The 57671-nt window shown below is 40.2% G+C and carries 54 protein-coding genes, 1 other RNA gene and 1 other annotated feature (2 of these 56 running past the window's edge); of the genes, 45 read left to right on the top strand and 10 right to left on the bottom strand.

What is annotated here, in order from left to right; genetic code table 11:
* Together leuC and leuD are read left to right on the top strand one after the other, a co-directional pair.
* On the top strand, positions 1–54 hold the 3' portion of the coding sequence (leuC, locus tag FYJ75_RS03125; RefSeq protein WP_154428767.1) for a 3-isopropylmalate dehydratase large subunit. 1209 nt of this gene lie to the left of the window's left edge; only the last 54 of its 1263 coding nucleotides appear in the window; the start codon falls outside the window, past its left edge; it ends in the stop codon at positions 52–54.
* Positions 55–69: 15 nt separating this feature from the next.
* Entirely contained in the window at positions 70–558 is a 489-nt protein-coding gene (gene leuD / locus FYJ75_RS03120) for a 3-isopropylmalate dehydratase small subunit (RefSeq protein WP_154428765.1), read from the top strand.
* Positions 559–590: 32 nt separating this feature from the next.
* On the opposite strand, the gene FYJ75_RS03115 is transcribed toward leuD, so the two are convergent.
* A complete protein-coding gene (locus FYJ75_RS03115; protein WP_154428763.1) occupies positions 591–1391 on the bottom strand; it encodes an AP2/ERF family transcription factor in 801 nt (266 codons plus the stop codon).
* A gap of 199 nt (positions 1392–1590) precedes the next feature.
* On the opposite strand from FYJ75_RS03115, the gene thrC reads away from it, so the two are divergent.
* Complete coding sequence (thrC, locus tag FYJ75_RS03110; RefSeq protein ID WP_154428761.1) at positions 1591–3081, top strand: threonine synthase; 1491 nt, start codon at positions 1591–1593, stop codon at positions 3079–3081.
* 60 nt (positions 3082–3141) lie between these two features.
* Here the strand turns inward: thrC and FYJ75_RS03105 are convergent, their stop codons facing one another.
* The gene (locus tag FYJ75_RS03105; protein ID WP_154428759.1) at positions 3142–4029 is read right to left on the bottom strand and encodes a chemotaxis protein CheX; all 888 of its coding nucleotides are present in this window, start codon (positions 4027–4029) and stop codon (positions 3142–3144) included.
* A gap of 6 nt (positions 4030–4035) precedes the next feature.
* A complete protein-coding gene (locus FYJ75_RS03100) occupies positions 4036–4413 on the bottom strand; it encodes a response regulator (protein WP_154428757.1) in 378 nt (125 codons plus the stop codon).
* 194 nt (positions 4414–4607) lie between these two features.
* Between FYJ75_RS03100 and FYJ75_RS03095 the strand changes: the two genes are divergently transcribed.
* Both FYJ75_RS03095 and FYJ75_RS03090 read left to right on the top strand, forming a co-directional pair.
* Entirely contained in the window at positions 4608–5297 is a 690-nt protein-coding gene (locus FYJ75_RS03095; protein WP_154428755.1) for a response regulator transcription factor, read from the top strand.
* 94 nt (positions 5298–5391) lie between these two features.
* Positions 5392–6819 (top strand): sensor histidine kinase, encoded by a 1428-nt coding sequence (locus FYJ75_RS03090; RefSeq protein ID WP_235906991.1) that lies wholly within the window; start codon positions 5392–5394, stop codon positions 6817–6819.
* A gap of 28 nt (positions 6820–6847) precedes the next feature.
* On the opposite strand, the gene FYJ75_RS03085 is transcribed toward FYJ75_RS03090, so the two are convergent.
* Positions 6848–8218, bottom strand: coding sequence for a citrate/2-methylcitrate synthase (locus tag FYJ75_RS03085; protein ID WP_154428750.1), 1371 nt, complete (start codon positions 8216–8218; stop codon positions 6848–6850).
* Between the two features lie 136 nt (positions 8219–8354).
* On the opposite strand from FYJ75_RS03085, the gene FYJ75_RS03080 reads away from it, so the two are divergent.
* The 9 genes from FYJ75_RS03080 to aroA all read left to right on the top strand — a co-directional run bounded on the left by FYJ75_RS03080 (position 8355) and on the right by aroA (position 18443).
* Positions 8355–8798, top strand: a complete 444-nt coding sequence (locus FYJ75_RS03080) for a cytidine deaminase (RefSeq protein ID WP_328596846.1) — start codon at positions 8355–8357, stop codon at positions 8796–8798.
* Positions 8799–8881: 83 nt separating this feature from the next.
* A non-coding RNA gene (gene ssrS / locus FYJ75_RS03075) (6S RNA) lies at positions 8882–9065 on the top strand.
* A gap of 198 nt (positions 9066–9263) precedes the next feature.
* Positions 9264–11000, top strand: a complete 1737-nt coding sequence (locus FYJ75_RS03070) for a SpoIID/LytB domain-containing protein (protein WP_154428746.1) — start codon at positions 9264–9266, stop codon at positions 10998–11000.
* A 22-nt stretch (positions 11001–11022) separates the two neighbouring features.
* On the top strand, positions 11023–11817 hold the full coding sequence (locus FYJ75_RS03065; protein WP_154428744.1) for a YihY/virulence factor BrkB family protein: 795 nt from the start codon (positions 11023–11025) through the stop codon (positions 11815–11817).
* Positions 11818–11852: 35 nt separating this feature from the next.
* Positions 11853–12075, top strand: a binding site (T-box leader).
* Between the two features lie 77 nt (positions 12076–12152).
* The gene (gene pheS, locus FYJ75_RS03060) at positions 12153–13172 is read left to right on the top strand and encodes a phenylalanine--tRNA ligase subunit alpha (protein WP_154428742.1); all 1020 of its coding nucleotides are present in this window, start codon (positions 12153–12155) and stop codon (positions 13170–13172) included.
* 46 nt (positions 13173–13218) lie between these two features.
* On the top strand, positions 13219–15639 hold the full coding sequence (gene pheT, locus FYJ75_RS03055; RefSeq protein ID WP_154428740.1) for a phenylalanine--tRNA ligase subunit beta: 2421 nt from the start codon (positions 13219–13221) through the stop codon (positions 15637–15639).
* 25 nt (positions 15640–15664) lie between these two features.
* Positions 15665–16696: a tRNA preQ1(34) S-adenosylmethionine ribosyltransferase-isomerase QueA gene (queA, locus tag FYJ75_RS03050; RefSeq protein WP_154428886.1), complete on the top strand. Its 1032-nt coding sequence runs from the start codon at positions 15665–15667 to the stop codon at positions 16694–16696.
* Positions 16697–16773: 77 nt separating this feature from the next.
* Positions 16774–17112 carry a PilZ domain-containing protein gene (locus FYJ75_RS03045; RefSeq protein WP_154428738.1) on the top strand — a complete coding sequence of 113 codons (339 nt, stop codon included), beginning with the start codon at positions 16774–16776 and terminating at the stop codon, positions 17110–17112.
* A gap of 23 nt (positions 17113–17135) precedes the next feature.
* Complete coding sequence (aroA, locus tag FYJ75_RS03040) at positions 17136–18443, top strand: 3-phosphoshikimate 1-carboxyvinyltransferase (protein ID WP_154428736.1); 1308 nt, start codon at positions 17136–17138, stop codon at positions 18441–18443.
* 41 nt (positions 18444–18484) lie between these two features.
* Here aroA and FYJ75_RS03035 read toward each other — a convergent pair whose 3' ends face one another.
* The gene (locus tag FYJ75_RS03035) at positions 18485–19579 is read right to left on the bottom strand and encodes a prephenate dehydrogenase (protein WP_154428734.1); all 1095 of its coding nucleotides are present in this window, start codon (positions 19577–19579) and stop codon (positions 18485–18487) included.
* 218 nt (positions 19580–19797) lie between these two features.
* Between FYJ75_RS03035 and FYJ75_RS03030 the strand changes: the two genes are divergently transcribed.
* Both FYJ75_RS03030 and FYJ75_RS03025 read left to right on the top strand, forming a co-directional pair.
* Entirely contained in the window at positions 19798–21891 is a 2094-nt protein-coding gene (locus FYJ75_RS03030; RefSeq protein WP_154428732.1) for an elongation factor G, read from the top strand.
* A 38-nt stretch (positions 21892–21929) separates the two neighbouring features.
* Positions 21930–23231, top strand: coding sequence for an InlB B-repeat-containing protein (locus tag FYJ75_RS03025; protein WP_195838927.1), 1302 nt, complete (start codon positions 21930–21932; stop codon positions 23229–23231).
* Here FYJ75_RS03025 and FYJ75_RS03020 read toward each other — a convergent pair.
* Both FYJ75_RS03020 and FYJ75_RS03015 read right to left on the bottom strand, forming a co-directional pair.
* Complete coding sequence (locus tag FYJ75_RS03020; protein ID WP_154428728.1) at positions 23228–23512, bottom strand: hypothetical protein; 285 nt, start codon at positions 23510–23512, stop codon at positions 23228–23230. The two genes, FYJ75_RS03025 and FYJ75_RS03020, sit on opposite strands and share 4 nt — an antisense overlap.
* 9 nt (positions 23513–23521) lie before the next feature.
* Positions 23522–23851 (bottom strand): hypothetical protein, encoded by a 330-nt coding sequence (locus FYJ75_RS03015; protein WP_154428726.1) that lies wholly within the window; start codon positions 23849–23851, stop codon positions 23522–23524.
* A 90-nt stretch (positions 23852–23941) separates the two neighbouring features.
* Here FYJ75_RS03015 and FYJ75_RS14285 point away from each other — a divergent pair, with 90 nt between their 5' ends.
* Positions 23942–24100 carry a hypothetical protein gene (locus FYJ75_RS14285; protein ID WP_195838926.1) on the top strand — a complete coding sequence of 53 codons (159 nt, stop codon included), beginning with the start codon at positions 23942–23944 and terminating at the stop codon, positions 24098–24100.
* 69 nt (positions 24101–24169) lie between these two features.
* Here the strand turns inward: FYJ75_RS14285 and FYJ75_RS03010 are convergent, their stop codons facing one another.
* A complete protein-coding gene (locus tag FYJ75_RS03010) occupies positions 24170–24385 on the bottom strand; it encodes a chorion class high-cysteine HCB protein 13 (RefSeq protein WP_154428724.1) in 216 nt (71 codons plus the stop codon).
* Positions 24386–24582: 197 nt separating this feature from the next.
* Here FYJ75_RS03010 and FYJ75_RS03005 point away from each other — a divergent pair, with 197 nt between their 5' ends.
* The 17 genes from FYJ75_RS03005 to FYJ75_RS02925 all read left to right on the top strand — a co-directional run bounded on the left by FYJ75_RS03005 (position 24583) and on the right by FYJ75_RS02925 (position 44001).
* Positions 24583–25965, top strand: a complete 1383-nt coding sequence (locus tag FYJ75_RS03005) for a 2-isopropylmalate synthase (protein WP_154428722.1) — start codon at positions 24583–24585, stop codon at positions 25963–25965.
* A gap of 12 nt (positions 25966–25977) precedes the next feature.
* On the top strand, positions 25978–26637 hold the full coding sequence (locus FYJ75_RS03000; RefSeq protein ID WP_154428720.1) for a GntR family transcriptional regulator: 660 nt from the start codon (positions 25978–25980) through the stop codon (positions 26635–26637).
* A 66-nt stretch (positions 26638–26703) separates the two neighbouring features.
* Complete coding sequence (locus FYJ75_RS02995) at positions 26704–27918, top strand: NADP-dependent isocitrate dehydrogenase (RefSeq protein WP_154428718.1); 1215 nt, start codon at positions 26704–26706, stop codon at positions 27916–27918.
* 69 nt (positions 27919–27987) lie between these two features.
* Positions 27988–28623 (top strand): redox-sensing transcriptional repressor Rex, encoded by a 636-nt coding sequence (locus FYJ75_RS02990; RefSeq protein ID WP_154428716.1) that lies wholly within the window; start codon positions 27988–27990, stop codon positions 28621–28623.
* A 27-nt stretch (positions 28624–28650) separates the two neighbouring features.
* Complete coding sequence (locus FYJ75_RS02985; protein ID WP_154428714.1) at positions 28651–29331, top strand: hypothetical protein; 681 nt, start codon at positions 28651–28653, stop codon at positions 29329–29331.
* On the top strand, positions 29331–30824 hold the full coding sequence (locus tag FYJ75_RS02980; RefSeq protein WP_154428712.1) for an NAD(P)H-hydrate dehydratase: 1494 nt from the start codon (positions 29331–29333) through the stop codon (positions 30822–30824). The genes FYJ75_RS02985 and FYJ75_RS02980 overlap by 1 nt, the downstream gene beginning before the upstream one ends.
* A 4-nt stretch (positions 30825–30828) precedes the next feature.
* On the top strand, positions 30829–31998 hold the full coding sequence (gene alr, locus FYJ75_RS02975; protein WP_154428710.1) for an alanine racemase: 1170 nt from the start codon (positions 30829–30831) through the stop codon (positions 31996–31998).
* 64 nt (positions 31999–32062) lie between these two features.
* Positions 32063–32410, top strand: coding sequence for a type II toxin-antitoxin system PemK/MazF family toxin (locus FYJ75_RS02970; protein WP_154428708.1), 348 nt, complete (start codon positions 32063–32065; stop codon positions 32408–32410).
* Positions 32411–32502: 92 nt separating this feature from the next.
* Positions 32503–33489 (top strand): hemolysin family protein, encoded by a 987-nt coding sequence (locus FYJ75_RS02965; RefSeq protein WP_154428706.1) that lies wholly within the window; start codon positions 32503–32505, stop codon positions 33487–33489.
* Between the two features lie 33 nt (positions 33490–33522).
* On the top strand, positions 33523–34251 hold the full coding sequence (locus FYJ75_RS02960; RefSeq protein ID WP_154428704.1) for a YebC/PmpR family DNA-binding transcriptional regulator: 729 nt from the start codon (positions 33523–33525) through the stop codon (positions 34249–34251).
* A gap of 126 nt (positions 34252–34377) precedes the next feature.
* Positions 34378–35829 carry a glycogen synthase GlgA gene (glgA, locus tag FYJ75_RS02955; RefSeq protein WP_154428702.1) on the top strand — a complete coding sequence of 484 codons (1452 nt, stop codon included), beginning with the start codon at positions 34378–34380 and terminating at the stop codon, positions 35827–35829.
* A 68-nt stretch (positions 35830–35897) separates the two neighbouring features.
* A complete protein-coding gene (locus tag FYJ75_RS02950) occupies positions 35898–36596 on the top strand; it encodes a ClpP family protease (RefSeq protein ID WP_154428700.1) in 699 nt (232 codons plus the stop codon).
* An 84-nt stretch (positions 36597–36680) separates the two neighbouring features.
* Positions 36681–37571, top strand: a complete 891-nt coding sequence (locus tag FYJ75_RS02945) for an undecaprenyl-diphosphate phosphatase (protein WP_154428698.1) — start codon at positions 36681–36683, stop codon at positions 37569–37571.
* Positions 37572–37615: 44 nt separating this feature from the next.
* The gene (locus tag FYJ75_RS02940; protein ID WP_154428696.1) at positions 37616–40210 is read left to right on the top strand and encodes a DNA translocase FtsK; all 2595 of its coding nucleotides are present in this window, start codon (positions 37616–37618) and stop codon (positions 40208–40210) included.
* 49 nt (positions 40211–40259) lie between these two features.
* On the top strand, positions 40260–41930 hold the full coding sequence (locus FYJ75_RS02935; protein ID WP_154428694.1) for a formate--tetrahydrofolate ligase: 1671 nt from the start codon (positions 40260–40262) through the stop codon (positions 41928–41930).
* Positions 41931–41941: 11 nt separating this feature from the next.
* On the top strand, positions 41942–42787 hold the full coding sequence (gene folD, locus FYJ75_RS02930; RefSeq protein WP_154428692.1) for a bifunctional methylenetetrahydrofolate dehydrogenase/methenyltetrahydrofolate cyclohydrolase FolD: 846 nt from the start codon (positions 41942–41944) through the stop codon (positions 42785–42787).
* Between the two features lie 17 nt (positions 42788–42804).
* Positions 42805–44001 carry a chitobiase/beta-hexosaminidase C-terminal domain-containing protein gene (locus tag FYJ75_RS02925; RefSeq protein ID WP_154428690.1) on the top strand — a complete coding sequence of 399 codons (1197 nt, stop codon included), beginning with the start codon at positions 42805–42807 and terminating at the stop codon, positions 43999–44001.
* A 67-nt stretch (positions 44002–44068) separates the two neighbouring features.
* Here FYJ75_RS02925 and FYJ75_RS02920 read toward each other — a convergent pair whose 3' ends face one another.
* Together FYJ75_RS02920 and FYJ75_RS02915 are read right to left on the bottom strand one after the other, a co-directional pair.
* Positions 44069–44647, bottom strand: coding sequence for a xanthine phosphoribosyltransferase (locus FYJ75_RS02920; protein ID WP_328596844.1), 579 nt, complete (start codon positions 44645–44647; stop codon positions 44069–44071).
* Positions 44648–44721: 74 nt separating this feature from the next.
* The gene (locus FYJ75_RS02915) at positions 44722–45207 is read right to left on the bottom strand and encodes a hypothetical protein (RefSeq protein WP_154428688.1); all 486 of its coding nucleotides are present in this window, start codon (positions 45205–45207) and stop codon (positions 44722–44724) included.
* A gap of 716 nt (positions 45208–45923) precedes the next feature.
* Here FYJ75_RS02915 and FYJ75_RS02910 point away from each other — a divergent pair.
* From FYJ75_RS02910 to FYJ75_RS02860, 11 genes are all read left to right on the top strand, one after another.
* Complete coding sequence (locus FYJ75_RS02910) at positions 45924–46367, top strand: DUF4869 domain-containing protein (RefSeq protein WP_154428686.1); 444 nt, start codon at positions 45924–45926, stop codon at positions 46365–46367.
* Positions 46367–46786, top strand: coding sequence for a P-loop NTPase family protein (locus FYJ75_RS02905; RefSeq protein ID WP_154428684.1), 420 nt, complete (start codon positions 46367–46369; stop codon positions 46784–46786). Before FYJ75_RS02910 ends, FYJ75_RS02905 begins: the two co-directional genes overlap by 1 nt.
* Positions 46783–47268, top strand: a complete 486-nt coding sequence (locus FYJ75_RS02900; RefSeq protein WP_154428682.1) for a hypothetical protein — start codon at positions 46783–46785, stop codon at positions 47266–47268. The genes FYJ75_RS02905 and FYJ75_RS02900 overlap by 4 nt, the downstream gene beginning before the upstream one ends.
* A gap of 141 nt (positions 47269–47409) precedes the next feature.
* On the top strand, positions 47410–48609 hold the full coding sequence (locus tag FYJ75_RS02895; RefSeq protein WP_154428680.1) for a hypothetical protein: 1200 nt from the start codon (positions 47410–47412) through the stop codon (positions 48607–48609).
* A gap of 109 nt (positions 48610–48718) precedes the next feature.
* Positions 48719–51247, top strand: coding sequence for a hypothetical protein (locus FYJ75_RS02890; protein ID WP_154428678.1), 2529 nt, complete (start codon positions 48719–48721; stop codon positions 51245–51247).
* 681 nt (positions 51248–51928) lie between these two features.
* Positions 51929–53035 (top strand): HigA family addiction module antitoxin, encoded by a 1107-nt coding sequence (locus FYJ75_RS02885; RefSeq protein ID WP_154428676.1) that lies wholly within the window; start codon positions 51929–51931, stop codon positions 53033–53035.
* Between the two features lie 645 nt (positions 53036–53680).
* Positions 53681–54160 carry a 23S rRNA (pseudouridine(1915)-N(3))-methyltransferase RlmH gene (gene rlmH / locus FYJ75_RS02880; protein ID WP_154428674.1) on the top strand — a complete coding sequence of 160 codons (480 nt, stop codon included), beginning with the start codon at positions 53681–53683 and terminating at the stop codon, positions 54158–54160.
* A gap of 33 nt (positions 54161–54193) precedes the next feature.
* Positions 54194–54472, top strand: coding sequence for a sporulation protein YqfC (gene yqfC / locus FYJ75_RS02875; RefSeq protein ID WP_154428672.1), 279 nt, complete (start codon positions 54194–54196; stop codon positions 54470–54472).
* Entirely contained in the window at positions 54469–55722 is a 1254-nt protein-coding gene (locus FYJ75_RS02870; RefSeq protein ID WP_154428670.1) for a sporulation protein YqfD, read from the top strand. The genes yqfC and FYJ75_RS02870 overlap by 4 nt, the downstream gene beginning before the upstream one ends.
* The gene (locus FYJ75_RS02865; RefSeq protein WP_154428668.1) at positions 55709–56707 is read left to right on the top strand and encodes a PhoH family protein; all 999 of its coding nucleotides are present in this window, start codon (positions 55709–55711) and stop codon (positions 56705–56707) included. The genes FYJ75_RS02870 and FYJ75_RS02865 overlap by 14 nt, the downstream gene beginning before the upstream one ends.
* Positions 56704–57671, top strand: the 5' portion of a protein-coding gene (locus tag FYJ75_RS02860; protein ID WP_154428666.1) for a hypothetical protein. Its footprint extends 214 nt past the window's final position; only the first 968 of its 1182 coding nucleotides appear in the window; the start codon lies at positions 56704–56706; the stop codon falls past the right edge of the window. Before FYJ75_RS02865 ends, FYJ75_RS02860 begins: the two co-directional genes overlap by 4 nt.

Genomic DNA, 57671 nt, shown 5'->3' with positions numbered 1-57671 from the left:
GCTGCCGCCAGCGCAATTACAGGTAAGATCTCAGGACCGGAAGAGGTAATGTAGATTGGAGGAAGTAGAATGAAAGCAGCATGTGGTCATGTTTTTAAATTTGGAGATAACATTGATACGGATGTTATTATTCCGGCAAGATATCTGAACTCATCAGATCCAAAGGAACTTGCCACTCATTGTATGGAAGATATTGATAAAGATTTCGTAAATAAGGTAAAACCTGGAGATATTATCGTTGCAAATAAGAACTTCGGATGTGGTTCTTCCCGTGAACATGCACCGATTTCGATTAAAGCTGCAGGGGTCAGCTGTGTAATTGCTGAGACTTTTGCCCGTATTTTTTATCGGAACGCAATCAATATCGGATTGCCAATTATCGAATGCCCGGAAGCAGCGGTTGCAATCCAGGCAGGAGATGAGGTGAAGGTAGATTTTGATTCCGGTGTGATTACCGATGTGACAACCGGAAAGTCTTATCAGGGACAGGCATTTCCACCTTTCATGCAGAAAATAATTGATTGCGAGGGTCTGGTTAATTATATTAATCAGAAGTAGTATACCCGGAACGAGGATAAAAAAGACTTCCGTTAATCCGGAAGTCTTTTTAAGTAATGATAATAATTCGATGAAAGTCTGATACGGGTGTAAATATCTGCATATTCACTTGCGGAAAGGGATTCAATGTAATTCTCTGGATAGTTGCGGTTAATCCCGTGTCTGCGGGCCAGATCCACAGCCTTGTTATAAGCGATGGCAGCTTTTTCTGCACTTGAGAAGTATCCAAGAGAAATATTTCCGTTGATATGGATTTTGGCTGCATAACGGGTCGTTCCACTATGCTGTGTGCGGCAAACACCGTAATAAGGATTGATCACCTCTATATTTGCATATCGGAAATCAAAGGGGTCTCCGTTTATAAAGGAATAGTCTCTTCCTGCAACGGCATGCGCCTTGATTCCGTAACGGCTGAGCAGAGTGATCTGCATACCATAGTCATTGACATAAAGATGCCCCTGACGGCGGAGAATTTTATGCTCTGTATAATAGAACAGATCATCAATATCAAATTTGAGTTCTTCGGTCTGGGAAAGATAATAAATAAAATATCCTTTCTTTAGATAGATTGGATTCCCGATGTATAATCGATTATCTCTGTAATTGGTTAAGGTTACTATTTTTTCAAAGGAGAGAAGCGATGGTTTATGAATCAGCTCCTCGAGAGAAACATCCGGATGGTCCAGTATCTCGCATGCAGTCTGGTATGCCTGACTGGCATCGGCTTCTGTTTCATAGCTTCCGAGGCTGATGTGTTTTCCACGGCAGGTGATACTGGAACGGTAATATAAAGAATGATCTTTTTTATATGCTTCATAAACTCCTGGTAACATAAGGACTCCTTTTTAACTGTAGTTCTTTATGACTATTTTATCCTATCTAAATGTTCCTTTCAATTATAAAATGTGATATATAAAAACAAGTGATGTGATTCGCGGACACTTGTCCGTAATGGGTTGACATTTTTATAACTGTTCCATTATAATGGACATTAATGTATGTTTATTAATTTAAGAAAAAGAGGTAAGAAAAATGGGTTTAATGTATTCAAGTACTAGAAATGGTGACAAAAAATTCACTGCTTCTCAGGCAATTTTAAAGGGACTTGCAGACGATGGCGGATTATTTGTCCCAGAAAGCATACCGGCACTGGATGTTACAATTGATGAGCTGGCAAAGATGTCCTATCAGGAGACTGCATATGCGGTAATGAAGCAGTTCCTTACAGATTTTACAGAAGAAGAATTGAAAAACTGTATCAACAAAGCATATGACAGCAAATTTGACACAGAAGAGATTGCTCCTTTAGTGCAGGCAGACGGTGCATATTATCTGGAATTATTCCATGGCCCGACAATTGCTTTTAAAGATATGGCATTATCCATCTTACCTCATCTGCTGATTACTTCAGCCAGAAAAAACAACGTAAAGAATGATATTGTTATTCTTACAGCCACTTCCGGAGATACTGGAAAAGCTGCACTTGCAGGATTTGCAGATGTAGAGGGAACAAAGATCATCGTATTTTATCCAAAGCATGGTGTCAGCCCGATCCAGGAAAAACAGATGGTTACACAGAAAGGTGCCAATACCTTTGTTGTAGGAATCAATGGCAATTTTGATCAGGCTCAGACCGGTGTAAAACAGATGTTTAATGACAAAGCCATGGCAGAGGAGATGGACAAAGAAGGATATCAGTTCTCATCTGCAAACTCAATCAATATCGGTCGTCTTGTTCCTCAGATCGTATATTATGTTTATGCATACAGCAGATTATATGCAAACGGTGCAATTGCAAAGGATGAGAAGATCAATGTAGTTGTTCCAACTGGTAACTTTGGAAATATCCTTGCTGCTTTTTATGCAAAGAATATGGGACTTCCAATCGGAAAACTGATCTGTGCTTCCAACGAGAACAAAGTGTTATATGATTTCTTCTCAACTGGAACCTATGATAAGAACCGTGAATTTATGTTAACAAGTTCTCCATCTATGGATATTCTGATTTCATCAAATCTGGAGAGACTGATTTATCGTATTGCAGGCAATGATGCGAAAAAGAATGCTGAATTTATGAAAGATCTTACAACTTCAGGAAAGTATGAGATTACCGATGAGATGAGAACACAGCTGGCTGATTTCTATGGCAATTATACAAGCGAGGAAGAAACAGCTTCTGTAATCAAAAAATTATTTGAAGATACCGGATACATCATTGATACCCATACCGCTGTTGCAGCTGGTGTATATGAGAAATATAAGAAAGATACCAACGATGTTGATACGAAGACGGTAATCGCATCAACTGCAAGTCCGTTTAAATTCACAAGAAGTGTTATGGATGCCATTGATCACAAATATGACAGTATGACAGATTTTGAACTTGTCGATGAATTAAGTAAGCTTGGAAATGTAAAAGTTCCACAGGCAATCGAAGAAATCCGAAGTGCAGAAGTGCTTTATGATACCGTGTGTGATGTAGATGAGATGCCAGATGTTGTAAGACGTTTCTTAAAAAAATAATTATGAACCAAAAAACTTCCATTCAGAATCAATGCTGAATGGAAGTTTTTAATTGGGATATTATAAAAACTGAACGATCATGTAAATAGTTCCGAATGGGAAAAGCACCGGGAATTCATATGCCGTATGCTCAAACGTAAGAATGGAGTCAACGGAATGTTCCAGAGCATTTAATTCCAGTTCCTGTGAATTATCATTTGACATATTTACTGCGAAAAGTCCGTTATGGAGATTCAGAAAATCATCCATGGAAGCTTCTACATATTCATCAAATTCGGTAAATTGTTCTCCTGCGTATCTGGAGGCAAAATGAATCGCAGTTTCCTCATCCATGTCAAGATATGCAATAAATGAACCGTCATCACCGGTTAATTTCTGATAGGTGCAGTGTTTGGTAGGAAATTCTTTACACTCTGAAATTGTAAGCGGAGTAAAATCCTCTCCAATAAAACGAATCAGATTGTTAAATAAAAGTTCCATGTACATTTTACCGGATTCATTGATCGGTTTTTCAGCGATAACCAGAAAATGATCAAATAAATTCTGGATATTCTGCTGCATGGAATCGGAAAAATCCAATTCATAGAGTTCATTCTGTGAACGATAATCTGCAATGATATTCTCAAGGTCAGTATTGCTTAAAACACCGTCATCACAGAGAGCCTGTCCAAGTAACAGGAAATCCGGAGTCTGGGATTCAAGCAGCTCGATGACCTGTTCCTGTGTCAGATATCCCTCTTCAATTGCGAGTTCCCCAAATTTTTTATCTTCGTGAGTCTGAAGAATAACAATACGGTCAACCTCAGAAGCTGTCATATATCCGGCATGTATTGCAAGCGTACCAAGCTTCATATGGGATTTAAGCTGTTTTTTCATTGCCGTAAATAACTGCTCTTTTGTGATATATCCATTAGAAAGCAGATAATTTCCGAAAAACTGTGTGTACATATTCTATTATCTCCCTTCTAAATATTTGTCCATCAGGGTAATGACCTGATTCTCGTTTAATGGTTTCTGGATAAAATCTTTGGCTCCTAATTCGATCGCTGCTTTTAACTGTGTCATTGTACCGATGGAGGAGACAATGATAATCTCAGCATCCGGATCAAAGTTCATAATATTCTGTACCGTCTCAATACCGTCCTGCTTTGGCATAACGATATCCATAAATACGATATCCGGTTTGAATTCTTTGTATTTTTTGACGGCGTCAACACCATCAGCAGCCTCATAAAAGGTTGGTGTTCCAAGGGTTGAAATCACATCTTTTAACTGCTTCCTTGCTAATATGGAATCATCACAAACTAAAATACTTACATCCTCGATCCTCATAGATATAACCTCTTTCCGCATTCGTTTTCATTAAATAGATACCATTATTTTACACTAAATATCTATAATTATCAATGCTTTAAAGCTGTTGGATCTGCGTTTATAATAAACTTAGTAAAATCTTCAGTTTAAATTCACCTGTTGATCACATAGCAGGTCTATTCTATGGATAATTACAATCAGGAGTGTGTCTTATGGAAAAAATATTAGTTGTAGATGATGAAGAAAAAATCAGACAGATTATCCGGAAATATGGAGAGTTTGAAGGGTATGAAGTGTTTGAGGCAAAAGATGGAATGGAAGCGATCACGCTATGCAGACAGAATGATTATGATGTGATCATTATGGATGTTATGATGCCGGAACTGGATGGATTTTCCGCATGCAGGGAAATCAAGAAACTCAAGGATATTCCGATCATCATGTTATCTGCCCGCGGAGAAGAATATGACCGTATTCACGGATTTGAAAACGGAATTGATGATTATGTTGTAAAACCATTCTCGCCCAAAGAACTTATGATGCGGGTTAAGGTTGTGATTTCAAGGAATTCCAATAAAATTTCAGAAACAGAACATGACATTTTCCGGGCAGAGGGACTTGAAGTTGATTTTACCGGAAGAACCGTGTCGGTTGATGGACAGCGTGTGAATATGTCACCAAAAGAATATGATCTTTTATTCTACCTTGTAAAAAATAAAAATATCGCCTTAGAAAGAGAAAGGCTTATCACAGAAGTGTGGGGATATGATTATTACGGAGATGACCGTACGCTGGATACCCATATCAAGCTTTTGCGAAACAGCCTTGGAATATATCGCAAATTTTTAATTACACTCAGAGGGGTAGGATATCGATTTGAAGCACGAGAAGATAAGCATTAAATGGAAAATATTTTTTTACCTGCTGCTTTTTACAGCATGTCTTTTGGTTCTTTTGTGGTTTTTTCAGATTGTGTATTTAGATTCGTTTTACAAAATGATCACGAAAAATAACGCGCGTTCTGTGGAACAGGAGGCAATATCCATTCTGGAATCTGATTCAGAGGAGAAAGAAGAACAGCTTGACCAGCTGGCTGCCAAAAATAATATTACAATTTATGTAACGGATACTTCCGGAAATGCACTGTATAATTGCGAATATATTGCCACGACTAAAATGTCAACGCTCCCAAATGAGGAATTCCTGCGGTATTACAAAGAGGCACAGGATAATGGCGGAAGTACGGTAATCGAGTTCAAAGGCAATCATAATAAAACGTTTGAAAAGCAAAACGGGGATACGGAATCATCGACTGAAGCGGTATCTGCTCCGCAGCCGCCACAGGCGGACAGTTCTATTCCACAGCCACCGGAAGCGGATGGATTTGTCCAGAATTACGGACAGGATATGGCGGAAAGTATCATTTATGTTGATGTTTTAACCAGTGATAATACCGCATGTGTTCTTATGGTTAATACTGTACTGACACCGGTAAGTGCGACCGTGGATACTTTAAGAATCCAGATGATCTGGATCACGGTTGTCATGATCATCCTGTCACTTCTGATTGCGCTTGTGATTTCCAAAAAAGTTTCCAGGTCTATGATACGTGTCAACAATGCTGCCAAAAAGCTGGCAAAAGGGGATTTCAATGTGTCCTTTGACGGAAAGGATTACCGGGAGATTGCAGAACTCTCAGAAACATTAAACCAGGCGGCCACCGATCTGGGAAAAAACGAAAAACTGCAAAAAGAACTGATTGCAAATGTATCACATGATCTGAGAACACCACTTACGATGATTATTGCATATTCTGAGGTCATGCGTGATCTTCCGGGAGAAAATACACCGGAGAATGTTCAGGTTGTTATCGATGAGGCAAAAAGACTTACGAATCTTGTGAATGATATGCTTGATATATCAAAGCTGCAGGCAGGTGCTTTAGAGATGAAACTTTCCGAATTCAATCTGACGGACCGCATTCAGAAAGTCCTGGAGCGCTATAACAAATTAAAAGAGCAGGATGGTTACCGGATCGATTTTGAATATCAGGAAGAGGTGTATGTCTGCGCGGATGAATTCAAAATTTTCCAGGTTATTTACAATCTGATCAACAATGCAATCAACTATACAGGAAGTGATAAACGTGTACTTGTGCGTCAGCTCGTAAGAGAGCAGATTGTACGGATCGAAGTGATTGATTCCGGAGAAGGAATTTCGGAAGAGAATCTTCCTTATGTATGGGACCGGTATTATAAAGTAGATAAAACACATAAACGTGCGGTTATGGGAACCGGACTTGGGTTATCTATTGTGAAAAACATATTGGAACTTCATCATGCAGAATATGGAGTGGAGAGTATTCTCTCTGCCGGATCGAAATTCTGGTTTGAACTTCCAGTCATAGAAAAAGAGGAAATCTGATGCTGATTCAGATTTCCTCTTTTTATGATTACTGGTTGCGTTTGTCGTAAGGAATATATTCTCTGTGATGTCCAACATATTTATAGGCCGGACGCATGATCTTATTGTTATAAGATAATTCTTCAATTCGATGAGCACTCCAGCCTGCAATACGTGCAACTGCAAAGATCGGAGTATATAATTCAACCGGAAGATCCAGCATATTATATGCGAATCCGCTGAAGAAGTCGACGTTTGGGCTGACACCTTTATAAATCTTGCGTTCCTCGGAAATGATCTGCGGAGCAAGACGCTCGACATTGGCATAGAGCTGGAATTCATCTTCCCGTCCTTTTTCAGCAGAAAGACGCTCTACAAATGTACGGAAGATAACAGCTCTTGGATCGGAAAGGGAATATACCGCATGTCCCATACCGTAGATCAGACCTGCATGATCAAAAGCTTCTTTATGAAGAAGTGCGGTCAGATAACGGCTGATCTCCTCGTCATCATTCCAGTCCTTTACGTGTGCTTTCAGATCATCGAACATTTTGATTACCTTGATGTTGGCTCCACCATGTCTTGGACCTTTCAGTGATCCGATTGCTGCGGCGATCGCAGAATAAGTATCGGTTCCGGAAGAAGATACCAGATGTGTGGTAAAGGTGGAGTTATTACCACCGCCGTGCTCCATATGAAGAATCAGTGCGGTATCCAAAAGTTTGGCCTCAAGAGGAGTAAATTTGGAATCCGGCCGAAGCATATGAAGAATATTTTCCGCAGTAGAATATTCCGGAATCGGATTGTGAATAAATAAACTCTGGCCTTCATGGTAGTGATTATATGCCTGATAGCCGTATACGGACAGCTGTGGGAAAAGGCTGATCAGCTGAAGACACTGGCGCAGAACATTTGGAAGAGAAATATCATCGGCTCTGTCGTCATATGAATATAAGGTAAGAACACTTCGGGCAAGCGTGTTCATCATATCATTGCTTGGAGCTTTCATAATGATATCCCGGACAAAACTTGTCGGCAGTGTACGATACTGGCTGAGCACAGCTGTGAATTCATCCAGTTCTTTCTTGTTTGGGAGTTCTCCGAACAGCAGGAGATAGGTGCATTCTTCAAATCCAAAATGATTCCAGTCACCTGTACCTGAAATGAGCTCTTTGACATTATATCCGCGATAGTAAAGTTCTCCATCTGCCGGAACCTGTTTGCCATCTACCAGTTTGGTCGCACAGACATCGGATATCTCAGTCAGTCCTACCAGAACACCTTTACCATTTAAATCACGGAGTCCGCGTTTAACATCATATGTAGTATAGTCTGCCGGGTCAATGGTTGCTGTTTTCTGACATAAACTGGCGTAATGATTAATTTGTGGTGTTATTTCACTGAATGGATTTGTACCCATGTTATACCTCCTTGAATGTTATACTAAAAATATTATCAAATGTTGTTTCTTAAAACAAGAGTAAGAAATTGATGTTTATGAAAAATTCATAACTTAATGACTAAAATGGTGGAAAGAAAGTGCAAATCATAGTAAAATGTTAGATAATATTATACGAGGGGAAATATTTATGACAGATCAGAAATTATGCCAGCTTGCAATAGAAGCAAAACAGAATTCCTATTCACCATATTCGCATTTTCGTGTTGGGGCGGCACTCTTGACAGAGGACGGTGCAGTGTATCAGGGCGTAAATATAGAAAATGTTGCTTTTTCTCCTACGAATTGTGCAGAAAGAACCGCTTTTTTTAAGGCAGTTTCCGAAGGTAAGAGACAATTTAAAGCAATTGCAATAAGTGGGGATGCACAGGATTATCTGTATCCTTGTGGCGTGTGCAGACAGGTAATGGCAGAGTTTTGTGATCCGAAGACTTTTCAGATTCTTCTGGTAAAACCGGATGGAAATTTTAAAAAATTTACATTAGAACAACTTCTTCCGGGCGCTTTTACACAAAATGACTTGGAAAAGGGAATTCAATAACAATTTCATATTATGGCAAAATGTGTCTTGAATTTTTCATTGAAAAATGAGACATATTAAAGTATAATAAAAACACAAAAAAATATAGCCTGGAATGTTCGATAACTCTTGCTATTTAGAACCTACATTTACTTTAAACGGGATTCCTATATGAGTTACTGGATGTCAGGCCGCCTCGTATCAGTGGAAGGCAGAAGGTAAACTGCGGTCGCCCACCTAGCATTAGCTAGGAGTCTAAATTGCAGGAGCCGGCATTTTGGGTTATATTACAAAAGAAGAAGTGCTTATGAAGTACCTATAAGAACTGATATCAGGGTAAATACAAAAGAATCATTGAAAAGTACAAAAGAACTTACAGAAGAGAAAGTTTTTAAGATACAAAAGACGGGGAAGCTGTTCGACAGGGCAGCTTCCCTTTTGTTATAGAAAGGCAGATTGGAATCTGCTGCATGTTCAGGAGTCAGAATGAAGAAAAAGAATAGACCCGGCTGTATCGTATTCATTGTTTTTATTACCATAATTGCCTGTGTGGCAATTACGTTTCTTATTGTATTTCGCCTGCTTCCACATAAGACAGAATCGGGTGTTGGGCAGACAGAGTCAAAAAAGGAAGATGGGATTGTCCAAAACGCATATATTATTTCCACGCAGGACGATAAGATCCAGTATCTTTATAAGGGACAGACTTATCAGCTGCCCGGACACATGGATACTCCGTTTGAAGGGATTGCAGACATTGAGATTACGCAGGATAAGATCAGTCATATTTACACCAAACCGGACAGGATCGAGGGAGTTCTTGAAAGCTATACAGATGAGCAGATGGAAGTGCGCGATTATGGCATGCTTGAACGGGAAGCTGAAATTCCCGTATACATATCAGAAAATGGAACGGTTCGGGAAGGCACACTTACGGATCTTATTGTAGGAAGCAGTAACGTAAATTATGTACTTGCTTATCATCGGATACAGGCGATTCTGGTCAATGAAGAGACCGTTGCAAAGAACATACGTGTTGTTATCAAAAATGATACCGCTATCGAGTATCCGCAGTTATATCTAAAATCGGATTCAAGCTGTCAGATCTCTTATGAGAATGAATTGTTTCGGATCGATGGTGAAAATATTCTGGATTGCGGGAAATTTCTGGATGAGCATGGAACTGGGAAAATAAAGATCGTTTCCGAAGGCGAAGGAATGTACATTTGTGATGCATCCGGGAATAATATCAGTAATTCCTATCCGGACACCATCTACTGTATCCGGACAGAAAATGGAATTGTTATGGTGAACCAACTCCCAATCGAAGAATATGTAAAAAGGGTACTTCCATCGGAAATGCCACAGCAGTTTGGATTAGAGGCATTAAAAGCGCAGGCGGTGTGCGCAAGAACTTACGCTTACAGTCAGTTAAAGAACGACCAGTATGCCATGTACGGGGCAAATGTTGACGATTCTACTGCTTTTCAGGTCTATAACAAAGCCGGAAAGAGTGAGATTACAGATCAGGCAGGAAATGAGACTTCCGGGCAGATTGCTGTGTATCAGGGAAATCCGATCACCTGTTATTATTGCTCAACGAATCCAGGTGTCACAGAGGATTACGAACTCTGGCAAAACGAAGAGGAACGGGGGAACAGTCAGGGGAATCCGGAGTATCTTCAGAAAAAATATGAAACATCTGAGAATCCCGGAGATCTTTCAGATGAAAACTGCTTTCAGAAATTTATCGATTCGGCACCGGATTCTTATGACAGTGTTTCTCCATTTTACCGCTGGACGGCAAAGCTTGATCTAAAGGGCGGAGCAGATTCTGAACTTGGAAAAGCACAGAGTATATCCATTTTACAAAGAAGCACAAACGGATATGTATTATGTCTGAAAATTCAATATGAAAAGGGCGAAAAAACATTTTATGAGGAAAACGAAATCCGAAACATTCTTGGACATATGTTACAAAATGTTGTATTATCCAATGGTAAGGAGCGAACCGATCTTACACTGATTCCGAGTGCGTGTTTTTATATTGCCTCTTTCGAAGACGGACATTATATCTTAAAAGGTGGAGGATTTGGGCACGGAATCGGATTAAGTCAATATGGGGCTTCGGCCATGGCCGGTCAGGGAATGACATACGAAGATATCATGAAGTTTTATTATTCGGGGATAGAACTTATGGAGATTTCCAAATTCTCTGATTGAATACGGAATTAAGGAGAACATTATGATTCGCAAGGGGTTTGAATTTTATGATGAATGTAAAAAGGACAATGTAGGGGCATATGCAGCGCAATCTGCGTTTTTTATCATTCTTTCTGCACTTCCGTTTTTGATGGTTATATTTTCTTTACTAAAGTATACGTTTATTGGAAAAGCGGATTTTTTACAGATTGTCCAGGCATTTTGTCCGGATTATGTCCTGCCGTTTATGATTGCCATGATCGATGAAGTGTATGAGCATTCCGCGGGAATTCTGTCCATTACGGCAATTGCGGCGATCTGGTCTGCAGCCAAGGGTTTACAGTATATTACAAACGGATTAAATGCAGTATATGACGTGGACGAGAACCGGAACTGGTTTATTCTCCGGTTCTGGGCAATTATTTATACGCTGATTTTTGCACTTGCAATCCTTTTTATGCTTGGTTTCATTGTGTTTGGCAAGTATGTAAAAAGTGTCCTGTTTCAAAAATTCCCGCATACAGCGCTTTTGGCATTCTTTGGTTCCTGGATGAAATGGCTGTTTGGCATTTTAATCCTGATTGTATTTTTTATTGTTATATTTACGGCGCTTCCCAATAAAAAGTTACATTTTAAAGGGCAGATCGTTGGGGCATGTTTTACAGCGGTCGGCTGGACGGTATTCTCGTATGGACTATCGATTTATGTAGATTATTTTAATGGATTTTCCATGTATGGAAGTCTTACGACATTGATGCTTTTGATGTTATGGGTCTACTTTTGTGTATATATCATGCTGATTGGCGGAGAATTGAATGCTTTTTTAACAAAAGCTTGAAGTTTTAAATATGCTGTGCTAAAATAGGCGATATGAAAAAGGCAATGAATGTGTCAAGTAGGACATCTGCCCGTCATTCAGAGAGAGAAAGTCATTGGCTGTAAGCTTTCTTATGTACAGAGTTGTTTGAATTTCGCACAGGAGCTGCACAGATGAAAAAAGTAGTCTGTGACGTTTTATGCACGTTACGCAGTAATGAGAGTCTGTATTTGATTACAGGAATCAGGGTGGTATCGCGGAATAAGTTTCGTCCCTAGAGAGGGACGGAGCTTTTTTTATTTTATAAGAATTTTACAGAATCCGTCTGACACCAATATAGAAAAAGGAGATTGATTATGAGAGACAAACTGCAGCAGATCAAAGAAAATGCAATGCGTGAGATCCAGGAATCCGGTGATCTTTCCAAATTAAATGAGGTGCGTGTTGCAATCTTAGGTAAAAAAGGAGAGTTGACAGCCGTTTTAAAAGGAATGAAGGATGTTGCTCCAGAAGATCGTCCAAAGGTTGGACAGTGGGTAAATGAGACAAGAGCTGCAATCGAAGAGAAACTGGATGAAACAAAAAAGAAATTAGAAGCTGCTGCACTGGATGCGCAGTTAAAAAGCGAGGTTATTGATGTAACGCTTCCTGCAAAACGGAATAAGATCGGACACAGTCATCCAAATGCAGAAGTTTTGGATCAGGTAAAACGTTTCTTTACCGGAATGGGCTATGAAGTGGTAGAAGGCCCGGAAGTAGAATATGACTATTACAACTTTGAGGCATTAAATATTCCTGCAAATCATCCTGCGAAAGATGAACAGGATACATTCTATATTAATGACAAGATCGTACTTCGTACACAGACTTCCCCGGTACAGGTTCGTGTCATGGAATCGAAAAAACCTCCGATCCGTATGATCGCACCGGGAAGAGTGTTCCGTGCCGATGAAGTAGATGCCACACATTCTCCATCGTTCCATCAGATCGAAGGAATGGTAATTGACAAAGGAATCACATTTGCAGACCTGAAAGGTACACTTGCAGAGTTTGCAAAAGAAATTTTTGGTGAAGATACAAAGGTAAAATTCAGACCTCATCATTTCCCATTCACAGAGCCATCTGCCGAAGTGGATGTAAGCTGCTTTAAATGTGGCGGAAAAGGCTGCCGTTTCTGTAAGGGCGAAGGCTGGATCGAGATCTTAGGTTGTGGTATGGTTCATCCAAAGGTTCTTAGAATGAGTGGAATCGATCCTGAAGAATATTCCGGATTTGCATTCGGTATCGGATTAGAGCGTATTACTTTATTGAAATATGAAATAGATGATATGAGACTTCTTTATGAAAACGATGATCGTTTCTTAAAACAGTTCTAGTCAGTCACATATATGAGAATGTCATAATCAGAAAGGAATTAGAAGAATGAAAACTTCATTAAATTGGATCAAAGATTTAGTACCTGGACTTACATGTACAGATCAGGAATATATAGACGCAATGACACTTTCCGGAACAAAAGTAGAAGGATATGAGAAGCTGGATGAAGATCTGGATAAGATTGTCATTGGACAGGTAAAGAAAATTGAAAAACACCCGGACGCAGAAAAACTTGTAATCTGTCAGGTTGATATCGGTCAGCCGGAGCTGCTTCAGATTGTAACAGGTGCTCCAAATGTATTTGAAGGAGCAAAAGTACCGGTTGTATTAGATGGTGGAAGAGTTGCAGGAGGACATGACGGTTCGCGTACCCCTGGTGGAATCAAGATCAAAAAAGGAAAACTTCGCGGAGTGGAATCTTACGGAATGATGTGCTCGATTGAAGAACTTGGATCTTCCAGAGAAATGTTCCCGGATGCTCCGGAAAATGGCCTTTATATCATGAAGGACGATGCTGTTGTGGGAGAATCTGCAGTCAAATATCTCGGTCTTGATGATACCGTGGTAGAATATGAAGTTACATCAAACCGTGTGGACTGCTTCTCCATGCTTGGTGTGGCAAGAGAAGCCGCTGCAACATTTGACAAGAAATTTGTCCCTCCTGTTGTAACGAAAACCGGCAATCAGGAAGATGTCAATGATTATATTAAAGTAACTGTCAAAGATCAGGATCTCTGCTCCAGATACACAGCACGTGTAGTAAAGAATATCAAATTTGCACCATCACCGGAATGGATGCAGAAGAGACTTCGTGCCCAGGGAATCCGTCCAATCAACAATCTGGTTGATATTACCAATTATGTTATGGAAGAGTTTGGACAGCCAATGCATGCGTATGATCTGGATACGATCGCAGGAAAAGAGATTATCGTAAGACGTGCCCAGAAAGATGAAAAATTTGTAACATTAGATGGCCAGGAAAGAACGATGGACGATTCTGTTCTTATGATCTGTGATGCAGACAAGGCTGTTGGTATGGCTGGAATCATGGGCGGTGAGAATTCCATGATCACAGAAAATGTTCATACGATGTTGTTTGAAGCCGCTTGCTTTGATGGCACAAACATTCGTCTTTCAAGTAAAAAAGTCGGATTACGTACCGATGCATCCGCAAAATTTGAAAAAGGTCTTGATCCAAATCTTGCCATGGAGGCAATGGACCGCGCCTGCCAGCTGGTAGAAGAGCTTGGCGCCGGTGAGATTGTCGGAGGAGCCATTGATTTTTATCCTGTTAAAAAAGAAGGAAGACGGATTCCGTTTGAACCGGACAAATACAATCATCTTCTTGGAACTGAGATTCCAGCGGAACAGATGCTTGAGCATTTCAAACGCATCGACCTTGGATTCGATGAGAAAACAAACGAGATCTTAGTACCTTCCTGGAGACAGGACCTTGAATGTGATGCAGATATCGCAGAAGAAGTAGCGCGTTTCTTTGGATATGCCAATATCCCGGTTACACTTCCGGATGGTGAGTCAACACATGGAAAGATTTCCTTTAAACTTTATATGGAAGACCTTGCAAGAGAGTGCGCAGAATTCTGTGGATTTTCCCAGGCAATGACTTATTCTTTTGAAAGTCCGAAAGTTTATGATAAACTTCTGATTCCGGAAGATTCCAAGATGCGCCAGGCCGTTCCGATTTCGAACCCGCTTGGTGAAGATTATTCCATCATGAGAACACTTTCTTTAAATGGAATGTTAAGTTCACTTTCAACAAACTTCGGACGTAGAAATAAAGATGTAAGATTATATGAGCTGGGAAATATCTACCTCCCAAAACAGCTTCCGGTAACGGAACTTCCGGACGAAAGAATGCAGTTTACACTTGGAATGTACGGAGACGGTGATTTCTTTACCATGAAAGGTGTTGTAGAAGAATTCCTTTATAAAGTAGGTATGAGAAATAAGCCGGAATATGATCCGAACGCAGAACTTCCATTTTTCCATCCTGGCCGCAAAGCCAATGTATTATACAACGGAGAAGTGATCGGTTACATTGGAGAAGTGCATCCGACAGTTGCTGCAAATTATGCAATTAAAGACCGCGTTTATATCGCTGTCATCGATATGCCGAAGATCCTTGAGAATGCTTCCTTTGATTTCAAATATGAAGGCATTACAAACTTCCCGGTATCATCGAGAGATCTTTCTATGGTTGTACCGAAAGAAGTGCTTGTAGGAGATATTGAACGTGTATTCGACCAGAAAGGCGGAAAATATCTGGAAGGCTATGAATTATTTGATGTATATGAAGGTGCCCAGATCAAGAAAGGATTTAAATCTGTCGCATATTCATTAAAATTCCGTGGTAAAGAAAAGAATCTGGAAGAAGCAGATATTACAGGTGCAATGAATAAGATCTTAAAGGGTCTTTCAGAACTTGGAATTGAGCTTCGAGCATAATTGAGGTTAAAGAACAATGATTGGAATGAGCGTAAAAGATTACGACTATGATCTTCCAAAGGAACTGATTGCTCAGGATCCTTTAGAAGACCGTTCCAGTTCCCGTCTTATGGTACTTGATAAGACAAGTGGAGAAGTGGAACATAAAATTTTTAAAGATATTACACAATATTTAAAACCGGGCGATTGCCTGGTTTTAAATAATACCAAAGTAATTCCGGCAAGATTATACGGTGTAAAAGAAGGTACCGAGGCTAAAATCGAGATTCTTCTTTTAAAACGTAAAGAAAATGATGTATGGGAGACTCTCGTAAAACCAGGAAAAAAAGCAAAGCCTGGAACAAAGATCATCTTTGGTGATGGACTTCTGGTTGGAGAAGTCATTGACATTGTAGAAGAGGGAAACCGTCTGATCCAGTTTCATTATGAAGGAATTTTTGAAGAAATTCTGGATCAACTGGGACAGATGCCGCTTCCTCCGTATATTACCCACCAGCTGAAGGATAAAAACCGTTACCAGACCGTATATGCCAAATATGACGGATCGGCAGCTGCACCGACAGCCGGACTTCATTTTACTCCGGAATTATTACAGCAGGTAAAAGACATGGGAGTGGACATTGCTGAAGTAACGCTTCATGTCGGACTCGGAACATTCCGCCCGGTCAAAGAGGAGAATGTTCTTGAACATCACATGCATTCGGAATTTTACATGATATCCCAGGAGGCCGCAGATAAAATCAATCATGCCAAAGAAACAGGGCATCGTGTAATTGCGGTCGGAACGACCAGTACGCGGACTATGGAAGCTGCTGCAGATGAGAATGGACATCTGACTGCTACAAGCGGATGGACGGAAATCTTTATCTATCCGGGATATCGTTTTAAAGTAATCGATGGTCTGATCACGAATTTCCATCTTCCGGAATCTACACTTGTTATGTTAGTATCAGCACTTGCTGGAAGAGAACATATTTTAAATGCTTACAAACAGGCTGTGCAGGAGAGATATCGTTTCTTTTCGTTTGGAGATGCAATGCTTATTATCGATAAGTAATACTTGTATCGGAAATAAAAATATACTAAACTATAAATATTCAGATTATTTTTAGGCAGGTGGAGGGTAAATTAACTATGGTAGAAAAGAGAAAATGCAAAAGACTGGATCTTTCCGTTTCGATTCAGCTTGAAAGACTAAGTAATGATGGCATTATGACTGTCAAATATCTGACGGTAGATGTATCGGATATCTCAAAAAGCGGAATTGGTTTTTCGGCAGAACAGGAACTCGAGATCGGCACTTACTATGATACAAAGATCCAGATCTGGACCAAAGAGGTTATTGACGCTGTTATTCAGATTGTAAGACGCACAGAAAAAGATGGCAGATATCAGTATGGTGCAACTTTCATCGGAATGGCGGAACGTGATGCATTAAAAATAGACATCTACGAGATCTTTAATGAATTATAATAAGGGATAACATACGATTTCATATGAAAACAGAACAGGAATACTTAGTTAAAAAAATAACGGATCCACACAGGATCAATGTAGAAGTACCTGGTTCCAAAAGCATTACGAACCGGGCTCTTTTAATTGCTGCAATGGCAGATGGAACATCCACTTTAAAAGGTGTTCTTTTTTCCGATGATTCCAGACATTTTCTTCAGGCACTGATCGACATGAAGTTTCCGGTAGAAGTGAATGAGGCACAATGTACCGTAAAGATTACAGGATATGGTGGCAGGATTCCATATTTTGAGCAGAATCACGATAAGGAATTGAGCATAGATGTCGGCAGTGCAGGAACTGCGGCCAGATTTCTGACGGCGTATCTTGGACTTTCCAGGGGGGATTCATTTCTTAATTCGTCGGATCAAATGAAAAAACGTCCGATGCAGGAACTGATTGAATCTCTGGAGAACCTTGGGGCAGAATTCACCTTTGAGGAAGAAGAGAATCATTTTCCGTATCATATTCATTCCGACGGATGTCAGAAGGAAGAAACGGTTGTTGATGTAGAGAAAAGCAGCCAGTTTTTAAGCGCACTTCTGATTGCATCTGTTCTTGTGGATCATGATTTTACAATTCATGTAAAAGGAAATCATGGAATGGAATATGTCAAAATGACCATTGCAATGATGGAACAGTTTGGCGTTTCTGTGGAACAGCCCGATGCAGGAAGTTATCGTATTGCAAAAAATTCTTCCTACAAGGCAATGGATTATCAGATTGAGCCGGATTTATCAGCAGCATGTTATTTTTATGCGATGAGTCCTTTGCTTCATGTGCCGGCAAAAGTTATGCATGTACATCACAATTGTCTGCAGGGGGATATCCGTTTCCTTAGTGTTTTGGAAGATATGGGATGTGAGATTTCAGAAAATGAAGATGGAATCTCGGTATTACCACCGGAAAATGGCCTAAAAGGTGGAAGTTTTGATCTGTCCGGTTTTTCGGATCAGGCATTGACCCTTGCAGCGATCGCGCCATTTGCAGATGGGGATGTGACTATTCAAAACATTGGACATATCCGGTTTCAGGAATGTGACCGGATACATGCAATCTTATCCAATCTGCATGATCTGGGAATTGCATGCGAGGAAAAGGATGGAAACATCACAATTCATCCGGGAACTTTACACGGAGCATTGATTCATACTTATGAAGATCACAGAGTTGCCATGGCATTTGCAATTATTGGATTAAAAACAGATCATGTGATCATAGAAAATCCTTCCTGCTGCCGGAAAACATTCGAAAATTATTTCGAGACGCTGGAAGCCCAGGTATATGATTAAAAAATACGCATTTACGTAGCAAAAACGTAAATGCGTATTTTTTATCTTTTATATAAAGTGTAATTTCGCTCTGTCAAAAGTGCAACTGCAAGATCTAAAGATTCCTGATCATAAAATTCAATGCGTAACACACCGTCTTCGAACTCCCGGTTGTTAATAATTCCGATATTTTTAATGCTGATTCCCTTTAACGCAAGAATGGTAGCAATCGCGGCAATTCCGCCGGCTTCATCAATCAGATCCAGATAAATTTCATAAACAACGGAATGTGCTTTTCCAGGAACAGCAATGGAATCACGGTAATCTTTGGCTGACTGGAAATACTGAAGCATTGCATCGGAGTCGGATTTCTCAATATCATTGCGGACACGTTTGATTTCCTCCAGGTACTGGTCAATCAGATTTAAAACAGGTTCTTTGTTGGATAAAAAGATATTCTGCCACATGATCGGAGAAGATGAGGCGATTCGTGTGATATCACGGAAGCCGCCGGCTGCAATTGTTTTCATGGTATCCTTGTCATCATCAATTCTTTGAATCAGGTTCACCAGAGCAAATGCAATAACATGTGGAAGATGACTTATGGATGCGGTTGCATAATCATGGACTTTGTAATCTAAAACAAGTGGAATTGCACCAAGTGAGGTGACAAAAGCGCGAAATTCTTCAATCTCTTCCTGTGGTGTTACGGAAGTTGGTGTAATGATGTAATATGCATTTTCAAGAAGATACTCATTCGCATTGGTAATTCCTGTTTTCTCTGATCCCGTCATCGGATGTCCTCCGATAAAACGGTCTTCCATGCCAAGCCGGATGATTTCCTCATGAATTTCGGTTTTGGTGCTTCCAACATCTGTAATGTAACAGGTTGGTTTTATAATATCCCGCAGTTCGGAAAGATATGCGATATTTTTCTGAACTGGTGCACATAAAAAAATATAGTCACATTCACAAAAAGCAGATAACGGAAGCAGGGTATCATTATCGATAATTCCAAGGGAATATGCTTCTTTCACTGTTTCTGTGTGGCCGGCAGTTGCAATAATATGTATATCCGGATTGACTGCTTTTAGCTTCTTGGCAATAGAACCTCCAATAAGTCCAAGGCCGACAAATCCGATTTTCTGAAATCCCATGATGTTTTCCTCCAAGATATATACTTGTTTCATTGTACTATATTTGCCACGGTCATGAAAGGCTTTTTGTCTGTATATATCGGATATTGTAATTATATTTGTGAAATTTGAATAAATATATTGTAATAACATTGCGGATACAGTACAATATAACCATACAAATCCGCTATACAAAAAAGGAGATATGGCTATATTTACAGAATTTGGAGGTACATACTATGAATGTTTACACAACAGACAAAATTCGTAATGTTGTCCTTTTAGGACATGGGGGATGCGGTAAGACTTCTCTGGTTGAAGCAATGGCTTATCTGGCCGGTCTGACAACAAGAATGGGGAAAGTTGCAGACGGCAATACAATCAGTGATTTTGATGAAGAGGAGATTACACGGAAGTTTTCGATTCATACTTCTTTGATTCCGATTCCATGGAAAGATACGAAGATCAATATATTAGATACTCCGGGATACTTTGATTTTGTTGGAGAGACAGAGGAAGCGGTATCTGCTGCTGATGCTGCCATCATTGTTGTTTCCGGCAAAGCAGGAGTAGAGACCGGCACGAAGAAAGCATGGGAACTCTGTGAAAAGTATCACCTTCCAAGAATGGTTTTTGTTACAGAAATGGATATTGACAATGCAAGTTTCAGACAGGTTGTTACCGATCTTCAGGAACTTTATGGAAAAAAGATTGCACCATTCCATCTCCCAATCCGTGAGAATGGGGAATTTATCGGTTATGTCAATGTTGTACAGCAGAAAGCAAAACGATGGAACGCCAAAGGGGAGGTTGAACATTTTGAGATGCCGGAATATTCCAAAGAAAACCTTGGTATCTGCCGGGATGTATTGCTGGAATCTGTAGCAGAGACAAGCGAAGAATTCATGGATCGTTATTTTGAGGGAGACGAATTTTCCGAAGATGAGATCCGACAGGCGCTTCGTGTTAATGTCGGAGACGGCTCCATGGTCCCGGTTATGATGGGCTCCAATCTTATGGCAAGAGGAATGTACACGCTGATGACGGACATTGTAAAATATTTTCCAAGTCCGGACAAACGGACCTGTACCGGTATCAATGTAAAGAGCAACGAGGTATTCCAGGCAGATTATGATTTTTCAAAGAGTAAATCGGCATATGTTTTCAAAACGATCGTCGATCCGTTTATTGGAAAGTATTCTTTGATCAAGGTAAATTCCGGTGTGATCAAGACCGATGATCTGCTTTATAACTATCACAGGGATTTTGAAGAAAAAGCCGGTCGGATTTATATCATGAGGGGAAATAAAGTAGAAGAAGTACCGGAACTTCACGCCGGAGATATCGGAGCACTTGCCAAATTACAAAAGACGGTCACAACGGATTCTCTTTCTACCCGCGCTAATCCGGTTGCATATTTGAGGACTGCGATCTCCAGACCATATGTGAATCTGCGATATAAAGCCAGAAATAAGGGAGACGAAGACAAAATTTCCCAGGCCATCCAGAAATTATTGCAGGAAGATCTGACGCTTGCCAATATAAATGACAGTGAAAACGGGCAGACTTTATTATATGGTATGGGAGAACAGCATCTTGAGATTGTTGCAAGCACACTGCTTAACAAATATAAAGTTGCGATCGATCTGATGAGGCCAAGAGTTGCATTCCGTGAGACACTTCGCAAAAAAGTAGATGTGGAATACAAATATAAAAAACAGTCTGGCGGACACGGTCAATATGGTCATGTAAAAATGACATTTGAGCCATCCGGTGATCTGGATACGCCATATGTGTTTGAACAATGTGTTGTTGGCGGTGCGGTTCCGAAAAATTTCTTCCCGGCAGTTGAGAAAGGAATCATGGAATCTGTGAAAAAAGGACCTCTTGCAGCTTATCCGGTTACCGGAGTGAAGGCTGTTCTTTATGACGGATCTTATCATCCGGTCGATTCCTCAGAAATGGCCTTTAAAACTGCGGCAATGCAGGCGTTCCGAAAGGGATTCATGGATGCGTCTCCAGTACTTTTAGAGCCAATTGCATCTTTAAAAGTTGTTGTGCCGGAAAATTATACCGGAGATATTATGGGAGACCTTAACAAGAGACGAGGACGTGTTATGGGAATGGTTCCGACAGAGAACGGCTATCAGGAGATCACTGCGGATATTCCGTATCTTGAGCTATATGGATATAATACCAGACTTCGTTCCATGACAAGTGGAAGCGGCACATTCTCTTATGAATTTGCGAGATATGAACAGGCTCCGGATGAGATTGCAAAACAGCAGATTGAGGAAAGAGCAAGTAAACTTGTAGATATGGAAGAAACGTAATACAATAGATCCATACCATGGATAAAGGAGTACTGCAAATGAAAGTTCGACTTTGGATCATCGCAGTATTATGCATTTTATGTTTATGGATGAATGGATCATTGACAGACCAGACAGAGGCATCTGATACCATTACATCAGATGCCTCTGTTCTTACGCATGCATATGATGCCAATACATCCGTTACAAAAGAATTTCATATTTTTTATATTTTATATGGTGGAATCAATCAATGGTCAAATCCCGATCATTATGAAGCAGGACAGGATGCGATCAAGCTGAGAATTCCTTACCGGTACGGGTATACATTTTCCGGATGGTATCTGGACAAAAACTTTACCAGAAAGATCGAACGGATCGACGATTCTTTTTGCGGGGATCTTGTGCTTTATGCAAAATGGACAGACAACATTGATAACCGGTATAACGTTGAACATTATGATTATCACGCTTCCAGACGCCCGGGGAAAAATACCAGACGTCTGAAAGACTGTGATTACAGCTTCTGTGAAAATATAAACATTCCGGGAATGCCATCTACAAGAGAAGATGATTTTCTCAATAATTATATTTTCAGCGAATCACAGTGCCCGCAGGGAATTTGCCTGACGGATGAATTTGTGTTAGTCACATCGTATTCGACAGAAGATGACTGCATGGGAGAACTGCTTGTCTTTGACCGTGCAACGGGAGAATTTCTTGTTACACTTGGCATGGATCCGAACAGTCATCTTGGGGGAATTGCATTTGACGGACAGAATGTCTGGGTCTGCAATTCATTTACCAAATCCATTGAACGGATCTCATATGACTTTATCCAGACAATGGCAGATGCAAACAAAGGCAGCGTTGTTGACGCAACAGATGTGGTTGATATCTTTCCGGTAAATAATGCACCTTCCTGTATCACTTATTACGGAGGAAGACTCTGGGTTGCCACACATACCAAATATCTGAACTCCAAAATGGTTGCGTATTATTTTGACAGCAGCAGTAAGCAGTTAAAAACTCTCAGCAAATATCATATTCCAAGTCAGGTACAGGGCATTACTTTTGGAGACGATGGAAGTGTGTACCTGAGCACTTCTTACGGCCGGAACAGATCTTCTTATATCAAGGTATATGAATCCGTAACGGCAATGTCATCCAAACCGAAAAAACCGGTTCTAAGGATCGAGATGCCGCCCGGATCTGAAGAAATCGATTTTCAGGATGATTCCCTTTATGTAATTTTTGAATCTGCCGGGGAGAAATATTATGAAGGAACAGATGGAAAGGGAACCAGCACTTCGCCAATCGATAAGATACTTCAGGTCCGGGTGGATTCTCTGAAACATTAGTTTTTGGTATTGCGTGACATAACAGACAACATTTTCTGGACACGTTCTTTTTCGGCTTCCGGAAGATCCCGGCTTAAGATTTCAGCAATCAGTTGTACTTCCGGTGCGGTGAAATTCAGATTTTTCTTTTTTGCGATATTCATGTTTGCAAGAAGAAACGGCATGGCTTCTTTCATGCTTTTCGGTTTATCTTTCTGCGCAAAAGAGAGTATAAATTGCAGTTTTTCGGGATCCATTCCTTGAAAAACTGGGTTTTGAAATAAAAAATCATCCGGATTCATCGTGGCCTCCTATTTTAAAAATAATTCATAATTGTCAAGAATACTGAACATATTTAACAACATATCGATGGTTTCCTGTTCTTTTGGAGAGCAGTACTGACGCATGGCGTTCAACATGGAAGAGCGCCTGTCAGTGCCTTCCGGGATTTCACATATTGCAAGTCCTCCCTGTGAACCGGAGAATAGTTTTAATGTATTCTGCAATTCCAGATATTGGATAAAGATTGCAATTTGTTTTTGTCTGGTACCGCTCATATAGGGCACCATTGTTTTTAACATCTGAAGTTCTCTGGTCTGCATTTTTTCATCGTATGGTGTAAACTTGCTTGATTCTTCCATAATTGCCTTTTTTATAAATACTATGATTGATATTCCTTTTTATTCCGTCTGTCATATAGATATAATAAAAGCAAAGGAAGGAATTGGATAATGGGAAAACTTATTATTGACGGAAAAGCGGTGTACGAAATTGACGAGGAGTGTGTAAAAAGAAAGCAGATACCAAAAGAATGCGAAGTCTTGGATAAGCTGAAGCCGGAATGGAAAAACAGCCCACGGAACAGAGAAAGCAAAAACACAGAACATTAATCAGCAAAAAAGCAGGCCGTGTAAAGACCTGCTTTTTGCATGCAAGGATTATGCATTTTTAAGATGCGATCAGCATAAACCTCCGCCGCCACATCCGCCACCGCATCCTCCGCAGCACAGAAGAAGCAAAATGATAATCCAGCAGCTGTCATTTCCGCCGCATCCAGATCCAAAGCCGGATCCGCTTCCTCCGTTACAGCAGCAGCACAGTAAAAGAATAATCCAGATAATAGAGTTGCAGCTGTTATCGCCACATCCACAGTTTGTTGCAGCTAAATCACTCATAAGTGACCTCCAAATATTTATTTTACAATATAGTCTATGAGAAAACGCGAAGAGGGTTCCAAAAAGAATTATTTTTTCTGAAATTAAGGCTTGACTTTATTGTGGTAAATGGCTAAACTAAAAGAAAAGTATAATTGTATACAATTATTCATGTAAGAATATACAATTAGAATGTATATATATAAAGGAGATTAGCCATGAGAGAAGTAGTCATGAACAATAAAACAAATCTTCTTCAATTAGAAGAGCATTTTTATCAGCTGGCAGATGTCAAAGAACCAAATACATTCCGTAATCTGTTCCCATATGAGGAAATCCCGAAGATTGCATTCAATGATCGAATCGTGCCTCATAATATGCCGGAAGATATCTGGATCACAGATACAACATTTCGGGATGGTCAGCAGTCAAGAGCTCCTTATACAACCGAGCAGATTGTAACAATCTATGATTATCTTCATAAACTTGGCGGACCAAAAGGAAAGATCCGTCAGAGCGAGTTTTTCCTTTATAGTAAAAAAGACCGTGATGCGGTATACAAATGTCTGGAACGCGGATATAAGTTCCCGGAAGTAACAGCATGGATTCGTGCAAGCAAACAGGATTTCCAGCTTGTAAAAGATATCGGACTTCGTGAAACCGGTATTCTTGTAAGCTGCTCAGATTATCATATTTTCTACAAGATGAAGATGACAAGAAAAGAAGTTATGAACCTGTATTTAAGTGTCATTCGGGAATGTCTTGAGACTGGAATCAGCCCAAGATGTCATCTGGAAGACATTACACGTTCTGATATTTATGGATTTGTTATTCCATTCTGTCTCGAACTTATGAAATTGATGGATGAGTATAAGATCCCGATTAAGATCCGTGCATGTGATACCATGGGATATGGTGTTAACTTCCCAGGTGCTGTTATTCCAAGAAGTGTACCAGGTATTATTTATGGACTGACTACACATGCAGGTGTTCCTTCAGAACTGATTGAATGGCATGGTCATAATGATTTTTATAAAGCTGTCAACAACTCAACAACTGCATGGCTTTACGGAGCAAGCGGTGTAAACTGCTCACTGTTCGGAATCGGAGAAAGAACCGGAAATACACCTCTTGAGGCTATGGTATTTGAATATGCACAGTTAAAGGGAACCTTAGATGGCATGGATACAACTGTTATCACGGAACTTTCGGAGTATTTTGAAAAGGAACTGGGCTACAAACAGCCAAGCAGAACACCTTTTGTCGGAAGCAATTTCAACGTTACAAGAGCCGGAATCCACGCAGATGGTCTGCTGAAGAACGAAGAGATTTATAACATCTTTGATACCGGTAAATTCCTGAACCGTCCACCACTTGTTGCAGTTTCCAACACATCCGGTCTTGCCGGTATTGCACACTGGATCAACAATTATTATCATCTTAAAGATGACCGCAAGATCGATAAAAACAGCGAACTGGTCAAAATGGTAAAAGCCTGGGTAGATAAACAGTATGAAGATGGACGTGTTACGGTACTTACAGACAACGAACTGGTCGTAGAAATAACAGACTGTTGCAAAAAGCTCAATATTGTTTTATAGTCGAGGTAGCATATGGCAGAGGATAATTATTCATTAGGATCGCGCGTATTTCATAAGATCCGCGAGGGGATCCTGTCCGGGAAATACGCTGCAAATGAAGAATTGAAAGAAAAAAACATCGGAGATGAGCTGGGTGTCAGCCGTACTCCGGTACGGGAAGCATTGCGCCAGCTGGAACTGGAAGGTCTTGTTTCCATCATTCCCAATAAAGGTGCATATGTTGTCGGATTATCCCAAAAAGATATCCGGGATATTTATGAAATGCGTTCCCTTTTAGAGGGATTGTGTGCTAAGTGGGCTGCTGTCAATGTCACGGAAGAACAGTTAAATGAACTGGAAGAAAATATCTTCTTATCTGAGTTTCATGCCGGCAAGCAGAACTGGGAACAGATGGTTGAACTGGATAACCGTTTTCATGAGATTTTATATCTTGCATCTGGAAGTAAGGAGTTGAAACATATTCTTACCGATTATCATCAGTATGTGCAGCGTGTACGTAAGGTTACCCTTGCAGAGGCAAAACGTGTCCAGGAATCGACCGAAGAGCACAAAGTGATTGTTGAAGCATTAAAGCAACATGATCCGGAGAAGGCAGAAGAAGCTGCAACTATCCACATCCGGAACACGGTGTCCAATATGGACAAGATTGGCTGGGACAATCTGATCAAGTAAATAAGCATTACAACCTGGAATTTGTAATGTTTTTAAATAAAATGTATGTAGAAGGAGAACAGTAAAATGGCTAAAATCAGTATGAAGACCCCTTTAGTAGAGATGGACGGAGATGAAATGACAAGAATCCTCTGGCAGATGATCAAGGATGAACTGCTCACTCCATTTATCGACTTAAAAACAGAGTATTATGACCTTGGACTTGAAGAGCGAAATCGTACCAATGACCAGGTTACCGTTGATTCTGCTAATGCAACCAAGAAATACGGTGTCGCAGTAAAATGTGCAACGATCACACCAAATGCTGCCCGCATGACGGAATATAACCTGAAAGAAATGTGGAAAAGCCCGAACGGAACGATCCGCGCAATGTTAGATGGTACCGTATTCCGTGCACCGATCGTTGTAAAAGGCATTGAGCCTAATGTAAAAACATGGAAAAAACCAATTACAATCGCCCGTCATGCATATGGTGACGTTTATAAGGCTTCCGAAATGAAAATTCCAGGACCTGGAAAAGCAGAACTCGTATATACTGCGGAGGATGGAACCGAAGTTCGTGAACTGATCCATAACTTTACAGGTGCAGGAGTCATTCAGGGACAGCATAACTTAAATGATTCCATCGAAAGCTTTGCACACAGCTGCTTTAAATATGCGCTCGATACCAAACAGGATCTCTGGTTTGCAACCAAAGATACCATTTCCAAGAAGTATGACCATACATTCAAAGATATCTTCCAGGAGATTTTTGATGCGGACTATAAAAACAAATTTGAAAAAGCAGGAATTACATATTTCTATACACTGATCGATGATGCTGTAGCACGTGTTATGAAGTCAGAGGGTGGATTTATCTGGGCATGCAAAAACTATGACGGTGATGTTATGAGTGATATGATCTCCTCAGCATTCGGCTCTCTTGCCATGATGACTTCTGTTCTTGTATCTCCTCATGGATATTATGAATACGAAGCAGCACATGGTACGGTACAGAGACATTATTACAAACATTTAAAAGGAGAGGAGACTTCCACAAACTCTGTTGCAACAATTTTTGCATGGACCGGAGCTCTTCGCAAACGTGGTGAACTCGATGGATTGGATGAACTGATCCGTTTTGCAGATCTCCTTGAAAAAGCCTGCATCAAAACAATCGAATCCGGAAAAATGACCAAAGATCTTGCTTTAATTACAACGATCGAGAACCCTGTTGTATTAAACAGTGAGGGATTTATCAAAGCTATTCGTGAAGAATTAGAGACAAGTCTTTCATGTTAAAAATTTCACACATTGACAGTTTGCCTAAAAAAAACTATAATTACAACATAAATTAACAGGAGGGGCACGATGGCACAAAAAGAAATATCACAGGCTGTTATCCGTCGAATGCCACGATACTATCGTTATTTAGGCGAACTGTTGGATGCCGGAGTTGAAAGGATCTCATCCAATGACCTGAGTAACCAGATGCAGGTTACCGCATCACAGATTCGTCAGGATCTGAATAATTTTGGCGGTTTCGGACAGCAGGGATATGGCTACAATGTGAAATATTTATATGAAGAGATTGGTAAAATATTAGGACTTGATCAGGTTCATAATATTATTGTGATCGGAGCCGGCAACCTTGGTCAGGCACTTACAAATTATGTGAAATTTGAACGTTTTGGTTTTAAAATCATAGCATTGTTTGATGTAAATCCGGCTTTAGAGGGTGTTAGTGTCAGAGGCATTAAGGTTCACATGCTGGATGAACTTGATGATTTCTGTGCGAACAATAAAGTAGATATCGCCGCTCTGACGATGCCGAAAGCAAAAGCTGATATTACGGCAAAGCATCTGGTAAGTATCGGAATTCATGCAATCTGGAATTTCGCACATGTAGATCTTGATATTGATAACGAAGATGTAGTTGTAGAGAATGTTCATTTATCGGACAGTCTGATGCAATTGTCTTACAATATCGAGAAAAATAAAAAATAATTTCCATCTGAACAAAGAGGAAGAAATATGAAAAGTGAACAGGATTTTCAAGAAGCTTTAAAAAACAAAAAGATTCCGATTCTTGTTCTTGATCAAAAATGGCATCGGTTATTCGCAATTCATGGGAAAACGGATGCCATTAAAAGTCTGGAGGAAGAAGTAAACGGACTGTTAGTCAGACAGGGACAATTAAATACCAAACTGAAGGAACTGAAAAAATTAAAAAATCAGCTTATGAGCAACATTGTTGCCAATATGAATGATGAGAAGACAGAAGATAAAGAACATCTCAGACATCGCAAGCTGGATGAAGATAAAAGGCTGATTGATGAGATCAATACACAACTGGAAGAATGTGAAGATGAACTTCTGGATATTCCAAAGCTCATCCAGGAAGCCAATCTGAAACTGATGATTGAAAGCATGGATTACTGTTATTCCAAATTACGTGTGAACCAGGAAGAATCGAAAGAAATTGAGGACTGGATTAATCAGGTGCGTATTGATTTAAAGAAAAACATCATTCGTAAACAGAATCGTGATATTAACAACCGGGAGATTTATGCATATATGCATGATATTTTCGGACCGGATGTTTTAGATCTTTTCGATGTACAATACGAAGAGGTCTTTCCAGATAAAGAGGAAAAAGACAATTCCAAAGAGGAAGAACCGAAAGAATCAGAAGAGAAGGATGGAGAGGACTAATGCAGTATCTTGTATCCGATAAGGAAATGAAGCATCTTGACCGGAATACGTCTGAGCATTTTCATGTTCCGGAAATTGTTTTGATGGAGCAGGCAGCAAATGCTTTTATAAAAGAATTGGCAAGATTCCTAAACGGGTCTGAAAATATTTTGATCGTCTGTGGAACCGGCAATAATGGCGCAGATGGAATTGCAATTGCAAGACTGCTTCGCCAACAGAATATTTCTGCGGCTGTCTGCATTCCGTTTGCTGAGAAGAAGCAGACGGATTCTTTTCGCCTGCAATATCAGATCTATACGGAGTACGGTTATCCGGTCATTTCCTATGATCAGTCCTGGGAGTCTTATACCGTACTGATTGATGCAATGTTTGGCATTGGACTTTCCCGTGAGATTGAAGGATCTATGGCAGAATGTATCCGGCGGATGGACCATTTTCATGGAAAAGTTTGGGCAGTTGATATGCCTTCCGGTGTATCTGCTGAAACCGGGCAGATTCTTGGCGCTGGTGTACATGCGGATCATACAATTACATTTTCCTTTGGCAAGATCGGCCAGTTTTTATGGCCGGGCTCAGAATATTGCGGAGATGTGATTGTTGCACCTATGGGTATTACAAAAGAAAGCTGGCTGAATGAAAGACCTCAGATTGCTGCACTTGAGCCGGAGGATCTGTCTCTTCTGCCGGAGCGCAGCGCACATTCAAATAAAGGAACTTATGGAAAGGTTCTTGTGATTGCAGGAAGTTATAATATGGCAGGTGCAGCATATCTTTGTGCGAAAGCAGCATATCGCACGGGCAGCGGACTTGTACGTATTTTTACGGATGACACCAATCGGATTCCCTTACAGTCGCTGATTCCGGAAGCGATTTTGTCTACTTATGACGCATCATTTGAACCGGAAATGTTACTCCATGAACTGAAATGGGCAGATTCGGTTGTTCTCGGTCCCGGGATTGGAACATCTGGAACTTCCCATCAAATTGTAAAAAAAGTTCTTCAAAATATACAAATTCCATGTGTCATAGATGCCGATGCTTTAAATGTCATCGCATCCGATCGCAGCCTTTTTTCACTTTTAAATGAAACGATGATTGTGACACCGCATCTCGGTGAGATGGCACGTCTTTGCAAACGTGATGTAAAAGCTATCCAGAATGATCTGATTGCTACAGCAAAAGCATTTTCGGATACTTATCATGCAACCTGTGTTTTGAAGGATTTTCGAAGCGTGATAAACGTCTGGCATGGTATGACTTATTTAAATCTTTCCGGCAATCATGGTATGGCAACGGCTGGAAGCGGAGATGTACTCTCCGGAATTATCGGAAGTCTTCTTGGACAGGGATGCTCTGCAGAAAATGCGGCAGCACTTGGAGCATATATTCATGGTCTTGCCGGTAATCAGGCATTGCAAGAAACCGGTTTTCGAGGTATGATTGCAGAGGATATTATAAATGGTCTGAATGGCCTTTGGAAAAGAGAGAGTTAAATTTATGAGTAAAAACAAACGCGTGTATGCAGATATTGATCTGGATGCAGTAGTATATAATATGGAATCAATGTATAAAAATATAGCTCCGGAGACAAAAATGGCAGCTGTCATCAAAACCGACGGATACGGACATGGGGCAAAGGAGATTGCACAGGCGATTGAATCTCTTCCATATCTGTGGGGATATGCGGTTGCAACTGTTGATGAGGCAATGGTTCTTCGGAGACATGGAATCCACAAACCGGTTCTGATTCTGGGCATTACCTTTGAAGACCAGTTCCCGGAAATGATCGAACATGATATCCGTCCTGCAGTCTGTGAATATGCTTCAGCACAGAAATTATCCGATGCAGCGGTTACTGCCGGAAAAAACTGTTATGTACATATTAAGATTGATACCGGAATGAGCCGTATCGGTTTTCAGGTTGGTGAAAAAACCGCAGAGATCGTTGCACAGATCGCAAAACTGCCAAATATCATTGTAGAAGGTATTTTTACCCATTTTGCACGGGCTGATGAAACCGATAAGAAGTACACTTATGATCAGATGGAACGTTTTCAGAATATGATACATATGATTGAAGAAAAAGGGGTATCCATTCCAATCAAACATTGTTCAAACAGTGCCGGAATCGTTGAGATTCCACAGGCAAATTTTGATATGGTGCGCGCAGGAATTACCTTGTATGGTCTCTGGCCATCCGATGAAGTGGCAAAAGATATTATTTCCTTAAAGCCGGCAATGTCATTAAGAAGCCATGTTGCATTTATCAAAGAACTTGAGGCGGACCGGCAGATCAGTTATGGTGGAACCTATACCACAACAGGAACGCAGAAAATCGCAACCATTCCGGTTGGATACGGGGATGGATATGCAAGAGGGCTTTCGAATAAGGGATATGTCCTGATTCACGGAAAGAAAGCACCAATCTGTGGAAGAGTCTGCATGGATCAGTTTATGGTTGATGTCACAGACATTCCGGATGTAAAAGAAGGAGATGTTGTGACCCTTCTTGGAACCGATGGAGACTATACGATCACTTTGGAAGAACTGGGCGAGCTTTCCGGAAGATTCAATTATGAATTTGCATGCCTGATCACAAACCGCGTTCCAAGGATCTATCACAGAAATGGAAAGGTGATCTCAGAAAGACCTGCCTGCATTGAATAGTCTATGAATACGCTCGATAAAATTGGAAATACTCTTGGTATACCAAATTTATGGAGTGGATTATATGTTAGTATTAAGAGGAGATATTTATTATGCAGATCTGCGTCCGGTTGTCGGATCGGAGCAGGGAGGGGTAAGACCTGTTTTAATTATACAAAATGATGTTGGAAACCGGCACAGTCCGACGGTAATCTGTGCAGCAATTACATCACAGATGAATAAGGCGAAACTTCCGACTCATGTAGAGCTTCGAAGTGATAAATATGATCTTGTAAAAGACTCTGTTGTTCTTTTAGAACAGCTTCGGACAATTGACAAAAAAAGATTAAAGGATAAAGTGTGCCATCTGGATAACCAGATCCTTATGAAAATCGATAAAGCCCTGGAGATCAGCCTGGAACTGTATACATAACTTGACGTAATTCAGTCATCATGGTATGATTTTCCTGTTTTTACCACAAAATTTTAAATTTACAGAACAAGGAGATAAAAGGAGAACATTTTATGGAAGATGGTGGGAGTCCCTATTTAATCATTATTTTAGGGATAATCATTCTGGCTCTGATTGTTGTACTGATTTTGTTAGTTGCAGAATATCATGAGAGCCTGTCAAAGAAACTGAAAAATATGATGCATGGAGCTTCTTTTCATGACAGTGATGATGTCACGGAAGAGGAGATCATTTCGATGGTGAACGAAGGACATGAACAGGGTGTCCTCCTTGCTTCAGAAGCAGAAATGATCCACAATATCTTTGAATTCGGAGATAAAGAAGCAAAAGATATTATGACTCACCGGAAAAATATTATTGCAATTGATGGAGAACTTTCCTATAACGATGCAGTTTCTGTCATGATTGACAGCAGCTGTTCCCGATTCCCGGTTTATCTGGAAGATATCGATAATATTATCGGAGTGCTTCACATCAAAGATGCATTCGCATTTTCGAAAAGAAATGAGATTTTCCGTACATCGATCAAAGATATTCCGGGACTGATCCGCGAGGTTGAATATATTCCAGAAACCAGAAATATCAATACGTTATTTACGGAAATGCAAACAGCCAAATCCCATATGGTTATCGTTGTTGATGAGTATGGGCAGACTGCCGGTATCGTTGCAATGGAAGACATTCTCGAAGAAATTGTTGGAAATATTGAGGATGAACACGATCATGAAACACATATGATTGAAAAACTTCCGGATGGAACCTATCTGATGGATGGTATGGCAGCTTTTGAAGAAGTTACCAAGCTTTTACATATTCCGGTTGAAGAGGATTCTTTTGATACGCTGAATGGTTTTTTGATTTCATCGCTGGATAAAATTCCAAATGACGGTGAAGAGACCAGTGTCAAAGAGTATGGATATGAATTCCATATTTTGAAAGTGGAAAATAAGATGATCACAAAAGTAAAAGTGTCAAAGCTTCCTGTTGAAACAAAAACCGAGGCTGACACTTGCACAGATAAAAATTTAATGCTACAATAAAGAGAAAATTTTTTTTAGAAAAGAGGAACGATTATGTCAGGACATTCCAAATTTGCGAATATCAAACATAAAAAAGAGAAGAATGATGCTGCAAAAGGCAAAATCTTTACTATGATCGGTCGTGAGATCGCTGTTGCTGTTAAAGAAGGTGGACCGGATCCTGCAAATAATTTTAAACTTGCTCAGGTTGTTGCCAAAGCAAAGGCAAACAATATGCCAAATGATACAATTGAACGTGGTATCAAAAAAGCTTCCGGTGATGGAAACAATGTAAACTATGTTCAGGCTACATATGAAGGATATGGTCCAAGCGGAACTGCCATCATTGTAAAATGTTTAACAGATAACAAGAACCGTACCGCTGCCAATGTAAGAAATGCATTTACAAAAGGACAGGGAAGTATCGGTGCACAGGGATGTGTATCCTATATGTTCGATGAAAAAGGACAGATCATCATCGATAAAGAAGAATGTGATCTGGATGCGGATGATCTTATGATGACTGCACTGGATGCCGGAGCAGAAGATTTTTCAGAGGAAGATGACAGTTTTGAAATCACAACAGATCCAGCTGATTTCGAGGCCGTGCGCAAAGCTCTGGAAGATGCCAATATTCCAATGGCTTCTGCAGAAGTGACCATGATTCCACAGAATTATGTTTCCTTATCCGAAGAAGCAGATATTGTGAACATCGGAAGAATTCTTGATCTTTTAGAGGAAGATGACGACGTTCAGGAAGTATATCACAACTGGGAAGAGTAATGACTCTGGAACCTGAATCCCCACTGCATTTTGCTGTGGGGATTTTTTATAAATATATGGAAATTACAGCTAAAAAGAGGTATCATAAATGTAAGCTATTATTTTTTATGTATTGAGGAGGCAGATATGAAGAAAATATTATTTGCAGCATCTGAATGCGTTCCGTTTATTAAGACTGGCGGCCTTGCAGATGTATGCGGAGCACTTCCAAAAGAATTTGATAAAAAATACTGGGATGTTCGGGTTGTGATTCCGAATTACAGCTGTATTCCTAAAAAATACCGTGATAAATTTGCGTATGTTGCACATTTTTATATGAATGCGGGACCATACATCCAGAATAAATACGTAGGAATTTTAAAATACGAATTAGATGGAATTACCTATTATTTTATTGATAATCAGGAGTACTTTACCTGTGCAGTTCCTTATGGAGACATCCGTTATGACATTGAGAAGTTTGTATTTTTTGATAAAGCAGTATTATCCATGCTTCCTCATATTGATTTCCATCCGGACATTATCCACTGCCACGACTGGGAAACAGGACTTGTACCTGTTTATCTGAAGAATGAATTTGCTGCGGATCCATTTTTCTGGGGAATTAAAAGCATTGTTACAATACATAACCTCAGATTCCAGGGAGTGTGGGATATTAAGACCATGAAGGCACTGACTGGTTTTTCGGCAGATCTGTTTACCCCGGACAAACTTGAATTCAATAAAGATGCAAATATGTTAAAAGGTGGACTGGTTTATGCCGACTATATTACAACCGTAAGTGATACCTATGCCAATGAGATCCAGACACCATATTATGGAGAAGGATTAAACGGTCTGCTTTCTGCCCGCCATTTTGACATGCAGGGAATTGTTAACGGTATTGATTATAAGGTTTACGATCCGGAAACTGACTCCAAGATATATACCAATTACAGCAAATCGGATTTCCGGAAGAAAAAATCACAGAATAAGACAAAACTTCAGGAAGAACTTGGACTTGCCGTAGACAAAAAGCGGTACATGATCGGACTGATCTCAAGACTTACCGATCAGAAGGGCTTAGATCTGATCAATTATGCAATGGAAGGACTTGTAGATGAATTTACACAGTTTGTTGTAATTGGTACAGGCGATCCGAAATACGAGAATATGTTCCGGCATTATGCATGGAAATATCCGGATCGTGTATCTGCAAATATCTGTTATTCCGATGATCTTGCACACAAGCTGTATGCGGCCGCAGATGCATTTTTAATGCCTTCCGCATTTGAACCGTGTGGACTGACCCAGTTGATCTCATTCCGTTACGGTACAGTTCCGATTGTCCGTGAGACCGGAGGATTAAAAGATACGGTGGCTCCATATAACGAATATGAAAATACCGGAGACGGATTTTCATTTACAAACTACAATGCAGATGATATGTTAAACGTTGTCAATTATTCCAAACATATCTTTTATGACCGCAAACGTTACTGGAATCAGATCGTTGACCGCGGCATGGAGAAAGATTTTTCATGGAATTCATCCAAATACCGTTATGAAGGGCTGTATAATTACCTGATCGGAGAATAAAAACGAAAGATTGTGAAACACTAAGTACGGATACCAGTTATCCGTACTTTTTTTGACCGGAGGTAAGAATGGAAACAGAAAATAAGATCAAACCACAGACAATGTCAAAGGAGGAAAATGAAAATATCCGTGAATACGGTCAGACACTTCTTACGCACAATACCTATCATCACAATATTTATCTGTTGTCAATCATCGGAGAAATCGAAGGGCATGAATGCCTTCCAGCCAATTCGAAAACCACAAAATATGAGCATGTCCTTCCAAGACTTGCATCTATTGAAGATGACAGCAGTGTAGACGGAATTCTTCTGCTTCTTAATACCGTTGGCGGAGATGTGGAAAGCGGACTTGCAATGGCAGAAATGATTGCATCCATCAGTAAACCTACCGTATCACTTGTATTAGGTGGAAGCCATTCGATAGGTGTTCCACTGGCTGTTTCTACGGATTATTCCATGATCGTGCCAACCGGGACGATGGTGATCCATCCCGTGCGAATGAGCGGAACCGTGATCGGAGCTCAGCCAACCTATGATTATTTTAAGCAGATGCAGGACCGGATCATCGGTTTTATCTCTGACCATTGTAATGCAACGAGAGAACGTCTGGAAGAAATGATGATGAATAAACAGATGCTGACGAAAGACCTCGGAACCATTCTTGTTGGAAAACAGGCAGTGGAAGAACATCTGATCAATGAAACCGGCGGAATTGAACAGGCCTTTTTAAAACTTCATGAACTAATTGACTATCAAAAGCACTAAATATAGTATTTCCCAAACCCTTTGATGACAAAATATTTGTAATATGATATTATGAAATATGTACGTAAAGAAAAGGGGGCGCCTATGTCATTATTACAAGCAATTTTAATGGGAGTCATTCAGGGGTTGACGGAATTTCTTCCAGTCAGCAGTTCAGGACATCTGGCTTTATTTCAAATATTATTTCACGCAAATACCGATACAGGATTACTCTTTAGTGTATTACTGCATCTTGGAACGCTGATCTCCATATTTGTTGCATTTCACAAAGATGTGGGGCGGCTCATCCGGGAAGGAATCCTGCTTTTTATAGATATAATTCTGAATATCATAACGTTCTTTGAGAATCTTTTTCTTAGAAAAGATCTGCCTTACCGAAGGGTAATCTGTACGGCATATCGCAAATTCGTAATGCTGATTCTTGTATCAACGATTCCAACGGGAATCATTGGTATCGTTGACAGTGACCTTGTTGAAATGTCTGAGACCATACTTTTGATTCCAGGTGCATGTCTGGTGATTACCGGAATTCTGCTTCTTATTGCGGACAGGCTGCCAGACGGGCATAAAACACCAAAACACGTTACATATACCAATGCGTTTATGGTCGGAATCTGTCAGGGACTGGCAACACTTCCGGGCTTATCACGTTCCGGAACTACGATCACCGCCTGCCTGGCAAGTGGGTTTGACCGGAAGTTTGCCGTAAAATATTCATTTTTAATGTCGATCCCTGCTGTTCTTGGAGCAGCAATTCTTGAGATAAAAGACTGCTTTGGTGCGCAGGGCAGTGAACTGGCGCTCAGTGGAGGCATGATTACAAATTATATAGTCGGAATGATCGTTGCGGCTGTGATTGGATACATCAGTATCAAAACAATGTTAGTTATCGTACGCAGGAAAAAATTCACCGGATTTGCGATTTACTGCATACTTGTAGGCATAGTATCTGTCGTTGGATATTTTATAGCCTGAGAAATTATTGATATATAACAGGAATTTAGTTGGAGGTTGTTTTCATGGCAACGAAGAGAAATTATTCTTCGAAAAGTAAGACTACGAACAGAAAACGAAAAAATACCAAAAAAGAACAAAAGATCCAGCAGCAGAAAGCTGCCGCATTCCGGGAAGAAGTAATCTTATGGGGAGTCATCGCAGTTTCCTTAGTTCTTTTTATCAGTAACTTTGGTGTTGGAGGCAGGCTTGGCAACTCGCTCAGCAGTTTTTTCTTTGGCATGTTTGGACTGGTCGCATATATTTTCCCAATCGTTTTATTTGCCGGAAGTTTCTTTGGAGTTTCCAATAAAGATAACCCATTTGCAATTTTAAAACTGATCGCTGCAATTCTTTTTTTCATATTTATCTGTCTGTTCTCAGAACTGATAGTATCCAAATCTGCGGTAATGACACCAAAGGAAGCATTTCAGTATAGTTCTTCCAGAAAAGCCGGCGGTGGAATCGTGGGAGGATGTCTGGCATACATACTGGTTCCGGCATTCGGAATCATTGGAGCATATATCATTGATATTATTGTTCTGATTATCACGATGGTTCTGATCACCGAAAGATCCGCTTTAAAAGGTGTACAGAAAGGAAGCAGAAAAGTATACGAAACCGCCCGCGAAAATACAGAGCGTTATCAGGAGATCCGGGAGCAGCGGCAGGAAGAGAAGGCCAGAAGAAGAATGGACCGTAAGGTCAGTGGTGTCTCACCGGATACACGGATTACAACTGCAAAGAATAATTCCAAAACGGATGAATTAAATGAAATCAAAATGGAAAATTATCCGGAATTGTGTGAAGTAAAAGAAGAAAAAAAGGTAAAAATCAGTCCAAATCCCAAAAAGGAAGCGGTTTTCCCACCAGAACCGGAACTTGCTTTTCCGGCGCAGGAATCACCGGCGGATGCTTCTTTGGATGACCTTGTAATCCATGGCGAATTTGACGCCCCTGTAAAAAAGACTTCCGTTCCGGTAAAACTGGCTTCTCCTTCTCCGGCAGTTTCAGCATCACCGGAACCAGCAAAACATGAGAAACCGGTTGCCACGGTAACACCAGAACCGGAAACAAAATTAGAAGACGAAGTACGTGAAGTAGAGAATGCCATTGAAGAATCAACAGAAACGAAGGAATATGTATTCCCACCGATCGATCTTCTGAAAGCTCCTTCCGGCAAAAAATCCGGAAATACGAAAGAAGAAGTCCGTGAAACAGCAATGAAATTACAGCAGACTTTAAAGAATTTCGGTGTAAATGTAACCGTAACGGATGTCAGCTGTGGACCGGCGGTTACAAGATATGAGATCCAGCCGGAGATGGGCGTAAAAGTAAGTAAGATTGTCAACCTTGCAGATGACATTAAGCTGAATCTTGCAGCGGCTGACATACGAATAGAGGCTCCAATCCCTGGAAAAGCAGCTGTTGGAATTGAAGTTCCAAATAAAGAAAATGTTATGGTGCCTTTCCGTGAACTTGTTGAGTCTGAAGAATTCCAGTCTTCGCAATCAAAGATTTCCTTTGCAGTCGGAAAAGATATTTCCGGAAAAGTAACCGTTACCGATATTGCGAAAATGCCGCATCTGCTGATCGCAGGTGCAACCGGATCCGGAAAATCGGTTTGTATCAATACCATTATCATGAGTATTCTATACAAAGCACATCCGGATGACGTAAAGCTCATTATGATCGACCCGAAGGTTGTAGAACTGAGTGTGTATAACGGAATCCCGCATCTGATGATCCCGGTTGTTACGGATCCGAAAAAAGCAGCCGGTGCACTTCACTGGGCTGTAAATGAAATGACCGACCGGTATAATAAGTTTGCAGCGGCAAATGTGCGTGAAATCAATGGTTATAATGCAAAAGTTGATTCTATTGAAGTCCCGGAAGGACAGGAGCGGCCAAAGAAAATGCCACAGATCGTGATTATTGTAGACGAGCTGGCAGATCTTATGATGGTGGCATCCAATGATGTAGAAGAGGCAATCTGCCGTCTTGCACAGCTGGCGCGTGCTGCCGGTATTCACCTTGTCATTGCAACACAGAGACCATCAGTCAATGTCATTACCGGACTGATCAAGGCCAATATGCCAAGCCGAATTGCTTTTGCGGTTACATCCGGTGTGGATTCCAGAACAATCCTTGATATGAATGGAGCAGAAAAGCTGCTTGGAAAAGGCGATATGTTATTTGATCCGCAGGGAACACCAAAACCAGTCCGTGTCCAGGGCGCTTTTGTTTCTGATAAAGAAGTTTCCGATGTTGTTGAATTTTTAACTTCCAACAATGGAAAAGCAGAGTATAATAACGATATGGAAGAAACATTAAATAATATGCCGACAACCGGAGGCAATACCGTATCCATATCTGACAATGACTCCGGCAATGACGGAAGAGATGCATATTTTATGGATGCGGCCCAGATACTTATGGACAAGGAACGTGCTTCCATCGGAATGTTGCAGCGTTATCTGAAAGTTGGATTTAACCGTGCCGCAAGGATCATGGATCAGCTGGAGGAAGCAGGAATCGTTGGACCGGAGGAGGGTACCAAACCAAGAAAAATCCTGATGTCTCCGGAAGAGTTTGCTCAATTTATTGACGAAAACAGTTAAAAGTGATAAACATTATTAGTATATATACATAAGTGGAGGAGTTAAAGAAATGAAAACCGATATTCAAATCGCACAGGAAGCAAAAATGGATCTGATCAAAGACGTTGCCGCAAAACTCGATATTACAGAAGATGAACTCGAGCTTTACGGAAAATACAAAGCAAAATTATCAGATGAGTTAATGGATAAAATCAAGGACAGACCGGATGGTAAGCTGATCCTTGTAACAGCCATCAATCCAACTCCAGCAGGTGAAGGAAAAACAACCACCAGTGTCGGACTTGGACAGGCTTTTGGAAAGCTTGGCAAAAAAGCAGTGATCGCTCTTCGTGAGCCATCATTAGGACCATGTTTTGGCATTAAAGGTGGTGCTGCCGGCGGCGGTTATGCGCAGGTTGTTCCAATGGAAGATCTGAATCTTCATTTTACCGGAGATTTCCATGCAATCACCTCTGCAAATAATCTTCTTGCAGCACTTTTAGACAACCATATCCAGCAGGGAAATATCCTTGGAATCGATCCAAGACAGATCGTATGGAAACGTTGTATGGATATGAATGACCGTGTGTTACGTAATATCGTTGTCGGACTCGGAAGCAAAATGGATGGAATGGTAAGAGAGGATCATTTTGTAATCACAGTTGCATCTGAAATCATGGCTATTTTATGCCTTGCTGATGACATGAATGACTTAAAAGCACGCCTCGGCCGGATCATTGTTGCATATACTTTTGATGGAAAACCGGTTACAGCAGACGATCTTCAGGCGACTGGAGCTATGGCAGCTTTATTAAAAGATGCATTAAAACCAAACCTGATCCAGACACTGGAGCATACACCAGCTTTGGTACACGGTGGTCCATTCGCTAATATTGCACATGGATGCAACAGTGTCCGTGCAACCAAAACAGCATTAAAACTTGCAGATTATGTCATTACAGAGGCTGGTTTTGGAGCTGACCTTGGTGCTGAAAAATTCTTTGATATTAAATGCCGCAAGGCGAACCTTCACCCGGATGCAGTTGTCTTAGTAGCAACAATCCGTGCATTAAAATATAACGGTGGAGTACCAAAGGATCAGCTTTCAGAGGAGAATCTGGATGCATTAAAGGCCGGAATCGTAAACCTTGAGAAACACATTGAGAACCTTCATAAATTCGGTGTACCTGTTGTGGTAACTTTAAACTCTTTCATTACCGATACCAAGGCTGAAACTGATTTTGTAGAGCAGTTCTGCAAAGACCGCGGATGTGAATTTGCCCTTTCCGAAGTATGGGAAAAAGGCGGAGAAGGCGGAATTGAGCTTGCAAACAAGATCTTAGACACCCTTGAGCATAAAAAGAGCGATTTTAAAGTTTTATATTCAGACGATCTTTCATTAAAGGAGAAAATCGAAACGATTGCAAAAGAAATCTATGGAGCTGACGGTGTTACATATTCCGCAGCTGCAGAAAAAGAATTAAAACGAATCACTGATCTTGGAATGTCAGACCTTCCTGTATGTATGGCAAAAACACAGTATTCCCTTTCCGATGATGCGAAAAAACTTGGACGTCCGACAGGATTTACCATCAATGTCCGTGAGGTATATGCATCTGCCGGAGCTGGATTTGTTGTTGCAATCAACGGATCGATCATGACAATGCCAGGTCTGCCGAAAAAACCAGCTGCAAACAATATTGACATTAACGATGACGGAGTAATTACCGGACTTTTCTAAGGAGAGAATCAATGGCTAAAATAATTGACGGAAAACATATTTCCCAGGAAATCAAAGATGAATTAAAACAGGAGGTTGCTGCATTAAAGGCATCCGGCAGGGAATGTGCACTTGCAGTAATTCAGGTCGGAAATGATCTGGCTTCCTCTGTATACGTCAGAAACAAAAAGAAAGCATGCGAATATATCGGCATTCGTTCACTTTCTTATGAACTGGATGAGAATACATCCGAAGACGAATTACTTGCATTGATCGATAAGTTAAATGCAGATTCTTCAGTTCATGGAATTTTATGTCAGCTTCCGCTTCCAAAACATATGGATGAGGATAAAGTCATCAAAAGAATTTCACCGGAAAAAGACGTGGATGGTTTCCATCCACAGAATGTCGGGGCTCTTGTAATTGGACAGAAAGGTTTTGTTTCCTGTACTCCGGCCGGAATTATCCAGCTTTTAAAACGCAGCAATATCCAGATGGAAGGAAAACATTGCGTGGTAATCGGAAGAAGCAATATCGTTGGAAAACCTATGGCACTTCTGATGCTTCGCGAGAATGCTACCGTTACCATCTGTCACTCCAGAACCCGGAATTTGAAAGAACTTTGCAAAGAAGCTGATATTCTGATTGTTGCAATTGGAAAGCCACAGTTTATCACTGCAGATTATGTCAAAGAAGGAGCAGTTGTCATTGATGTCGGAATTCATCGCGACAAGAACAACAAGCTCTGTGGCGATGTAAAATATGACGAAGTTGAACCGGTTGCATCTGCAATTACTCCGGTTCCAGGCGGAGTTGGTCCAATGACAATCGCCATGCTCATGCATAACTGTGTAGAAGCAATGAAGATGTATTCTTAAATAAATGGGGAAAACTTATGAAATGTATATACTGTGGAGCTGAATTAAAAGAAGGCTGCATTTATTGTTCCAAATGTGGAAAAGAGGTCCAGCTGGTACCAGATTATTCAGGCATTGAAGATGATTATCTGAAAGCATTGATTACAAGCAATGAGACACCGGACGACACTGTGAAGAAAAACATTTCCAATAAGCCACCGGTAAAACCGAAAAAGCAGGAGACCGAACCCGAAAATAAAAATAGCGATAAAGGCAATGACAAAAAGAAGAAAAAGAATCAGAAAAAGAAACTGATTATCGTGATCTGCTCTGTTGTAGCCATTGTGATAGCAATTATCTCAATTATTATTCTGCTTCAGTTTCAGCAGAAAGAAAGGCAGAATAATTCCGTGGATTATCAGCTGCAAAAGGCAAAAGAAGCAGAGAATTCCGGCGATTATACCGAGGCAGAAAAGTATTATAAAAAAGCGCTGAATCTTGATTCCAAAGACGCTGATATCCCGATGGCGCTCGGAGATCTGTATTTAAAACAAAAGGATTACGATTCTGCCATTACCGAATATAAAGAAGTACTGAAACTTGATAAAGCGAACAAAACCGCATACAAGAATCTGATCTCCATTTATGATAAACAAAAAGATTATGATTCGATTATCGCGCTCAGCAAAACGGTAACGGACAGTAAACTTCTGGATCTTTTTTCTGATTATCTGGTTACTGCACCTGTTTTTAATCAGACAGCAGGAACTTATGACGAATTCATTGATATTAAATTATCCGGTCAGAATTCATGCAAGATCTATTACACCAAGGACGGAAAAGATCCAATTAAATATGGTGAACGCTATACGGATCCGATCCAGCTTGATGAAATGGGAGAGTATGAGATCAAAGCGGTATGTGTCAATGACAAAGATATTTATTCGGATGTTGTATCCAACAAATATAAGATTGATATTCCAGCCCCGGATATGCCGGTCGTTACCCCGGATGGTGGAAATTTTGGAGCGGAAACAACTGTAACTGTCTCTGTTCCTGATGGCTGTAAAGCTTATTACACCTGGGATGGAAGTGATCCGGATGAAAATTCACAGGAGTACACAGAACCGATTCCGGTTCCAGATGGAAACAATGTCCTTTCGGTTGTATTGATTGATGAATCGACCGGTTTATCCAGCTCGATCTACCGAGGTAACTTTGTATATTTCCATTAAAATAATGAAATAAAAATAACGGATGTTTTCACAACTTATGAAAACATCCGTTATTTTATGTAAAAAATTATTCTTCCGGAATAAACTCAATATAATCCTTTTGCATTTTGCTTACACGGGCAAGAGAGTATACTTCAAATCCCTGTGATTTAATCTTTTCACGTCCCGGCTGAAATGACTTCTCAATCAGAATACCAACACCGGCAATCGTTGCATGTGCTTTTCGAAGCAGACGGATTGCACCGGTAGCTGCCTCACCATTGGCAAGGAAATCATCGATGATAAGTACGTGATCTTTCTCTCCGATATAATTGGCAGATAAGGTCAGTTCATAGCTTGTACCTTTGGTATAAGAAGTAACCTGGGTCTGATAAAGGTTGTCGTTCAGGATCTTGGATGGCTGTTTCTTTAAGATGACAAGTGGAATCCCAAGCTGCTGTGCCGTCATCAGAGCAGGAGCAATACCTGAGCTCTCAATGGTTACAACCTTTGTGATTCCTCTTCCCTTAAAATGTTCAGCGAAATCCTGTCCTATATGAAGCATTAACTCAGGGTCAACCTGATGATTCACAAAACTGTCAACTTTGAGAATATCTTCGCTGATAATGCTTCCGTCATTTTTGATTTTTTCTTCAAGTTCTTTCACGGTAATTACCTCACACCTTCATTCATTAGTTCATCCATTATATCATTATTTCCTCAAAAAAAGTAGAGAAATCCCTAATTTTCCGGAAAAATTTTTGCATAAAGATCTTCCACAATATGATCCAGAAATTCTTCGGATAAATTTGGATATTTTGACGTGATGATTGTTGAAATTTCCTGATATCGTGGGAAATACAAAAGTTCGCTGGAATTGACATCCGTGGATTCGGTTCCAGAGAAATCTTTATTCTGCAATGCTTCCGCGTAAGAATCCATAAACCAGGAAATAATAGCATCGTATGTATTTTTCTCATTTGAAGCAGACATCCTTAATTTATTCAATGACGCAAATGCATGAATTCCGACAAATAAGAAGAACGCAAATAAAATCCCCATAACAACAGTCAGAATAATTTTGGTATCCTGCACAATCTGGAGTGGAAGCACTCCCATCCAGAGTAAGATGAGTAACAGAATTCCGGCGATTCCAACTATGCTGAAACTCCATGCGGTAGATTTCATATCTTCCAATCGGGTATTCTGGTCAACGTATATTTTCATAAATTCCTCCTGTCCTGCAGCTTTTCGCTGGCAGTGTAACTTGTGACGTTACCACATTCTGATAAAAGTATAGTATAAAAAAACAGAAAAGAAAATGATTTTTTATGTTGTTTTACCTTGATATTAAAAACCGATTTTTATTTTTTAACCCAATTATACGAAAATGAAATGGAAAGATAAAGTGATTTGCAATGGCAATTATTTTTTAGGTCAACTGTTTTGTCTGATTTCAAAAATTGTTAGAAACCTCTTCCTAGACTTACTGTAAAACAAGTGTTAAAATACCATCAGTATAGTGCTATTAAATTATTTAATTATCGAACAGAGAATATGAAAGAATGTTTAATGAAGTGTCAGGGCAGTTTCATTGTTATTGATAATCCAGATATTAAAACAGGTGAAGATTACTAAAGAAGCAAAGACACGTGACAACAATAGTCAATTTTCTACTCTTAAAAACATTACCTTTTTTTAATCCTGGGTTCGTTAATCTATTATAGCACCATTTTCAAAAACAATTCTTTCTCTTCCTGACTTTTATAACACAGTGAAGAAAAAGAAGAACATCCCACAAAGGGAAAAGAAAATAAGAAGAAAGAATTGCAGGAGGACAAAGTTTATGAAAAAGAAAGTTGTCGCAGAATTCATTGCAATCGTTACAGGAATATAGATATGCTACAATGTTTCTCAGAAATTGAGGAAAGAGAGGAGTTATCATGCTTTATATAACATTTAAACAACCAGAGAACTTTAATCGGGATGTTGATGTATACTTTAATAATAGATACGAAGATGAATGGTTAGAAGATCCTGTAGTAAAACAGATTGTACGTGATATTGATCACTCAGAGATATTATCAAATCGCGCAGTGGAAAGCCCTGTTCTTGGGATTATTCCCCTTACCCGAATTTCCGGTGGAGCAAAAGCGCTTATTCTTATGCTGAAAACAGATCGTATTATCTGGGGCACTGCATGCGGGGATAATTGCGCAGATTGGATCAATAAAATCAGCCGTATGAAAGATATTACATTATTTTATGAACATCCTATGGAATTTAAATGCGAATTGAATGGTGTTTGCATAGATACCAATAAACCAATTCATAACAATGATGATTTTATGCGTTGCTATTTAGAAAGTAAGGGGTTTGAATTTTAATGCCAGTTATTAAGATTAGAAATAGAGAAATCTCATATGATTTTGAATTTAAACAGAAATTTCTTTTTATCCGTGGAGATTCGGGAGTAGGTAAAACGTCATTAATTCAGTTGGTTGCAGATTACAATTTGAATCCAGATGCGGTTAATTGTGATGGAGATACAAATATAAGAGTGCTGATATCGAAAAATGATTTGACAGAGCATGGACTCATTTTCTTTTTGGATGAGAACTCACCGTTATTGGTCGAGTCTCAAAGTGCATCCCTCTTTAATGCTTCTGATAATTATTTTGTCATCATCACTCGTTCAAGAAAGTTTAACGGATTTAAAACGGGATTAGACAGTATCGTTACAATGTTTCCAGGTGCAGATGGTACGCATACAGTTGAACCAACATATCCAAGGAAAAACATTTGAATATTCTTGGAGATCGTATTGTATGCGAAGATACAAAATCGGGAAAGCAGTTTTTGGAGAAAGTATTGAGAATACAAATTGATTCGGCTGGTTCCAAAGATCGTTTTGGAATTGCACTTAGAAAATTAAAAACGCATTATAAAGAGTCAAAATTTACGATTGTGTATGATAGGGCAGGAATCAGTTTCAGTTATGCAGATCAAATGGATTATCTTAAAGCTATAGGGGTTGAAATCATATCTGAAATTGATTGGGATAGTTTTGAATCATATATTTTAGAATCAGATGAATATGGAGTTGAAGTTCCGTGGTATCCAGATAAAGAAACAAATGCGACAAGATTATTTCAGCAGTGTATTTCAAATAATTATACAAAAAGTAGTATTCCGGAAGATATGAAACTTCCAGTTTATTGGAAAGTAAAAGAGGCATTGGTGTGTATGCAGAGACCGGATAATAAATTGACACGTGTAGAATTTTAAACAATTTTCTTGTCAAACTGGACTACCCAAAACATAGGTTCTGACATAGTACCAAAGAACCATTTTCAAAAACAATTCTTTCCCTTCCCAGATTTTATAACAAATCAAAAGAACAAAAAGAATTGTAGGAGGACAAAGTTTATGAAAAAGAAAGTTATCGCAGGAATTATCGGTATCGCAGCAATCGTTGCAATTACTGTAGGTATCGTTATCGTTAATCAGAAACCAGAATTGGCAACCAGCACAGTTACCATAGAAGCAGGAGAAGAATTCAAGCCGGAAGCAAAAGACCTCTTCAAAGGTAAACACAGTGGTGATGTCAAAATCGACACAAGCAAAGTGGACACAGACAAAGTGGGCGAATACGAAGCCACTGCAACATACAAAAAGCACAGTTACACAATCACGGTTAAAGTAGAGGACACGACAGCACCAACTATCACCGCAAAGTCCGAGGATCCAGTCTACACAAAGGATGTTACGGCACTCAATGCTGAGGATTACGTAACCGTAGAGGATGTTTCAGACACAACTGTAGCATTTACAGGCTATCAAAAGATGGACTCTTTAGACGCAGAGCCAATCACAGAAGCTACTGCCACAGTTCCGGAAGAGGAAGGCTTTTACAAAGCAACTATCACTGCAACCGATGCAAGCAACAACGAATCCGATACAACAATTACTTTAGTTTACGATAAAACCGCCCCAACAATCGAAGGACTTGCTGACGGTACGACAGAATCTGATCCAACAGAGGACAGCATCCAGTGTACAGCTACAGATGCCATCGACGGAGCAGTAGATGTAACAAAATCAATCGAAAAGACAGGAGACAACCAGTACACTGTTATCGCAAAAGCTACAGACAGAGCTGGAAATGAAGCAACTCAGTCCGCAACGATTACAGTACAAGCTCCACAGCCAGTTGCAGAAGCTCCAGCACAGGAATCAGCTTCAAACGAAACAACGAAGAATGCCAGCAAAGGATCTTCTTCCAAAGGCTCTGGTAGTGGAAGCGCCTCAAACAAAGGTGGAAATGCAGCATCAGGTAATGGTGGAAGCACTCAGACAACCCCAGCTCAGCAGGCACCAGCAGAACAGCCAGCCGCTCCAGAACAGCAACCTGCACAGGTAGAACAACCAGCTCAGGATAACAACTCATCAGCAGGAAGTGATGGTTCATCAAATGACAGCTTAGACCGCTATAGACAACAGGATGCTGAACGGGCTGAAACAATAGATTGGGCGTGTCCATGGTGTGGTATTGATTTCGGTTATGGACAAGCAGCTTCAGATCAATATGCAGAACATATGAGAAGTGTTCATGGTGCTCCATTATAAATAATTAAATAAGGCATTTACAAAGTTACGAGGGATCGCTCATTGAGCGGTCCCTTTTCGTCGTTTCAATATACTTCATTTCAAATACAAAAATAAAGGAGGAAGTCAAGTGAGAAAAAAGATTAGTACAAAATTGAAGATTTTATTATGCTTTGGGGTAATTCTGTTTACTGCGTTAAGCTTTAGTCCAACAACTGCATCCGCACATCATGCAGACACGGGAGGTCGTGAACCATCTAAAGTTTACGACTTTGATGAGCCATGGGATGCAGATTATGTTGGATGGTTTACACACGATAAACAAGTAAGTCCAAGAGCAACTGGAATCTGGTATGATCGGCAAGCATATGTCACGACATATTCAGTGCCGGGTTGTTATGTTCCATCTGATGCTTATTTAGTCCGGGATTATGGACAGGATGGTCCATACGCACCAGCATGTACAGATTCAGGTATGAAAGATTCGTTTTATTTATTCAGCAAGAGAGATGTGTATCAATGGGCCGTACAACACGGTGCTGTATCGGACAATGACGGCACCCTCCATGTTTGGGTTCAGCCAGCAATCGGAACTAAGACGAAAAAGGGTGGTACTTGGGTAGATGACGGTGTAACCCTTATGAATTTATACGATTGGACAAAAGCTAAACGATGGGCAAATCCAAGTACTTTCGCTTCCCATTACAACAAAGAGTTAAAAATCAAGATGGGCGTACCTGGCGGCGTCACAGTCAAATACCAGACCTTAAACGCTGGTGACGGATACAACGGAAGGCAGGACATTTTACCAAACGCTTCTTACAGTTACAATGTAGGATCAGTCCATAGCTACTCAGAAACCGGAATCAAGTCCCATATTGATTGGAACAGCAAACGTATGGTACTCGTAGGTGTGGAAGTTACCAAAGACGGCAGCTCCGCAACTGGAACTTCCGGACTTTTATGTTCCTGCGTATCAGACAGTAACCGGGTCGAAGTCGGAAAAAGTTACAATCTCTGGCAGGATGGTTTAGGCGATGTGGGCAGCCATGCAAACTCCGGTTATTCGTTTAACAAAGACCGGTCAGACATTTACAATTTTATGGTCGGACAGAACTTCCGTTGTACATTCGGAACGACAGTTACCTATCTGTACGCAGAGGTTGACGATATCTGCAAGCTGTATCAGACCATGCTTTACGACGGATACGATGTGTTAAACCAATACGGCGGAGTATCTACGATCCATGTCGGTCAGACCTACAATGTGAATAGCGTTGTCCCACAGCAGTCCAGCTACAAAAATGCAGTATGGGAATTAGTAAAGGCAGGATTTTACAAAGCAAACGGAAGTAACATTCTGGCTAGGCCAACTACCGGCGTACAAAATGAAGTATGGGGCAACTCTTCCTACAACTTCGATCTGAGCAATCGTTCTGCATGGAATTCATCCGTAAGCAATGCAAATAAGCTTTACTACACACCGACAGTGAGGGACGATTTCGAGTACATGGGAACCTATCAGGTACGGGCACCACAGATCGAGCTGTGCTATTACAAAGATGATCTTGGCAGATACCATTTATTCTCAGCCACGTCCGGCGGAAAAGCATTAAATTACTCAGCCTGTCTGATCGACCAGTACAAACGCAACACATGGAAAAATAATGGAGCAACGACAAGTTGTACAGTAAGTAGTATCCTGAGAAATCAGCCTGTAACAATCGATGGCGCTTCTCAAAAACGGAATATGGTTTTAACAGAATCCTACGCATACAGTGCAAATGCGAACAACTCTGTAAAGGAATACAACGGAAGCACAAACTGCTGGACAGACACTTCTTTACCGATCAATGGTGTAACAGACAGCAGTTCAAGATTCAAAGCCGCCAATTCACAGGATGCTTACGAGATAGCAATCGATAAAAGTGGTAATGTGACACGCAGAACAACAAAAACAACCTACGGAACAACTCCAACTATCTTCGTGGCAGTTTACGAGGGAGGTCCGATCCTCACCGTAAAAAGTTATTACACGACGGACAAAGTGCCGAATCCGTCTCGTATTTACTACTTCGAAGCTCCGCAGTCAGGCGAGTTTACTTACGGTTCTGAGACTTTAAAGAGAGGCACAAATGTTCAGTATCCAATTGGAACAACACAGGTCAGCGTTGCAACAGCATGCGATCAGGATGGACTTGGTAATGCTGATGGAAGTTTGATCAAAAAGAGAGCAGACGGTGTAACAGTTGAGTGTCGAAGAACTCGGTTCAGTACGACGAATGATCTAGCAACTGTAAATGCTGTCAAGAAACTGACAACAACTTCCAGAATCAATCAAAGCGGAATTGAAAGTGTGCTTCCAATCTGGGGAACAAACTGGAACGGAGTAATTAACTTCAAGGGCGGCGTAGCAGCCATGGTAAAACTTTACGAAGCAGATCCGGTAAAGGGTTACTGGAAAGTCGCATACGCAGATCTTGAAGACGGAGACAAGGAAGGAAGTCTTTATTCCCAGTACAAAAACACCTATTACAGACTTGGCAGACCGAAACTGATAGAACTGAATACTGCAATTATGCTGAACAGCACTATGCATTACAGAAGCTTACCGGTATCGAAAAGCAGGATAATGGTTTATCAATCGTATGGATGTTGAATCCTTACGCAGCAAATTATGCGGGATATGTGGATTAACAAAATTGGTTGGGGCGCATTGTTAGAGAAATATTATGTTTCAGATACGTTGATGAGAAAGTATAGGAAGAAAGCTTTAAACGAGCTTGAGGAGTATTATCGTAGAAAAGAATTAGAGGGAATTGAATATATACTTAGTTAAAGAACTGCTATTATATAGTGGTTCTTTGTTTTTATTACGAAAAAGGTAATAAAAATTTAAAACATTAATTCGTGGTGTATTGAAATTTCTTTTAATCAGTGATATAATTCTGTTACCAAAATGGTAATAAAAATGAGAGGAGAGGAATAATTAAGTTTGGGAATGCAGATACTGTATAAGAATGAAACTGCAAAGAAACAGTTTTGTTCTGAGTACAAGAAGAAGTGGCGATATCCTAAGCAAGTAAAAAGAAACTTGAAGCTGCAGAAAACTATATACGTAATGCAGAGTCTTTAATGGATGTTGCAAATTATCCTCCGTTTCATTTTGAACATTTAAAGGGTGATAGAAAAGATGAATGGAGCATAAGATTAGGTAATACGGGTTATAGAGTTACAATGATTCCTTGTGATAACGGTGGTAATGAGATCGTAGAAGGAGACATTTTAGCTCAGTGTAAAATGATTAAAATTGTGAAAGTAACGGAGGTGTCGAACCATTATGAGTAATGTAAATGAATACAAAGATATAGTGGCATATCACCCTGGATATTATATTGCGGATATTATTGAAGATATGGAAATAAGTCAGGCTGAATTTGCCACAAGAATGGGAACAACAGCTAAGACTTTAAGTCAGTTGATTAATGGTCAGGCTAATATTTCAAATGATTTAGCAAAGAAGCTTTCTACGATGCTCGGAACCAGCGTAGAAGTTTGGCAAAATTTACAGAATACTTATGATCAAAAGTTGATTGAAATACAGCATGCTAAGGATGTTGATGCACAGGCTGAACTTGCAAAAGAAATAGACTATAAGTATTTTGTAGATGTCATTGGTTTGCCGATTGCAAGAAGTATAAATGAAAAAGTGGCAAATTTGTGTAAATATTTTAAGGTCGCAGATTTACGAATTATGTTGCAGCCGGATTTTTTAGTGAACTTCCGATCAAGTGCATCATGTAATAACGAGAAGAATATTATTAATTCTAGAGCATGGATTCAAACAGCTATAAATATCTCAAAAAGTATTGAAACCAAGCCATATAATGCAGAGAAGCTAAAAGGTTATCTGCCAGAGCTTAGGGGGATGACGGTTAAAAAGCCGGAAGAATTCCTTCCAAGAATGCGTGAAATTTTTGCTGAATGCGGTGTCGCTTTTGTCTTGTTACCACATCTAAAAAATTCAGGTGTGAATGGTGCTGTTAAATGGGTATCAGAGGATAGAGTAGTACTTGCGATGAATAATAGAGGGTTAGATGCAGATAAATTCTGGTTCTCATTATTCCATGAAATTAAACACGTACTTCAGCAAAAAATTAAAACTGTATTTATTAGCAGCACAGTTGAAGAAATGAAAGATATCAATGATAAATTGGAAATTGAAGCAGATAAGTTTGCAACAAACTATTTGATTTCACCGGCAGATTATAAAAGGCTGGTTCCAACAAGATATACTTCAGATGATGAAATTGTTGAATTTGCAAAAAGAATTGGAATCCATCCAGGAATCGTAGCTGGAAGATTACAGCATGAAGGTGTTATAGCACAAAATAGATGCTCAAAGTTAAAAGAAAAGTATGTGATAGAAATAAAGCATATTGCATAAACTAGCATGTAGGGGAGTCGTAAAATGCGATGCCCCTATTTTTTATTCCAAGGGAGGTACCAGAACGTGAGTAAACGTCAAATCATACGCAGAACGTTAAAATCAACGCCGCCTATTATGAGTGGCGTGGTTTCCGGCATTCATCCGGAAGGATATCTGACCATGGCATGAGGTAATCCAATTTTGCAGTATTGTGGAACATCCAGTTTTTCTTGCCAATGCAATAGGTTCTTTTGCTGCGTTATTAATCAAATGTTCGCTTAGGATAATATTTTCATAGTCCTTTGATAGACAAAAATATAGAATAGAATCGACAAAATAAAAAATAGAGAGCAGAGAACGAGAAAGTTTGGTATAATATGAATAATTGTGAAACGTTATGAATTTTCCGTAGACAGACAAAAACAATTCATTACACCGAAAAATTTGCGAATTTCAATATACGAAACGGTCAATTCTCTGTAGAAGAAAGGAAATTATTGATTACACCTACAAATAATTAAATTCTGACGGTGTAATTGGAAAGAAATGCCGATTTACGGAGAAAGCCACTGCATATTCCAACACGTTTTGCAATATCTGTCTGCCCAATATCATACAGATCAGATAGCCCCCATATCTAACTCATATAAGGATACTTACAAAATGAAAATCACAATATTATGCGTAGGAAAAGTAAAAGAAAGCTTCTATCGGGATGCAATCAAAGAATTTGAAAAGAGGCTCAGCCGATACTGTAAGCTGAATATTATTGAAGTTGCCGATGAAAAGACGCCGGATCAGGCATCGGACACAGAGGTTGCCCAGATCAAAGAGAAAGAAGGAGAACGTCTGCTGAAATCCATAAAAGAAGATGGATACCTGATCTGTCTGGCAATCGACGGGGCACAGCCGGATTCCGTCAAACTCGCAAAAAAGATCGAATCTATCGGGATAAACGGGATCAGTCATCTTTATTTTGTGATTGGAGGCTCCCTGGGATTATCCGACGCTGTTTTAAAGCGTGCCGATTATAAACTCAGCTTTTCGAATATGACATTCCCGCATCAGCTTATGCGGGTAATTTTGTTAGAGCAGATTTACCGGAGTTACCGGATCATCAATCACGAACCCTATCATAAATAACATAGGACTCGCTCTGTTTTCATATAGTTTAATATGAAAAACCATAAAAAAATCAATCCTGAAAATTTAATCGAAACCCTCGAACTTCCCAAAGATCTCATTCTTGGAATGCCAGTGATCTCACTTACCGGAAATTGTGAAATCCTGATCGAGAATCATCGCGGAATCACAGATTATTCGGAGCATCAGATGATCGTTCTTTCCAAAGAATTCCGTATCCAGATAGATGGAGAATGCCTGAATGTTGAATATTATACAGGAGAATCGATGAAGATCCGGGGACAGATCCATCAGATTACGTTTCTTCCATGATACAGTTTCTTTATCAGAAGCTCAGAGGCTATGTATATGTAAGATTTTCAGGGAAAAATGCAAGGCGTTGTATGAATTTATGTGTCAGACAGAACATTTCCCTCTGGAAGATCTGTGTTCTTTCAGAAGAGGAGTTCTGTTTCTATATGTATGCGGATGATATCTGGCTTTGCCGGCCAATGTTACGAAAAACGCATACACAGATAAAAATTTTAAAGCGATATGGCGTTCCGTTTTTTACATTTCATTACCGGAAACGGTTTTTCTTTCCGCTTGCGCTGGCTGCTGTATGCCTGTGCATTCTTTATTATTCCGGATTTGTATGGAAAATAGAGGTGATCGGGAATTCCAATATCTCCGAAGATACGATGATCACATACCTGCAGGAGAAAAAAGCCGGATTTGGTTCAGAAATAAATAAGATCGACTGTCCGTCTCTGGAGCTTGCAATCCGACAGGACTTTGATGCAGTGATCTGGTCATCTGTCTATATCAGAGGCACCAAACTGATCGTAGAGCTTCAGGAAAATATTAATCAGCAGAATGATACCGCACAGACATTTTCAGATCCGACCGAATGTTTAGATCTGGTCGCAGCAAAAGATGCCGTCATCACTTCCATCATTACAAGAAGTGGTGTCCCATATGTAACAGAAGGGCAGGAAGTCCATAAAGGAGATCTTCTTGTTTCCGGATGTCAGGAAATACGGGATGATTCCGGTGAAGTTGCGCAATACTATTATCAGTCTGCGGATGCCGATGTCCGTGGCATTGTTATTTATGAATACAAAGACAATATTCCGGTTCACTGGCAGGAGGAAAGCGAAACGGGGCAGAAACGTACCCATTTTTGCATTGGATGGAAAGACTGGTTTTTTGAATCTCCGGCCGTTTTCCCGGTATATGAAAACTCTCATGTTATGGAGGAATACCATCAGCTTCATCTGGCTGACAATTTTTATCTTCCTTTTTTTGCCGGGAAAAAAACATACCGTGAGTTCGAATATACGACGCAGACAAACAGCGAAGAGACTGCTGCAGACAAAGCAAAGCAGAATCTTGACCAATTTTTATCAAATTTAGAACAAAATGGGGTTCAAATTATCAGCAAAAATGTTAGAATGATTAAAAGAAGTACCAATTATGTGATTACGGGCGAGATCAAAGCCTGTGAATCGATCGCCGTACCGACACCGACGGCACAAAAAGAAATACCTCAGGAAGGAACCACAACGGATGAGCATGAATGAACTAGCAATCAATATCCCTTTGGAGCATATGTCAAATGTCTTCGGGCAGTTTGATGTTTATATACGTAAAATAGAAAAGACACTTGGAGTGACGGTCATTGTCCGTGACGACCAGTTAAAGATCATCGGCAATGATGCAAATATCAAAGCTGCCAGCGAAGTATTTACGCAGCTTTATGAGCTTTCCAAACGCGGAAACGTGATTACAGAACAGAATGTCAACTATGCGCTTTCCCTGCTTGCAGAGAAAAAGGAGACTTCTCTTGTTGAGATCGACAAAGACATCATATGTCATACCATAACCGGGAAACCGGTCAAACCAAAGACACTTGGTCAGAAGGATTATGTCGATGCCATCCGCAATAAAATGATTGTATTCGGTATGGGACCGGCCGGAACCGGTAAAACCTATCTTGCAATGGCAATGGCGATCACCGCGTTTAAGAATGAGGAGGTAAGCCGTATCATCCTTACGCGTCCGGCAATTGAGGCAGGAGAGAAGCTCGGCTTTCTCCCGGGAGATCTTCAAAGTAAGGTAGATCCGTATCTGCGTCCTTTATACGATGCATTATACCAGATCATGGGAGCTGAGAGTTTCCAGAAGAACATGGAAAAAGGACTGATCGAGGTTGCACCGCTTGCCTACATGAGAGGCCGTACACTGGATAACGCTTTTATTATTCTGGATGAAGCCCAGAACACCACACCTGCACAGATGAAAATGTTCCTTACCCGTATCGGTTTTGGCTCAAAAGCGGTAATAACCGGTGATGCAACACAAAAAGACCTTGCACCGGGCAGCAAATCCGGTCTGGATGTTGCTTTGCGTGTATTAAAGAATATCGATGAGATCGGTATCTGCAAACTGACGAGCAACGATGTTGTACGTCATCCGCTTGTTCAGAAGATTGTTCAGGCATACGACGATTTTGAGAAGAAATCCTCTTCCAGATCATCCGGAAGAGCAAAACAGGTGAAAAAATGAATTTAAAAGAGAGAGCATCTATTTTTCGGATCTTATCATTGGTCGGTATCGGAATATCGGCGATGGTTTTATCGGTTCTTTTATGTCTGATCAAAAAATTATATATTGATGAAAGTATCTGCATTGTATTATTTTGCGTATTTTTCCTTGCGGTTTTTATTCTGGAACTGGAGTTGCAGCGCAAACGGGCGGCAATCGGTAAGAACACCGAGACAAGCTTTTCAAAAATTGCCATTATGTTTGCAATCTGCTGTCTTCTGGAACTTTTAATGAACTGGCTGCCGGAATTTTACAAACCCGTGATGCTGATCGCACTTTTTATGTATGCGGTAAGTAATGAACTGATTGCATATACTGCGGTAACTTATTTTATCAGTCTGTATGCACTTCTTTTTTCACCGGGCACGACAGAACTGATTGTACTTTTTGCAATGAGTATTCTTGCGATTGCGGTAGGCAGCGCGCTTACGAAACCTTCTTATCGGTTCTTAAGCGGAATTCTGCTGTTCCTGTTTAATCTGATTCTTCCGGTTTTTGCATCATACTGGACCTATCATAAGATTAGTATGATCCAGTACGTTTACGGGGCAGTCGAAGGACTTTTTACTGCAGTTGTAGTGATATGGTTCTTTTTACGTCTGAAAGAAGATACGGCGAATCAGATCACAATCAATTATATCGATATGATTCAGGATACCTATCCTCTGGTTGCCGAGGTAAAAGCGTTTTCTGAGATTGAATATCAACATGCAAGAAAAGTTTCCGATCTTTGTTACCGTGCAGCCCAGAAGTTAGAATACGATGAAAATCTTTGTGCTGCCGCCGGATTTTATTACCGGCTTGGGCGCTGGGAGGGTGAACCATATATTGAAAACGGCATCAAGCAGGCGCAGAAATACTGTTTTCCTCAGAAATTGATCCGGATTCTGGGTGAGTACTACGGCGAAGTCCGTAAGCCATCTAC

It is taken from the genome of Roseburia porci (assembly GCF_009695765.1).
GTDB lineage: Bacteria > Bacillota > Clostridia > Lachnospirales > Lachnospiraceae > Roseburia > Roseburia porci.
This window is presented reverse-complemented; position numbering and strand designations above follow the sequence as displayed.

Coding starts and splice junctions, on each gene's coding strand:
- leuD (WP_154428765.1), top strand. CDS start 70: ATGAAAGCAGCATGTGGTCATGTTTTTAAATTTGGAGATAACATTGAT.
- FYJ75_RS03115 (WP_154428763.1), bottom strand. CDS start 1,391: ATGTTACCAGGAGTTTATGAAGCATATAAAAAAGATCATTCTTTATAT.
- thrC (WP_154428761.1), top strand. CDS start 1,591: ATGGGTTTAATGTATTCAAGTACTAGAAATGGTGACAAAAAATTCACT.
- FYJ75_RS03105 (WP_154428759.1), bottom strand. CDS start 4,029: ATGTACACACAGTTTTTCGGAAATTATCTGCTTTCTAATGGATATATC.
- FYJ75_RS03100 (WP_154428757.1), bottom strand. CDS start 4,413: ATGAGGATCGAGGATGTAAGTATTTTAGTTTGTGATGATTCCATATTA.
- FYJ75_RS03095 (WP_154428755.1), top strand. CDS start 4,608: ATGGAAAAAATATTAGTTGTAGATGATGAAGAAAAAATCAGACAGATT.
- FYJ75_RS03090 (WP_235906991.1), top strand. CDS start 5,392: ATGATCACGAAAAATAACGCGCGTTCTGTGGAACAGGAGGCAATATCC.
- FYJ75_RS03085 (WP_154428750.1), bottom strand. CDS start 8,218: ATGGGTACAAATCCATTCAGTGAAATAACACCACAAATTAATCATTAC.
- FYJ75_RS03080 (WP_328596846.1), top strand. CDS start 8,355: ATGTTAGATAATATTATACGAGGGGAAATATTTATGACAGATCAGAAA.
- FYJ75_RS03070 (WP_154428746.1), top strand. CDS start 9,264: ATGAAGAAAAAGAATAGACCCGGCTGTATCGTATTCATTGTTTTTATT.
- FYJ75_RS03065 (WP_154428744.1), top strand. CDS start 11,023: ATGATTCGCAAGGGGTTTGAATTTTATGATGAATGTAAAAAGGACAAT.
- pheS (WP_154428742.1), top strand. CDS start 12,153: ATGAGAGACAAACTGCAGCAGATCAAAGAAAATGCAATGCGTGAGATC.
- pheT (WP_154428740.1), top strand. CDS start 13,219: ATGAAAACTTCATTAAATTGGATCAAAGATTTAGTACCTGGACTTACA.
- queA (WP_154428886.1), top strand. CDS start 15,665: ATGAGCGTAAAAGATTACGACTATGATCTTCCAAAGGAACTGATTGCT.
- FYJ75_RS03045 (WP_154428738.1), top strand. CDS start 16,774: ATGGTAGAAAAGAGAAAATGCAAAAGACTGGATCTTTCCGTTTCGATT.
- aroA (WP_154428736.1), top strand. CDS start 17,136: ATGAAAACAGAACAGGAATACTTAGTTAAAAAAATAACGGATCCACAC.
- FYJ75_RS03035 (WP_154428734.1), bottom strand. CDS start 19,579: ATGGGATTTCAGAAAATCGGATTTGTCGGCCTTGGACTTATTGGAGGT.
- FYJ75_RS03030 (WP_154428732.1), top strand. CDS start 19,798: ATGAATGTTTACACAACAGACAAAATTCGTAATGTTGTCCTTTTAGGA.
- FYJ75_RS03025 (WP_195838927.1), top strand. CDS start 21,930: ATGAAAGTTCGACTTTGGATCATCGCAGTATTATGCATTTTATGTTTA.
- FYJ75_RS03020 (WP_154428728.1), bottom strand. CDS start 23,512: ATGAATCCGGATGATTTTTTATTTCAAAACCCAGTTTTTCAAGGAATG.
- FYJ75_RS03015 (WP_154428726.1), bottom strand. CDS start 23,851: ATGGAAGAATCAAGCAAGTTTACACCATACGATGAAAAAATGCAGACC.
- FYJ75_RS14285 (WP_195838926.1), top strand. CDS start 23,942: ATGGGAAAACTTATTATTGACGGAAAAGCGGTGTACGAAATTGACGAG.
- FYJ75_RS03010 (WP_154428724.1), bottom strand. CDS start 24,385: ATGAGTGATTTAGCTGCAACAAACTGTGGATGTGGCGATAACAGCTGC.
- FYJ75_RS03005 (WP_154428722.1), top strand. CDS start 24,583: ATGAGAGAAGTAGTCATGAACAATAAAACAAATCTTCTTCAATTAGAA.
- FYJ75_RS03000 (WP_154428720.1), top strand. CDS start 25,978: ATGGCAGAGGATAATTATTCATTAGGATCGCGCGTATTTCATAAGATC.
- FYJ75_RS02995 (WP_154428718.1), top strand. CDS start 26,704: ATGGCTAAAATCAGTATGAAGACCCCTTTAGTAGAGATGGACGGAGAT.
- FYJ75_RS02990 (WP_154428716.1), top strand. CDS start 27,988: ATGGCACAAAAAGAAATATCACAGGCTGTTATCCGTCGAATGCCACGA.
- FYJ75_RS02985 (WP_154428714.1), top strand. CDS start 28,651: ATGAAAAGTGAACAGGATTTTCAAGAAGCTTTAAAAAACAAAAAGATT.
- FYJ75_RS02980 (WP_154428712.1), top strand. CDS start 29,331: ATGCAGTATCTTGTATCCGATAAGGAAATGAAGCATCTTGACCGGAAT.
- alr (WP_154428710.1), top strand. CDS start 30,829: ATGAGTAAAAACAAACGCGTGTATGCAGATATTGATCTGGATGCAGTA.
- FYJ75_RS02970 (WP_154428708.1), top strand. CDS start 32,063: ATGTTAGTATTAAGAGGAGATATTTATTATGCAGATCTGCGTCCGGTT.
- FYJ75_RS02965 (WP_154428706.1), top strand. CDS start 32,503: ATGGAAGATGGTGGGAGTCCCTATTTAATCATTATTTTAGGGATAATC.
- FYJ75_RS02960 (WP_154428704.1), top strand. CDS start 33,523: ATGTCAGGACATTCCAAATTTGCGAATATCAAACATAAAAAAGAGAAG.
- glgA (WP_154428702.1), top strand. CDS start 34,378: ATGAAGAAAATATTATTTGCAGCATCTGAATGCGTTCCGTTTATTAAG.
- FYJ75_RS02950 (WP_154428700.1), top strand. CDS start 35,898: ATGGAAACAGAAAATAAGATCAAACCACAGACAATGTCAAAGGAGGAA.
- FYJ75_RS02945 (WP_154428698.1), top strand. CDS start 36,681: ATGTCATTATTACAAGCAATTTTAATGGGAGTCATTCAGGGGTTGACG.
- FYJ75_RS02940 (WP_154428696.1), top strand. CDS start 37,616: ATGGCAACGAAGAGAAATTATTCTTCGAAAAGTAAGACTACGAACAGA.
- FYJ75_RS02935 (WP_154428694.1), top strand. CDS start 40,260: ATGAAAACCGATATTCAAATCGCACAGGAAGCAAAAATGGATCTGATC.
- folD (WP_154428692.1), top strand. CDS start 41,942: ATGGCTAAAATAATTGACGGAAAACATATTTCCCAGGAAATCAAAGAT.
- FYJ75_RS02925 (WP_154428690.1), top strand. CDS start 42,805: ATGAAATGTATATACTGTGGAGCTGAATTAAAAGAAGGCTGCATTTAT.
- FYJ75_RS02915 (WP_154428688.1), bottom strand. CDS start 45,207: ATGAAAATATACGTTGACCAGAATACCCGATTGGAAGATATGAAATCT.
- FYJ75_RS02910 (WP_154428686.1), top strand. CDS start 45,924: ATGCTTTATATAACATTTAAACAACCAGAGAACTTTAATCGGGATGTT.
- FYJ75_RS02905 (WP_154428684.1), top strand. CDS start 46,367: ATGCCAGTTATTAAGATTAGAAATAGAGAAATCTCATATGATTTTGAA.
- FYJ75_RS02895 (WP_154428680.1), top strand. CDS start 47,410: ATGAAAAAGAAAGTTATCGCAGGAATTATCGGTATCGCAGCAATCGTT.
- FYJ75_RS02885 (WP_154428676.1), top strand. CDS start 51,929: ATGAGTAATGTAAATGAATACAAAGATATAGTGGCATATCACCCTGGA.
- rlmH (WP_154428674.1), top strand. CDS start 53,681: ATGAAAATCACAATATTATGCGTAGGAAAAGTAAAAGAAAGCTTCTAT.
- yqfC (WP_154428672.1), top strand. CDS start 54,194: ATGAAAAACCATAAAAAAATCAATCCTGAAAATTTAATCGAAACCCTC.
- FYJ75_RS02870 (WP_154428670.1), top strand. CDS start 54,469: ATGATACAGTTTCTTTATCAGAAGCTCAGAGGCTATGTATATGTAAGA.
- FYJ75_RS02865 (WP_154428668.1), top strand. CDS start 55,709: ATGAGCATGAATGAACTAGCAATCAATATCCCTTTGGAGCATATGTCA.